The 57,671-nt window shown below is 68.3% G+C and carries 41 protein-coding genes, 2 tRNA genes and 2 pseudogenes (2 of these 45 only partly in view); 26 read left to right on the top strand and 19 right to left on the bottom strand.

What is annotated here, in order from left to right; all coding sequences use genetic code 11:
* Together E2F49_RS06820 and E2F49_RS06815 are read left to right on the top strand one after the other, a co-directional pair.
* Positions 1-1,208 carry the 3' end of a glycoside hydrolase family 94 protein gene (locus tag E2F49_RS06820; RefSeq protein WP_133393113.1) on the top strand. The gene continues 7,462 nt to the left of window position 1, outside the view, so the window shows 1,208 of its 8,670 coding nt (coding positions 7,463-8,670); its start codon lies off the left edge, out of view; it ends in the stop codon at positions 1,206-1,208.
* Between the two features lie 2 nt (positions 1,209-1,210).
* Positions 1,211-1,420 carry a hypothetical protein gene (locus E2F49_RS06815; RefSeq protein WP_133393112.1) on the top strand — a complete coding sequence of 70 codons (210 nt, stop codon included), beginning with the start codon at positions 1,211-1,213 and terminating at the stop codon, positions 1,418-1,420.
* Between the two features lie 55 nt (positions 1,421-1,475).
* Here the strand turns inward: E2F49_RS06815 and E2F49_RS06810 are convergent, their stop codons facing one another.
* A complete protein-coding gene (locus E2F49_RS06810) occupies positions 1,476-4,226 on the bottom strand; it encodes a TonB-dependent receptor (protein ID WP_133393111.1) in 2,751 nt (916 codons plus the stop codon).
* Between the two features lie 226 nt (positions 4,227-4,452).
* Here E2F49_RS06810 and E2F49_RS06805 point away from each other — a divergent pair, with 226 nt between their 5' ends.
* The gene (locus E2F49_RS06805; RefSeq protein ID WP_133393110.1) at positions 4,453-5,424 is read left to right on the top strand and encodes an oxygenase MpaB family protein; all 972 of its coding nucleotides are present in this window, start codon (positions 4,453-4,455) and stop codon (positions 5,422-5,424) included.
* On the opposite strand, the gene E2F49_RS06800 is transcribed toward E2F49_RS06805, so the two are convergent.
* On the bottom strand, positions 5,394-7,016 hold the full coding sequence (locus E2F49_RS06800) for an alpha-glucosidase family protein (protein WP_133393109.1): 1,623 nt from the start codon (positions 7,014-7,016) through the stop codon (positions 5,394-5,396). The two genes, E2F49_RS06805 and E2F49_RS06800, sit on opposite strands and share 31 nt — an antisense overlap.
* A gap of 197 nt (positions 7,017-7,213) precedes the next feature.
* Between E2F49_RS06800 and E2F49_RS06795 the strand changes: the two genes are divergently transcribed.
* Positions 7,214-8,698 carry an MFS transporter gene (locus tag E2F49_RS06795; RefSeq protein WP_133393108.1) on the top strand — a complete coding sequence of 495 codons (1,485 nt, stop codon included), beginning with the start codon at positions 7,214-7,216 and terminating at the stop codon, positions 8,696-8,698.
* 26 nt (positions 8,699-8,724) lie between these two features.
* Positions 8,725-10,464 carry an alpha-amylase family glycosyl hydrolase gene (locus E2F49_RS06790; RefSeq protein ID WP_133393107.1) on the top strand — a complete coding sequence of 580 codons (1,740 nt, stop codon included), beginning with the start codon at positions 8,725-8,727 and terminating at the stop codon, positions 10,462-10,464.
* 185 nt (positions 10,465-10,649) lie between these two features.
* Here the strand turns inward: E2F49_RS06790 and E2F49_RS06785 are convergent, their stop codons facing one another.
* Positions 10,650-11,681: a LacI family DNA-binding transcriptional regulator gene (locus tag E2F49_RS06785; RefSeq protein ID WP_208004825.1), complete on the bottom strand. Its 1,032-nt coding sequence runs from the start codon at positions 11,679-11,681 to the stop codon at positions 10,650-10,652.
* A 259-nt stretch (positions 11,682-11,940) separates the two neighbouring features.
* On the opposite strand from E2F49_RS06785, the gene E2F49_RS06780 reads away from it, so the two are divergent.
* From E2F49_RS06780 to E2F49_RS06765, 4 genes are all read left to right on the top strand, one after another.
* Positions 11,941-18,444: a BapA/Bap/LapF family large adhesin gene (locus E2F49_RS06780; RefSeq protein WP_165971136.1), complete on the top strand. Its 6,504-nt coding sequence runs from the start codon at positions 11,941-11,943 to the stop codon at positions 18,442-18,444.
* 238 nt (positions 18,445-18,682) lie between these two features.
* Positions 18,683-19,951 carry a TolC family protein gene (locus tag E2F49_RS06775; RefSeq protein ID WP_165971135.1) on the top strand — a complete coding sequence of 423 codons (1,269 nt, stop codon included), beginning with the start codon at positions 18,683-18,685 and terminating at the stop codon, positions 19,949-19,951.
* Positions 19,948-22,113 (top strand): type I secretion system permease/ATPase, encoded by a 2,166-nt coding sequence (locus tag E2F49_RS06770; protein ID WP_133393104.1) that lies wholly within the window; start codon positions 19,948-19,950, stop codon positions 22,111-22,113. The genes E2F49_RS06775 and E2F49_RS06770 overlap by 4 nt, the downstream gene beginning before the upstream one ends.
* Positions 22,110-23,285 carry a beta-barrel domain-containing protein gene (locus tag E2F49_RS06765; RefSeq protein WP_055249171.1) on the top strand — a complete coding sequence of 392 codons (1,176 nt, stop codon included), beginning with the start codon at positions 22,110-22,112 and terminating at the stop codon, positions 23,283-23,285. Before E2F49_RS06770 ends, E2F49_RS06765 begins: the two co-directional genes overlap by 4 nt.
* 30 nt (positions 23,286-23,315) lie before the next feature.
* On the opposite strand, the gene E2F49_RS06760 is transcribed toward E2F49_RS06765, so the two are convergent.
* Positions 23,316-24,623: an MFS transporter gene (locus E2F49_RS06760; protein ID WP_165971134.1), complete on the bottom strand. Its 1,308-nt coding sequence runs from the start codon at positions 24,621-24,623 to the stop codon at positions 23,316-23,318.
* A gap of 26 nt (positions 24,624-24,649) precedes the next feature.
* Positions 24,650-26,770 (bottom strand): TonB-dependent siderophore receptor, encoded by a 2,121-nt coding sequence (locus E2F49_RS06755; RefSeq protein WP_133393102.1) that lies wholly within the window; start codon positions 26,768-26,770, stop codon positions 24,650-24,652.
* Positions 26,771-27,141: 371 nt separating this feature from the next.
* Here E2F49_RS06755 and thrS point away from each other — a divergent pair, with 371 nt between their 5' ends.
* From thrS to E2F49_RS06710, 9 genes are all read left to right on the top strand, one after another.
* Positions 27,142-29,049 (top strand): threonine--tRNA ligase, encoded by a 1,908-nt coding sequence (gene thrS / locus E2F49_RS06750; RefSeq protein ID WP_133393101.1) that lies wholly within the window; start codon positions 27,142-27,144, stop codon positions 29,047-29,049.
* A gap of 82 nt (positions 29,050-29,131) precedes the next feature.
* Positions 29,132-29,665 (top strand): translation initiation factor IF-3, encoded by a 534-nt coding sequence (gene infC, locus E2F49_RS06745; protein ID WP_208004839.1) that lies wholly within the window; start codon positions 29,132-29,134, stop codon positions 29,663-29,665.
* 345 nt (positions 29,666-30,010) lie between these two features.
* Positions 30,011-30,208 carry a 50S ribosomal protein L35 gene (gene rpmI / locus E2F49_RS06740; RefSeq protein WP_055249161.1) on the top strand — a complete coding sequence of 66 codons (198 nt, stop codon included), beginning with the start codon at positions 30,011-30,013 and terminating at the stop codon, positions 30,206-30,208.
* A gap of 13 nt (positions 30,209-30,221) precedes the next feature.
* Positions 30,222-30,581 carry a 50S ribosomal protein L20 gene (gene rplT / locus E2F49_RS06735; protein WP_055249159.1) on the top strand — a complete coding sequence of 120 codons (360 nt, stop codon included), beginning with the start codon at positions 30,222-30,224 and terminating at the stop codon, positions 30,579-30,581.
* A gap of 147 nt (positions 30,582-30,728) precedes the next feature.
* Positions 30,729-31,724 carry a phenylalanine--tRNA ligase subunit alpha gene (gene pheS, locus E2F49_RS06730; RefSeq protein WP_133393099.1) on the top strand — a complete coding sequence of 332 codons (996 nt, stop codon included), beginning with the start codon at positions 30,729-30,731 and terminating at the stop codon, positions 31,722-31,724.
* Between the two features lie 124 nt (positions 31,725-31,848).
* On the top strand, positions 31,849-34,224 hold the full coding sequence (gene pheT / locus E2F49_RS06725) for a phenylalanine--tRNA ligase subunit beta (protein WP_133393098.1): 2,376 nt from the start codon (positions 31,849-31,851) through the stop codon (positions 34,222-34,224).
* Between the two features lie 21 nt (positions 34,225-34,245).
* Entirely contained in the window at positions 34,246-34,557 is a 312-nt protein-coding gene (locus E2F49_RS06720) for an integration host factor subunit alpha (protein WP_133393097.1), read from the top strand.
* The gene (locus E2F49_RS06715) at positions 34,550-34,906 is read left to right on the top strand and encodes a MerR family transcriptional regulator (RefSeq protein WP_096209477.1); all 357 of its coding nucleotides are present in this window, start codon (positions 34,550-34,552) and stop codon (positions 34,904-34,906) included. Before E2F49_RS06720 ends, E2F49_RS06715 begins: the two co-directional genes overlap by 8 nt.
* A 46-nt stretch (positions 34,907-34,952) precedes the next feature.
* A tRNA-Pro gene (locus tag E2F49_RS06710) sits at positions 34,953-35,029 on the top strand.
* Between the two features lie 60 nt (positions 35,030-35,089).
* On the opposite strand, the gene E2F49_RS16325 is transcribed toward E2F49_RS06710, so the two are convergent.
* A complete protein-coding gene (locus tag E2F49_RS16325) occupies positions 35,090-35,257 on the bottom strand; it encodes a hypothetical protein (RefSeq protein ID WP_165971133.1) in 168 nt (55 codons plus the stop codon).
* A 162-nt stretch (positions 35,258-35,419) separates the two neighbouring features.
* On the opposite strand from E2F49_RS16325, the gene E2F49_RS06705 reads away from it, so the two are divergent.
* Complete coding sequence (locus tag E2F49_RS06705) at positions 35,420-36,502, top strand: TraB/GumN family protein (RefSeq protein WP_243713484.1); 1,083 nt, start codon at positions 35,420-35,422, stop codon at positions 36,500-36,502.
* Between the two features lie 39 nt (positions 36,503-36,541).
* Here E2F49_RS06705 and dxs read toward each other — a convergent pair whose 3' ends face one another.
* From dxs to E2F49_RS06680, 5 genes are all read right to left on the bottom strand, one after another.
* Positions 36,542-38,455 carry a 1-deoxy-D-xylulose-5-phosphate synthase gene (gene dxs, locus E2F49_RS06700; protein ID WP_133393096.1) on the bottom strand — a complete coding sequence of 638 codons (1,914 nt, stop codon included), beginning with the start codon at positions 38,453-38,455 and terminating at the stop codon, positions 36,542-36,544.
* A 62-nt stretch (positions 38,456-38,517) separates the two neighbouring features.
* On the bottom strand, positions 38,518-39,642 hold the full coding sequence (locus E2F49_RS06695) for a hypothetical protein (protein WP_133393095.1): 1,125 nt from the start codon (positions 39,640-39,642) through the stop codon (positions 38,518-38,520).
* Positions 39,643-39,742: 100 nt separating this feature from the next.
* Positions 39,743-40,402, bottom strand: coding sequence for an HNH endonuclease (locus E2F49_RS06690; protein ID WP_133393094.1), 660 nt, complete (start codon positions 40,400-40,402; stop codon positions 39,743-39,745).
* 95 nt (positions 40,403-40,497) lie between these two features.
* Positions 40,498-42,288, bottom strand: a complete 1,791-nt coding sequence (locus E2F49_RS06685) for an acyl-CoA dehydrogenase C-terminal domain-containing protein (protein ID WP_133393093.1) — start codon at positions 42,286-42,288, stop codon at positions 40,498-40,500.
* A gap of 68 nt (positions 42,289-42,356) precedes the next feature.
* Positions 42,357-42,830 (bottom strand): LEA/WHy family protein, encoded by a 474-nt coding sequence (locus tag E2F49_RS06680; protein WP_133393092.1) that lies wholly within the window; start codon positions 42,828-42,830, stop codon positions 42,357-42,359.
* Positions 42,831-42,974: 144 nt separating this feature from the next.
* Between E2F49_RS06680 and E2F49_RS06675 the strand changes: the two genes are divergently transcribed.
* Together E2F49_RS06675 and E2F49_RS06670 are read left to right on the top strand one after the other, a co-directional pair.
* A tRNA-Phe gene (locus tag E2F49_RS06675) sits at positions 42,975-43,050 on the top strand.
* Positions 43,051-43,174: 124 nt separating this feature from the next.
* Positions 43,175-44,440 carry a cation:proton antiporter gene (locus tag E2F49_RS06670; RefSeq protein WP_133393091.1) on the top strand — a complete coding sequence of 422 codons (1,266 nt, stop codon included), beginning with the start codon at positions 43,175-43,177 and terminating at the stop codon, positions 44,438-44,440.
* A 3-nt stretch (positions 44,441-44,443) separates the two neighbouring features.
* On the opposite strand, the pseudogene E2F49_RS06665 reads toward E2F49_RS06670, so the two are convergent.
* Positions 44,444-45,318: pseudogene (locus tag E2F49_RS06665) on the bottom strand (sulfate ABC transporter substrate-binding protein).
* A gap of 285 nt (positions 45,319-45,603) precedes the next feature.
* Here E2F49_RS06665 and cysD point away from each other — a divergent pair.
* The 3 genes and pseudogenes from cysD (at position 45,604) to cysC (ending at position 48,340) form a co-directional block, all read left to right on the top strand.
* Positions 45,604-46,509, top strand: coding sequence for a sulfate adenylyltransferase subunit CysD (gene cysD, locus E2F49_RS06660; RefSeq protein ID WP_133393489.1), 906 nt, complete (start codon positions 45,604-45,606; stop codon positions 46,507-46,509).
* Positions 46,509-47,020 (top strand): annotated as a pseudogene (locus E2F49_RS16790) (GTP-binding protein); the annotation flags it as partial. The gene cysD and the pseudogene E2F49_RS16790, both read left to right, overlap by 1 nt.
* Positions 47,021-47,176: 156 nt before the next feature.
* Complete coding sequence (gene cysC / locus E2F49_RS16715) at positions 47,177-48,340, top strand: adenylyl-sulfate kinase (RefSeq protein WP_425481358.1); 1,164 nt, start codon at positions 47,177-47,179, stop codon at positions 48,338-48,340.
* A gap of 43 nt (positions 48,341-48,383) precedes the next feature.
* Here cysC and E2F49_RS06650 read toward each other — a convergent pair whose 3' ends face one another.
* Complete coding sequence (locus E2F49_RS06650; RefSeq protein ID WP_055249135.1) at positions 48,384-49,904, bottom strand: M20 family metallopeptidase; 1,521 nt, start codon at positions 49,902-49,904, stop codon at positions 48,384-48,386.
* A gap of 211 nt (positions 49,905-50,115) precedes the next feature.
* Between E2F49_RS06650 and E2F49_RS06645 the strand changes: the two genes are divergently transcribed.
* Positions 50,116-50,475, top strand: a complete 360-nt coding sequence (locus tag E2F49_RS06645) for a ComEA family DNA-binding protein (RefSeq protein ID WP_055249133.1) — start codon at positions 50,116-50,118, stop codon at positions 50,473-50,475.
* 453 nt (positions 50,476-50,928) lie between these two features.
* Positions 50,929-51,564: a HutD/Ves family protein gene (locus E2F49_RS06640; protein ID WP_133393089.1), complete on the top strand. Its 636-nt coding sequence runs from the start codon at positions 50,929-50,931 to the stop codon at positions 51,562-51,564.
* A 163-nt stretch (positions 51,565-51,727) separates the two neighbouring features.
* Here E2F49_RS06640 and E2F49_RS06635 read toward each other — a convergent pair whose 3' ends face one another.
* The 6 genes from E2F49_RS06635 to sufD form a co-directional block, all read right to left on the bottom strand.
* Positions 51,728-54,055 (bottom strand): TonB-dependent receptor domain-containing protein, encoded by a 2,328-nt coding sequence (locus E2F49_RS06635; RefSeq protein ID WP_133393088.1) that lies wholly within the window; start codon positions 54,053-54,055, stop codon positions 51,728-51,730.
* Positions 54,056-54,202: 147 nt separating this feature from the next.
* Positions 54,203-54,607 carry a hypothetical protein gene (locus tag E2F49_RS06630; RefSeq protein WP_133393087.1) on the bottom strand — a complete coding sequence of 135 codons (405 nt, stop codon included), beginning with the start codon at positions 54,605-54,607 and terminating at the stop codon, positions 54,203-54,205.
* A gap of 102 nt (positions 54,608-54,709) precedes the next feature.
* Positions 54,710-55,045 (bottom strand): non-heme iron oxygenase ferredoxin subunit, encoded by a 336-nt coding sequence (locus E2F49_RS06625; protein WP_133393086.1) that lies wholly within the window; start codon positions 55,043-55,045, stop codon positions 54,710-54,712.
* Positions 55,042-55,578: a GNAT family N-acetyltransferase gene (locus tag E2F49_RS06620; protein ID WP_133393085.1), complete on the bottom strand. Its 537-nt coding sequence runs from the start codon at positions 55,576-55,578 to the stop codon at positions 55,042-55,044. Before E2F49_RS06620 ends, E2F49_RS06625 begins: the two co-directional genes overlap by 4 nt.
* A gap of 118 nt (positions 55,579-55,696) precedes the next feature.
* The gene (locus tag E2F49_RS06615; RefSeq protein ID WP_133393084.1) at positions 55,697-56,980 is read right to left on the bottom strand and encodes a cysteine desulfurase; all 1,284 of its coding nucleotides are present in this window, start codon (positions 56,978-56,980) and stop codon (positions 55,697-55,699) included.
* Positions 56,977-57,671, bottom strand: the 3' portion of a protein-coding gene (gene sufD / locus E2F49_RS06610) for a Fe-S cluster assembly protein SufD (RefSeq protein WP_133393083.1). It continues 547 nt past the right edge of the window; the window shows 695 of its 1,242 coding nt (coding positions 548-1,242); the start codon falls outside the window, past its right edge — the gene reads right to left on this strand; it ends in the stop codon at positions 56,977-56,979. The genes E2F49_RS06615 and sufD overlap by 4 nt, the downstream gene beginning before the upstream one ends.

Genomic DNA, 57,671 nt, shown 5'->3' with positions numbered 1-57,671 from the left:
GGTTGCCACTCGCCGCATGTCGCTATGTCGAGGCGACCGGCGATGCCGCGGTGCTCGACGTGGCGGTCGGCTTCATCGAAGGCCGGCTGGTCAACGCCGACGAGGAGTCCTACTACGACCTGCCGGTGCCATCGGGTCGTGCGGACACGCTCTACGCGCACTGCGTGGTGGCGCTGGAACGGGGCATGTCGCTGCTGGGCGAGCGCGGCCTGCCGCTGATCGGCACGGGCGACTGGAACGACGGCATGAACCGGGTGGGCGAGGGCGGTCGCGGCGAGAGCGTGTGGCTGGGCTTTTTCCTCTACGACGTACTGCTGCGCTTCGTCACGCTGGCCGGGTCGCGCGGCGACGCGACGTTCGCCGCCACGTGCCGCGACGCCGCCGCGCGCCTGCAGGCCAATCTCGAAGCGCAGGCCTGGGATGGCGGCTGGTACCGGCGCGCATGGTTCGACGACGGCACGCCCATCGGCTCGCATACCAGCGACGAGTGCCGGATCGATTCGATCTCGCAGAGCTGGGCGGTGCTGTCGGGCGCCGCCGACCCGGACCGCGCGCGCACGGCCATGGCCGCGCTCGACACGCATCTGGTCAAGCGCGATGCGGGGCTGATCCAGCTGCTCGATCCGCCGTTCGACCACACCACGCACGACCCGGGCTACATCCGCGGCTACGTGCCCGGCGTGCGCGAGAACGGCGGCCAGTACACGCACGCGGCGGTGTGGTCGGCGATGGCCTTCGCCGCACTCGGCGACCGCGAGCGCGCCTGGGAACTCGCGCGCATGATCAGTCCAGTGCACCACGCGCGCGACGCGGCGGGCGTCGCCACATACAAGGTCGAACCCTACGTGATGGCGGCGGACGTGTATGGCGTCGCGCCCCACATCGGCCGCGGCGGCTGGACCTGGTACACCGGTTCGGCGGGCTGGATGTACCGGCTGCTCGGCGAATCGCTGCTGGGTCTGGTGCGGCAGGGCGACACGTTGCGGCTGTCGCCGTGCATTCCGCGCGACTGGCCGGGCTATCGCATCCAGCTGCGGCATGGCGCGGCGGTCTACCGCATCGAGGTGCGACAGACCGATGTGGCCGAGCCGGTCCTGTCGCTCGACGGCGAACGGCAGGTCACGCAGACGTTGCGCCTCGACGAGGCCGATGCGATCCACGACGTGCTGCTGGAATGGCCGCGCAATGTAGCGCCGACGCAGGCCTGAGGATGCGCGCAGGACTCGACGATGCGCTGGCCGATCTCGAGGCCATGCTGCCGGAGTGGGCGGCGCATCTGCGCACGCCGGCGTTCGCATGGACGCAGTTCGACGCGCTGGCCGCGCCGATTCTCGACGCCGCGCAGCCCGGCGCCGAACGTGCCGAGGTGACCGCACGCCTGGACGCGATGCTCGAACGCCACGGCCTGCGTCGCCCCTGAGACAGGACGGGGGCGGCATCGCTGCCGCCCCCGTCGAGTACCGCCACCGCGCGGATCAGAACCGGTAGTTCAGACCCACCAGGAACGTGCGACCCCATTCCACATGCTCGAGCGGGCGGTCGCGCACGCCCGCATAGGTGCGGTACGAGGCGTTGGTCACGTTGTTCGCCTGCAGCAGCAGCGTCAGCCCGTCCAGCGACGAGGTCTCGCCGAAGCTGTAGCTGATCTGCGCGTCGGTGATGTTCTCGCCGACCACATAGCGCAGCGAACGCGCGCCGTCGAAGTTGCCGATCTCGCCGATGAAGTCCGAACGCCGGCGCTGGCTCACGCGGGCTTCGAACCCGTCGCGCTCGTAGTAGGCGGTGAGGTTGTAGACGCGCTTGGACAGGCCGGGCAGGTCGATCGGGCCGCTGCCGACGCTGTTGGCGCTCTCGGGGTCGAGGATCTGGATGCTGCTGTCGTTGAAACTGGCGCTGGCGACGATGCCAAAGCCGCGCAGCGACTCGCTCCACAGGTCGAAGGGCAGCGACGCGGTGAGCTCCAGGCCGCGGAGCGTGCCGCCTTCGCCGTTCTGCGGCGCGGTGAAGTTGCCGTAGCGCTGCGCCGGCTGGGTGCCCGGCGGCGGCACGTAGTCGGCGATGAAGGCGGCGAAATCGTAGTCGTCGCGCGTCTGCGTGTAGATGTAGGTGCGCAGATCCTTGTAGAAGAACGCGGCGGCGATGTACGCGCGATTGCCGAAGTACTTCTCCCACGACACGTCGAAGGCGTAGGCGCGCCACGGGTCGAGGAGCGGATTGCCGCCGGCGCCGCCCGGGCGGCCGGTGCTGGTGTCGACGCCGAACTCCAGCGACGAGCGCAGCTGGTCGACGCGCGGACGCGCGACCTGCTCGGCCAGGCCGACGCGGATGGTGTGTTCGCCCGGCATCTGGAACGCGAGGTTCATGCTCGGCAGCACGTCGGTGTAGGTCTTGCCGTCCTCGAAGGGCTGCACGTTGCTGCCCGCCGGCTGGGTGGCGTCCCAGTAGTTCGAGCGCGAGGACTGGTCCACGCGCTGGATCTGCACGCCGACGTTGCCGCTGACCACCGTGTTGCCCCAGTCGGTCGACAGGTTGGCGCGCGCGAAGCCGGTCGCGATCTTCTCGTTGACCGTCCAGGCCTTGGGAATCAGGTAGTTCAGATCCTCGGTCGGCTCGAACACCATGTAGCGGGCCACCGCGGCCGGCACGTTCCAGGCCGGGATGTAGCCGACGCCCGCGAAGCCCAGATCGACGAGGCCGTACTGCAGGTCGCTCGCGATCGCGGTGTCGCCCTGCGGCCCGAGCAGGATGTTGCCTTCGGGCTGGCGCTTGCGCTTCTCGCGATCGGCGTAGTTGATGCCGACGTCGAAGCCCGACAGCCAGGTGATCGAATCGGGCGCCGACAGCGACAGCACCGCGCGTGCGGACTTCAGCTCGTCCTCGACCTGCGGCGTCTTGCCGTAGCCCGAGCCGTAGATCGTGTTGGTCAGGAACAGGCGCGACGCGTCGGAGTAGTCGAGCCCCGGACGCATCTGGGTGAAGCCGTTGCTGCGGATGTCCAGGTCGATCGTGTCGAGCGACGGATTGGGCAGCAGCTGCGTGTTGTTCTCCAAGCTGATCTCCGAGCGCTTGGCCTTCGACCAGCTGACGTCGGTGAACAGACGCGCGCGCTCGAAGTTGAACTCGTTGCTCCAGCCGGCGGCGGAAATGCGGTCGTCGCGGTGGTTGTACATGCCGCGCACCAGCGGATACACGCCGCTGATGGTTCCGCCGGCGAAGCTGTTGTTGCCGCTGGTGCGCACGTCGCTGTAGACGCAGGCGGGGTTGCAGGGCGAGGACCCGTTGTATTGCGTGTTGAGTTCCCACTGGTTCGCAGTGTCTTCCTGCTCGGCGCGCGAATGGAACACGTCCAGCGTGCTGGTCCAGGCGTTCGACGGGCGGAACTGCAGCGTCGCCATCGCGCCATCGCGCTTGGTGTAACCGGTCCGGCGCAGTGCCTTCATGCCGTCGGCCGCCCAGGTGCCCGGGGCGAGACCCGGGCGCGCGTCGGTCTTCCACGGCTCGTAGAGGCCGACCTGCTGTTCGTGGATCGGCGTGTCGCTGTGCGAATAGCCGATCGAGAAGCCGAATCGGCCGTCCTCCGAGCGCGTGATCCAGCTGGCGCTGATGCGGTTGCCGTAGGGATCGGTCTTCGCCGCTTCGCCGAGCGAGTTGCGCTGGTAGCGGGCGTTGAGGTTGATCACGTCCTCGCTGAAGTTCAGCGGGCGGACCGTCTGCATGTCGAGCGTGCCCGACAGACCCTGGCCGAACAGGCCGGCGTCGGGCGTCTTGTACACGGTGACGCCGCTGACGAGCTCGGAAGGGTACTGGTCGAACTCGACGCTGCGGTTGTCGCCGGTGCTGACCATCTCGCGGCCGTTGAGCAGCGTGGTGGCGAAGTCGGGCGACAGGCCGCGCACGCTGATCACCTGCGCGCGTCCGGCGACGCGCTGCGCGGACACGCCGGGCAGGCGCGCGATCGATTCGGCGATGCTGATGTCGGGCAACTTGCCGATGTCCTCGGCCGAGACGGCTTCGACGATCTGCGTGGCATCGCGCTTGATCGAGATCGCGCTCTCGATGCCACGGCGGATGCCGGTGACCTTGACCGCGTCGAGCTCGGTCGCGTCATCGGAGGTCGGCGTCGTGGTGGACGTGTTGGTGGCGGTCTGCGCATAGGCGCCGCCGGCGAGCATCAGCAGTGCCGACGACAGCGCGGCGCTGAGCAGGTTGCGATCGAGCTTCGACATCTCCCCTCCCAAGGGTGTCCAGCGGACAGCAGTAGTTTCGAGTTGTGCCGGCGACGGAGGTCACGCAATGGCGCGCTCGGTCGGGTCGCGGCCATGGTAGTCGCGAGTTCCGCGGCCGGCGCCGCGCTGCATACGTATTCATTGCGCATCGACGACGGATGGTCACGACGCGCGTGGCAGGGCTGCATCCGCAGGTTCGCGACACGCGCCCGGCTAGCATGTGCGCATGTCCGCACGCGCCTCCAATCCGCTGCTCGCGCCGCTGGCCGCAGCCCTGCGGCGCCGGGTGCTGGGCGTATTTCCGCGCGGGCAGAGCGGTATCGACTACGACACGCCGGCTGGCGATCCCGGGCTGTTCGGGCCGGGCACCATCACCTGGCGGATCCATGCGGATTTCCCCGGCATGCTCGCCGGCGGTCTGTGCGCCCTGATGCTGCAGGCACTGCATCCGCGCGTGCTGGCGGGCGTATGGGATCACTCGGATTTCCGCGACGATCTGGTCGGCAGACTGCGACGCACGACCGCGTTCGTCGCCGGCACGTCGTTCGCCGGCACCGCGGAGGCGCAGCGACTCGTCGCACGCGTGCGCGCCATCCACGGTCGCGTGCGCGGTGAAACCGCGGATGGCCAACCGTATGCGGCCGACGATCCGGACCTGCTCGCGTGGGTGCACGCCAGCGAGGCCTATGCGTTCGCGCAGGGTTTCCGTCGTTATGGCGGCCTGCCCGTGCCCGAGTGGGCCGAGGACCGTTACTACGCCGAAGGCGTCGGCGTGGCGCGGGCGCTGGGCGCGCGCGAGGTACCGGACAGTCGCGCGGCACTGGACGCGTATTTCACTGCGCATCGGCCCGTGTTGCGCCACGACGCGCGCTCGCGCGAGGTGCTCCACGTACTCGCGCGCATCCGGCTGCCGGTGCCGGGCGCGACGGTGACCCGTGGACTGTTTCTCGGGGCGGGCGCGGCCCTGCTGCCGCCCTGGGCGACGGAAATGCTCGGGTTCACGCCACTGCAGCGGGCGCGTCATGCGGCCTGCGCCCGCGCCCTGGAGACGCTCGCGCCGATGTTCCGCATCGCACTGCCCGACGGCGCCGGCCCGCATGCGTGTCGACGCGTCGGCGTCTCGCCCGGGAGCCTGCGCACGTGGCCTGCGGCCGATGCGCGCGACGATCAGTCCGCGTCGGTCAGTGCACCGAAATAGAGGCCATGCGCCGGCAGGCGCAGGAGTGTCCCGTCGATCATGCCCATCGGGACGCCGTGCGCATCGAGCGCTGTCGGCGTCATGCCGGGCGGCAACGTCCAGGTGACCGGTGATGGCGAGAGGTTGAACACGACCAGCACGCGCGCGTCGCCGGCCGTGCGCACGAAGGCCAGCACCGGTTCGGGTGTGTCCAGAAACGCGATGTCGCCGGTGCGCAGCGCCGGCTGCGTGCGGCGCCACTGCAGGAAGCGGCGCGTATGTGACAGCACCGAGTCCGCATCCGCGCGCTGCGCATCGATGCTCAGCGCACGGTGCGCATCGGGGATCGGCAGCCAAGGCGTGCCGGTCGAAAAGCCCGCATCCGCGTCGCCCGTCCACGGCATCGGTGTGCGACAGCCGTCGCGGCCCTTGAAGTTCGGCCAGAAGGTGATGCCGTAAGGGTCACGCAGCGCCTCGTAGGGCACGTCGGCTTCCGGCAGACCCAGCTCTTCGCCCTGGTACAGACACACCGACCCGCGCAGGGCGCAGACCAGCGCGACCATCTGCACCGCGAATGCGGTGCCGGACGTGCCGCCGCCCCAGCGCGTGACCGCGCGCACCACGTCGTGGTTGGAGATCGCCCAGCACGGCCAGCCGTCCATCGCGGCTTCGAGGCGCTGCACCGTCTCGCGGATGTAGCCGGCGCTGAAATCATCGACCAGCAGCTCGAAGCTGTAGCCCATGTGCAGGCGGCCGGGGCTGGTGTATTCGGCCGTCGTCGCCAGCGAGTCCTCCGACGAGATCTCGCCGAGCGCGGCGACGTCGGTGTAGCCGTCCATCAGCACGCGCAGGCGTTCGATGAAGCCGATGTTTTCCGGCTGCGTGTTGTTGTACCAGTGGTACTGGAACGCATACGGGTTGTCGGGCGAGAAGCCGCGGCCGATGCGCAGCGCCTCGGGCTTGGGCGGGTTGTCGCGCAGCTGCGCGTCGTGGAAGCAGAAGTTGATCGAATCCAGCCGGAAGCCGTCGACGCCGCGGTCCAGCCAGAAGCGCACGTAGTCGAGCGTCGCCTGCTGCACGTCCGGATTGTGGAAGTTGAGGTCCGGCTGGCTCGACAGGAAGTTGTGCAGGTAGTACTGCCGACGCCGCGGCTCCCATTTCCACGCCGGGCCGCCGAAGATCGACAGCCAGTTGTTGGGCGGCGTGCCGTCGGGCTTCGCATCGGCCCAGACGTACCAGTCGGCCTTGGGGTTGTCGCGCGATTCGCGGCTTTCGCGGAACCAGTCGTGCGCGTTCGAGGTGTGGCTGAAGACCTGGTCGATCATGATCTTCAAACCCAGCGCATGTGCTTTGGCCAGCAGCGCATCGAAGTCGGCCAGCGTGCCGAACATCGGGTCGACGTCGCACTGGTCGGCGATGTCGTAGCCGAAGTCGTCCATCGGCGAGCGGAAGAACGGCGACACCCAGATCGCATCGACGCCGAGCGAGGCGACGTGATCCAGGCGCGCGATGATGCCGGGCAGATCGCCCACGCCGTCGCCGTCGCTGTCCATGAAGCTGCGCGGGTAGATCTGGTAGATCACCGCGCCGCGCCACCACGGGCTGTCGCTCATCGTCGCCTCGCCATTGCCCCATCCGATGCGGGGCGACGTTAGAGCATCGCGCCCTGCGTGCGGAAGCGCGGCGTGTGCGCGCATGCCATGAATACGTATGCAGATCGCAGCGCTGCGCGACACGCTCGTTACCATGCAGCCATGCATGCACCGGCGTTGGTGCGATGCAGCGGTCCTTGGGAGGGGAGTCGCAACACATGCGCAACGCGAAACCGCAGCTGTCGTTCTGGCAGATCTGGAACATGTGTTTCGGCTTTCTGGGCATCCAGTTCGGATTCGCCCTGCAGAACGCCAATGTCAGCCGCATCTTCCAGACGCTCGGCGCAGACATGGAGCAGGTGCCGGGCCTGTGGATCGCAGCTCCGCTGACCGGCCTGCTGGTGCAGCCGGTGATCGGCTATTTTTCCGACCGCACCTGGACGCGCCTCGGCCGCCGGCGTCCGTATTTCCTGTGGGGTGCGATCTTTTCGACCGCCGCGCTGCTGGTGATGCCGAACTCGCCCGAGTTGTGGATCGCGGCGGGCACGCTGTGGGTACTCGATGCCTCGCTCAACGTGTCGATGGAACCGTTCCGCGCCTTCGTCGGCGACCAGCTCGCGCCGAAGCAGCGGCCGACCGGCTACGCGATGCAGAGCTTCTTCATCGGCGTCGGCTCCGTGGTTGCCAGTGCGCTGCCGTTCGTGCTGGCGAAATTCGGCGTGGCCAACACTGCGGGTCCCGGCGAAGTGCCCGACACCGTGCGCTACGCGTTCTATTTCGGCGGTATCGTGTTGCTGGGCGCGGTGGTGTGGACGGTGCTGCGCACGCGCGAGTATCCGCCCGAGGCACTGGCCGCATTCGACGACGCGCATCCGCCCGGCATCGTCGCGAACAGCGACGTCGCGGTACCCGCGGCGATCGGCGGACTGCCGTGGCTGCTGGCCGGTATCGCCGGTGTCGCGCTGGTCTGGTCGATGGGCTGGGACCGAATGCTCTACGTGCTGGCCGCGCTGCCGCTGGCCTATGGCCTGCTGCGGTTGCTGGCCGTGGCGCTGCGCGGCGGCATGATCGCCGCGATCGCCGGCGACCTGTATGCGATGCCGACGACGATGCGCCAGCTCGCGGTCGTGCAGTTCTTCTCCTGGTTCGGTCTGTTCGCGATGTGGATCTACACCACCGCCGCGGTCGCACAGACCCACTACGGCACCACCGATCCACAGTCGGCCGCCTACAACGAGGGCGCGAACTGGGTGGGCGTGCTGTTCGCCGCCTATAACGGCTTCGCCGCGATCGCGGCCGTCGCGATCCCGTGGATGGCGCGCCGGCTCGGTCTGCGCATGACCCATCTGGTGAACCTGTGGCTGGGCGGCGCGGGCCTGGTGTCGATCGCCTTCATCCGCGATCCGCAGTGGCTGCTGCTGTCGATGGCCGGTGTCGGCTTCGCCTGGGCCTCGATCCTGTCGCTGCCGTACGCGATGCTGTCCGACAGCCTGCCAGCGCACAAGATGGGCGTGTACATGGGCATCTTCAATTTCTTCATCGTCATTCCGCAGCTGGTCGCGGTGAGCACGCTGGGCTTCCTGCTCGGCCACGTGTTCGGTGGGGCGCCGATGCGCGTGTTGGTGCTCGGCGGCGCGAGTCTGGCGATCGCCGGTCTGTTCGCGTTGCGCGTGTCGCGCCCGCTCTCCGAACAGCCCGCCTGATGACATTCGATTCGAGGAGTGACCGCATGACCCGAGCGTTGACCGTCGCCATCGCCGCGCTGATCGGCGCCGGCTGCAGCCATGCGGGCGACGTCCGCGCCAGCGACGCCCCCACAGGCGATGCGCTGTACGGCACGCGCGAGCCCTTCGCCGCGCACGCGGTCTACTTCGTCGTCACCGACCGTTTCGTCAACGGCGACACGGCGAATGACCAGCGCGAGCAGGGCGGCGCGCATCGCACCTTCGACATTCCCGTGCGCTGCCCGGACGGCATCGACGGCAACATCGGCTATCTCGGTGGCGACTTTCGCGGCGTGCTCGACAACGCCGGCTACATCCGCGACATGGGCTTCGGCGCGGTGTGGATCACGCCGATCGTCGACAACCCGGACGAGGCCTTCACCGGCGGCGACCCGGTCGCCTGCGGCAGCTCGCTGACCGATCGCGGCAAGACCGGCTACCACGGCTACTGGGGCACGAACTTCTATCGTCTCGACGAACATCTGCCGAGCGCCGATCTCGATTTCCGCGGCTTCACCGACGGCATGCGCGCGGCTGGGCTCAAGACCGTGCTCGACATCGTCGGCAATCACGGCTCGCCCTCGTGGACGATGCCGGAGCAGCAGCCCGGCTTCGGCCAGATCTTCGACGCCGACGGAACGCTGATCGCCGACCACCAGAACCTGCCGCCGCAGCAGCTCGATCCAAAGGGCAACCCGCTGCACGCGTTCTACAACGCGACCGGCGTGGTCGATGGCAAGGATGGTTCGATCTTCGACGGCAACCTCGCGCAACTGTCGGATTTCGACGCCGCCAACCCGGCGGTGTTCGAGTATCTGGCCGGCGCCTACGAACAGTGGATCGGGCAGGGTGCCGACGCGTTCCGCATCGACACCATCGCCTGGATGCCGCACGCGTTCTGGAAGCGTTTCGCCGACCGCATCCGCGGCCAGCATCCGGGCTTCTTCATGTTCGGCGAAGCCTTCGACTACAACGCCGACAAGATCGCCGAGCACACCTGGACGTCCAATGGCGGCGTCAGCGTGCTCGACTTTCCGATGAAACAGGCAATGGACGAAGTCTTCGCCGGCGACGCCGGTTTCGAGCGTCTCCTGCCGGCCCTGCATCTAGAACGCGGGCCCTATGCCAATCCCTACGATCTGGCGACGTTCTACGACAACCACGACATGCCGCGCATGGCGGCGACCGACGCTGGCTTCATGGACGCGCACAACTGGCTGTTCACCGCACGCGGCATTCCGGTCGTCTACTACGGTTCGGAAACCGGCTTCATGCGCGGACGCGCTGAGCATGCCGGCAACCGCGCGTACTACGGACAGGACCGCATCGATGCAGGCATCGGGACGCCGATCCACACGGCGCTGAGCCGCATCGCCAACCTGCGGCGCGAGACGCCGGCCTTGCAGCGCGGTCTGCAGCTCGTGTTGGCGCTCGAAGGGGACCACGCCGCGTTCTACCGGGTGATCGGTGATGGCGACGCGCGCCAGACCGCACTGGTATTGCTCAACAAGGGCGGGGCGCCCTGGAAGGCGACGCTGGATGCGACACAGATCGCGGCCGGGCAGTGGCGCGATGCATTGCAGGGTGGTTCGGTCGACGTCGACGGCGACGTGTCGCTCGCCGTGCCCGCCCACGGCGTGCGCGTCCTGCTGCGCGACGAGGTCGCAGTGCCGGCGGCATTGCGCGCGCGACTGCAGGCGCTGATGGCCGGTCGCCTGGGTGGACCCGACGCAGCCAGCGAGTAGCCAGTCATGGCACGCGTCCGCGCGTCGTCCCGGCGAAGAGCCGGGATCCGGCTGCTGGCTGTGCGCACTTCGAGAACCGTTCTTCCGAGCCTGCAGAAGACGTCGCTGGATGCCGGCGTCCGCCGGAATGACGAGGCATCGAATCCCGTCGCGGACCAGGTCCAAGCACGAACTCTGGAAAGCGCTCAACGCCGCCCGGTCGACTCCCGCACCACCAGCGAGGTCGGCATCCGCAAACTCTTCGCTGGTTCGCCCAGGACCAGCTTCATCAGCGTATCGACCAGCAGCTCGCCGGCGGTCAGCGTGTCCTGCACGACGGTTGTCAATGCCGGCGTCGTCATGCGCGCGGCGGGAATGTCGTCGAAGCCGGCGATCGCGATGTCGCCGGGTATCCGCAGCCCGTGTTCGGCGAACGCGCGCATTGCGCCGATCGCAATCAGATCGCTGGCCGCGAACACCGCGTCGAAGGGCAGTCCGCGTCGCAGCAGTTCCGTCGCCGCCGCGTAACCCGTCGCTTCGGCGCTTTCCGCGTCCACCTGCAACGCACGCTCCATCGGCAGGCCGCGCCGCTGCAGCGCCGATTCGCAGCCCAGCCACCTGTCGAGGAACTCGGGATAGCGACTCGACGCGTCGCCCAGGAACGCGATGCGGCGGTGGCCCAGGTCCGCGAGGTGCGCGCCGACCAGCGCGCCGCCACCCGCGTTGTCGCAGCCGATCGAAATGCCCGGTTGCTCGGGCAGCACCGCGCCCCAGCGCACGAACTGCGTGCCCTGTTCGACCAGCGTGCGCAGCTTGCCCTGGTAGGCGAGGTAGTCGCCGTAGCCCAGCAGGATCAGCCCGTCGGCCTTGTGGCTGTCGCCGTAATCGGCATGCCAGTCGTTGGACAGCTGCTGGAAGGAGATCAGCAGATCCTGGCCGTGCCGCGCACAGGCGCGGGTGATCGAACCCAGCATCGGCAGGAAGAACGGGTTGATGTGCGACTGGTCGCTGGTCGGGTCTTCGAACAGCAGCAACGCCAGCGTGCCCGACTGCTGTCGGCGCAGGTTGGACGCGTTCTTGTCCACCTTGTAATTGAGGTCGCGCGCGATCGCGAGGATGCGTTCGCGGGTTTCCGCATTCACGGACGGGTGCCCGCGCAATGCGCGCGAGACGGTCGGCTGCGACACACCGGCGAGATGCGCGATGTCCAGCGAAGTCGGCTTGCCTTTGATGGTCATCGGATGGGTGGGCCTCGCGGTTTCGCATCATGCCATGCGCCCAGGTTCCACGCTGCGGTGGCAGACCGCGCGTCGTTTGTGCAGGGGCGCCGGGTTTGAGAATTATCTCAAAATGCGTGAATTCAGGGGATTTCTGCACAACTCGTACACCCTCGAGTGCGACGTCCGGATTAAATGTTCGCAAGCACGCGGTGATGGCGCTCATGACGTTTGCGCTCTCCGCAATCCGACGAACAGGCAAGTAGAGAGGGGCGAGAACATGGCAGAGATCGCAACCGTGGTGGCCAAGTCGACCGGCCAAGCAAGCGAAGTGTCGACAGCGACGCCGGTCGTGCTCGATGGCGCGTCCCGGGTGACGCTGAAGGTGGATCCCGACGCAGTCGCGACGATCACGCGCGGCGTGACGGGCGTGGACGACTTGGAAGTGGTGCTCGATGACGGCAGCCGGATCGTCATCAAGGACTATTTCGTCAACCACGCCGGTGAGCTCAGCGAACTCGTGCTCGAAGATGAGGACGGCGGGCTGTGGTGGTTGCGCCCCGATCCGCAGACCGGTGGATTCATGCTCGCCGGTGATGCCACGACGATCCCGGTCGCGTCCGCCGTGGCCGCCTCCGAAGAAGGCGCACTCGGCGTCGCCGCCGCGACGGGCGCGGGCCTGAGCGGGTCGACGCTCGCGCTTGCGATCGGTGCAGGCGCACTTGCGATCGGTGCCGCCGCCGCCGGTGGCGGCGGATCCAGTGGCGGCGCACCCACGCCACCGACACCGCCGCCTGCCGACACCACGCCGCCGCAGCCGCCGACCGGGCAGATCAACGGTACCGGCACCACGGTCACCGGCACCGCCGAAGCAGGCGCCACGGTCCGGGTCTTCAGCCCGGGCGGCGTGCTGCTCGGCTCCGGCGTCGCGGCCGCCGATGGCCGTTACACCATCACGCTGAATCCGGCGCAGACCGATGGCGAGTCGCTGCGTGTGACAGCCACCGATGCGGCCGGCAACGTGTCCAATCCGACGTCGGTGATCGCGCCCGACCTGACCGCCCCCGAGGCGCCGACCGCATCGATCAGCGCCGACGGCGTTACGATCAGCGGCAACGCTGAGCCGGGCGCGACCGTCACGGTCTACGACACCGACGGCAACCCGATCGCCGAGACCGTCGCGGGACCGGATGGCGCCTTCACGATCACGCTCGATCCGCCGCTGGTCGCGGGCGAGTCGCTGACGGTGACCGCGACCGATCCGGCGGGCAACGAGTCGCCGCCTGCTTCGCTGTTTGCGCCCGACACCGTCGCGCCCGCTGCACCGACGGCGGTGATCAACGCCGCTGGTGACACAGTCACCGGGACTGCAGAGGCGGGTTCGCGCGTCGACATCACCGATGCGGCCGGAAACGTCATCGGCACCGCGGTCGCCGGCACCGATGGGCGTTACACGATCACGTTGTCTCCGGCTCTGATTGCCGGCGAGACGCTGACCGTCACGGCGACCGATGTCGCCGGGAATACCTCCGATCCGGTCACACTGATCGCCCCTGATCTGACGGACGACATTCCGCCCGACGCTCCGACCGCCTTCATCAATGCCACCGGCACCGAGTTGAGCGGCGTCGCCGAACGTGGCGCGACGGTGACGGTCTACGACGCGAACAACGCGGTCGTCGGCACTACGGTCGCGGGCAGCGACGGTCGCTATGTCTTCGCACTCGACCCGCCCCGCATCGCCGGCGAGACCTTCACCGTCAGTGCGACCGATGCAGCCGGCAACGAGTCGCCCCGCACCCCGGTCGATGCGCCGGATCTGAGCGACAACATCCCGCCGGACGCGCCGACCGCCTTCATCAATGGCGCCGGCGACACCGTCAGCGGCACGGCCGAAGTGGGCGCCACGGTCAATGTCTACGACAGCACCGGTGCCCTGATCGGCAGCGGTGTCGCGAGGACCGACGGCCGCTACACGATTTCCCTCGAACCGCCGCGTACCGCAGGCGAAGCGCTGATCGTCAATGCGACCGATGCTGCCGGCAACACGTCGCCGGATGTCCCACTGACTGCGCCGGTCCTCGACACGACGCCGCCGGCACCGCCCCTGGCCGTCATCAATGCGGACGGCGACACCGTCAGCGGCACCGCGGAGCCCGGTTCGACAGTGCGGGTCTACGACGCGAACGGCACTGTCATCGGCGAGGGCCCGGCCGGCACCGACGGCCGGTTCTCGATCGTTCTGAACACGCCGCTCACCTCCGGCGAGCTGCTGACGGTCACGGCGACGGACGCTTCCAACAACGAGTCGGACCCGACGTCGCTCACTGCGCCGGATGCCACAGACAACACGCCTCCCGACTCGCCGACGGCCTTCATCAACGGTGCTGGCGACACGGTGACCGGCATCGCCGAAGTCGGCTCGACCGTGCAGGTGTTCGATCCGCAGAACGTGCTGCTCGGCACGGGCGTCGCTGGCACTGACGGGCGCTATACGATCACGCTCGTGCCGCCGCAGACCGGCGGCGAGACGCTCAGCGTCATCGCGACCGATGCCGCGGACAATCCCTCGGTGCCGACGCAACTGGTCGCGCCTGACCTATCCGTTGCCGACGTACCACCGGCGCCCGATGCGACGATCAATGACGCCGGCGACACCGTCTCGGGCACCGCAGACGCCGGTACGACCGTGCGGCTCTACGATGCGTCGGGCGCACTGCTCGACGAGGTCGTGGCGGTGGATGGCAGCTTCACTTTCACACTTTCGCCGCCTTTGACAGCAGGCGAACGGCTTTCGGTCACCGCGTCCAATGGGGTCGGCGAGTCGTTCCCGACCACCCTGTTCGCGCCGGATCTGACCGATGTCGAACCGCCCGCCCCGCCGGTGGCGGTGATCAACGCCGAGGGAGACACGGTCAACGGCAGTACTGAAGCCGGTGCGCGCGTCGAGGTACGCGCGGCTGACGGCACACTCCTGGGAAGCGGGTTTGCTGGAACCGACGGGCGCTTCGAGATCACGCTCACGCCGCCGCAGACGGCTGGCCAGGAGCTCTTCGTCCGGGCGTTCGATGCTGCGAACAACGAGTCCGGGCCCACATCGCTGGTCGCCCCCGATCTCTCCGACGTGACGCCCCCCGCGCCGCCCACCGCCGTCATCAACGATACGGGTGACGTCGTCAGCGGATTGACCGAACCTGGCGCAACCGTGCGCGTGCTCAGCCCTCTCGGCGCGCCGCTGGGCGAAGCCATCGCGGGCGCCGATGGCCGATACGCCATCAACCTGACGCCACCGCAGACCGCGGGTGAACAACTGACCGTCATCGCGACGGATGCCGCCGGCAACGATTCCGGAGCGACCTTGCTGACCGCACCGGATCTGACCGATACCACCGCCCCCGACGCGCCCACGGCGGTCATCAATGGCGCTGGCGATCTGGTCAGTGGCCAGGCTGAAATTGGCGCGAGGGTCGAAGTGCGCGCAGACAATGGCACGGTGCTCGGCAGCGGCGTTGCCGGTACCGAGGGCCGCTACGCGATCGTGCTCGACCCTGCGGTCACGGGAGGCGAAACGCTGTTCGTCGTCGCGATCGATGCGGCCAACAACGCGTCCCTGCCCACCACGGTGCTGGCGCCCGACCTGACGGATGACATCCCGCCCGAAGCTCCGACTGCGGTGATCAACGATGCCGGCGACACGGTGACCGGCATCGCCGAAGCGGGGAGCCGCGTGGACGTACGTACGCTCGACGGCGCGCTCCTCGGCAGCGCGGTGGCCGGCACGGATGGCCGGTACACCGTTGGCCTGACGCCGCCGCAGACCGCCGGCGAGGTGCTCTGGGTCACGGCGACCGATGCGGCGAACAACACTTCGCCGCCGACGCCGGCGACGGCGCCCGATCTGACCGATGATGTGGCGCCGCCAGCGCCGACCGCCGAGATCACCGATGCCGGCGACGGCGTCAGCGGCACCGCCGAGGTCGGCGCCACGGTGCGGATCACCGTCGGCGGGGTCGTCGTGGGCAGCGCGGTTGCCGGCACCGACGGGCTGTACACCATCGCACTCTCGCCGCCGCTGACGAATGGCGAGGCGCTGTCGGTCACCGCAACCGACGCCGCCGGCAACACGTCGTTGCCCACGGTCATCAACGCGCCCGTGATCGTCGACGACGAACCACCCGCACCTCCGACTGCAACGATCAGCGTGGATGGCGCCACGGTCACGGGCTCGGCCGAGGCCGGTGCCACGGTCCGTGTCCTGGATCCTGACGGACAGCAGATCGGGCAGGCGGTCGCCAATGCGGATGGCAGCTACTCGATCACGCTCGACCCGCCGCGCATTGCCGGCGAGACCCTGTCGGTCACGGCGACCGACGCCGCCGGGAACGTGTCCGATCCGACACCGCTCGTCGCGCCCGACGCCATTGCCCCGGATGCGCCCACGGCGACCTTCAGTCCCGACGGTGTCACGGTGACCGGCGTGGCCGAAGCCGGTTCCACGGTGCGGATCTACGACGCGGCGCGCAATGTCATCGGCACGGCAACCGCCGGCACCGACGGCAGCTATACGATCACATTCGATCCACCGCTGACGTCCGGCGAGCAGCTCGCGGTCACGGCGACCGATGCGTCGAACAACGAATCGCCCGCCACCGCCCTGACCGCCCCCAACTTGGGCGATGTCGATAATCCCGAGCCGCCGACGGCCAGCATCACGCCTTCGGGTGACGAGGTCAGCGGCCTGGCCGAAGCAGGCTCGACGGTCATCGTCCGCAATGCCAACACCGGCGCCGAGCTGGGGCGCACCACGGCGACGCCTGAAGGCACCTATGCGATCGGCTTCGATCCGCCGCTGACCAATGGCGAGAACCTGATCGTCACCGCGACCGACGCGGCGGGCAATGTCTCCGACGGCACGCCGCTCACGGCGCCCAACCTGGCCGACAGCGTGATCGCCTATGACGATGTGGCCCTGGCATCGCTAGACCTGATTCCCACGACGACCGATGTCAGCCTCGGATCGGCGAACTACGTCGCCCTCGTCGGGCTCGGCCTGCTCAACCTGCGTGCCACGGTGCTGGGCACGCCGAGCGTCGGGTTCACGGTCGGCGAAGGAAAGTCGCTCGACGCGGTGTTCGATTACGGTGCGGTGCTCTCGGCGGGTGTCCTCGGCGACTACCGTGTCGTGGTGCAGCGCTGGGACGGCAGCCAGTGGAGCGCGATCAACGGGCCGGGTGCGGCCACGCTGCTCGAACTCAACCTGCTGACCGGCACGGCGAGTGCCCAGCTCGATAATCTCGGCCCCGGCCAGTACCGCGCCTTCATGACCTTCAACGGCGTTGGCGTCGGATTGCTGGGCGCACTCTCGGTCGGCGGCGTCGAATCCGACTTTACGGTGCTGGCCGACATCGAAGGGCAGGCCGCGACCGGCAACGTCATGGACGCCGACGTGTCGACCGACAACACCGTGGTCTCCCTCGTCAACAACCAGGCGATCGCCGCAGGCGGCACCACGATCGTCGGGCAGTACGGCGTGCTGATAATCGACTCCGACGGCAACTACACCTACACGCCTACCGAGTCCGCGGCGAACATCGGCCAGGTCGACCAGTTCACGTACACCCTCGTCGATACCGTGACCGGTGCCACGTCGACCGCGACGCTGTATGTGCGGATCGGCAGCCCGGACGTGCCCCTGGTCTGGGACGACGCGGATCCGGGCGCGCCGGCGACCTTCGACTTCGCGGTCAACGGCGACACCGCATCGGCCGGCGTGGAGTTCGCCAACGTCACGCGCGATGTCTTCGACGCGACCCATGGCATCCAGCTCGTCGGGCTGCTGTCCACGCAGAACTGGTTCAGCAACACGTTCACCGTCGGTGCCAATGTCGACATCACGGGCACCGCGAGCCTCAATTCGCTCGTGTCGCTGCTGTCGAGCGGTTCGCTGTCGCTGCAGCAGCAGAACGCGCAGGGGGCCTGGGTCAACGTCGCGGGCGGTACGGTGAGCTACAGCCTGCTGCTCGGGCTGGTCGGCCCGGTCGCGACCCTCGACCTGTCGACGCTGGACCTTGCACCGGGCACCTATCGCTTCCGTGCGACCGTCAGCGGTGCGGGTGGCGTGGGGGTCGGGGTCAACATCGACGTCAATGGCACGTTCCTCGACGAGTACCGCGTCGTCGACACGGATGACGCAGTGGGCAACCTGCTTGCCAACGATGTGACCGGGTCCGGCTTCACCCAGTTGCGTATCCTCGATCTCGAGAGTGGCGCGTACCTGGACGTCGACGCCAACGTGCCGCGGACGATCCAGGGCCAGTACGGCGAACTGCGGATCGATGCCGGCGGCAACTACGTCTATACGCCGGACGACGCGAGTGCGTTCTTCGGCCAGCCGGTCACCGAGACCTTCACCTACCAGCTGGTGCATCCGACCGGCCAGGTGGGAACGGGTACGCTGGTGGTTACCGTGCAGCCTGATGGTGCCGGCATCCAGGCGACTGCCGAGGCGTTCGATCTCGACGCGATCACAGGCGAGGATGCGGGTGCCGAGGCGCATGGAGACGGTGGCCTCGACTTCGACGTCCAGCAGTTCTTCGATGCGTCGGGACACGTGACGCCGCTGATGGTGCGCGGCGAAGGCGATCAGGTCATCGCGCTGGACGCGCCGCGATTCGGTGACCATGCCGCCAACGCCGCCGCCTGGGAGGTGGATTACGGCGTGCCCTTGCGCCAGGAGGACGACACGGACGCCCTGTTGTCGCAGCAGTCGGTCAGTGCGCTCTGAGCCTGGCTTGCGGCACAGCGGGATGACGCGACGCCCGTCCGGCCCGGTGGCTTCCACCGGGCCGGCTGCCGGACACGGGGTTCGCTCCGCGGGTCGCTCCACGCGCGCGTGGCGTGCAGCGGGTGTGCTCGCCGCCGGCGCGATCGCGTGCGTTTGCGCGCAGGTGGCATTGGCGCAGTCGCGGCCGCCGGACACGCGCGTCGTCTTGGTCCCTTCAGCGTCGGCAGCGCCACCGGGCATGCCGGTGCAGCCGGATGACGCGCATGCGCTCGACTGGGCGGCGACGGTCCGAAATGCCGTTGCACGGTATCCGGCGATCGCCGGCGCCCGCGCGTCGATCGCGCAGCAGTCCAGCCTCGTCGACGCGGCGCGTGCCGGCTACCTGCCGCGCGTCCAGGCCGAGGTCACCAGCGGGCAGCAGGGCGAATTCGGGACGGGACAGGTCGCCAGTATCGGCCTGTCGCAGATGCTGTACGACTTCGGCAAGACGCGCAGCGCGGTCGCCCGCGAGCGCGCCGCCGAGCGGCGCGAGCAGGCCGAGTTGCTGGTCGCGATCGACGGCGTCATCGAGCAGACCTGCCAGGCGCTCATCGAGATCCATCGCTACGACTCCCTGCTCGATGCCCTGGGTGACCAGATGGCAGCACTTGCACGCGTCGAGGAGATCACCCGGCTGCGCGCGGAAGCGGGCGCCGCGACACGCAGCGATCCGCTGCAGGCACGGGCTCGCATGGAGGCGGTGGAGGCCAAGCGGGCGGCATCGCGCGCACAGATCGACCAGTGGCGCAGCCGGCTCGAGTCCTACGTGGGCGCCGAGGACGCCGCCCGACCGGTTTCGGCCGGTCCGGGCGACGTGCTGTCGCGAGCACCCGGATCGGTCGACGTCGACGACCTTCCTACACTGCAGGCCGCACGTGCGACCCGCGCGGAAGCGGAGGCGCTGTTGCGCAACGCACGCGCGCGCCGCTATCCCACGATCAGCCTCGAAGCCAACGCCAACCACCGGCTGGGGACCGCGGGCGATCGCTACGAGGATCTCTACGGACGCCGCACCTACAACAATGCGCTCGTCGCCGTGCGCAGCGATCTCTACCAGGGCGGCGCCGTGACCGCGCAGGCGCGTGCGAGCGCCAGCGCGCTCGAGGTCGCCGACGAACTGTTGCGCACCGAACGCCTGCTCGCGCTGGATACCCTGCGCAGCCAGCGCCGCGTGCGCGACGGACTGCTCGAGCGCATTAGCCTGTTCGAGCAGCGCGTGGGCAGCATCGTCGAGACGCGCGAGCTGTACTGGGACCAGTATCTGACGCTGGGTACACGCAACGTGCTCGATCTGCTCAATGCCGAGCAGGAAATCGGCCAGTCCACCGAGGATCTGGTCAATGCGCGACATGACCTGTGGCGCGCCCAGCTCGACCTGCTGCTCGCCAGCGGCAGCGCGCGTGCCGCGTTCGGGCTCGACAGTGCCGGCCCTGACGACCGCGCCGACGCCACCGGAGCCGGCCTGTGAGCACGGGCACGACCGCACCGCCCGCCCCGCATCTGCCCTGGCTGGAGGCGCTGATCACGGTGTCGCGCCACTACCGCCTCGACGGCTCGGAAGAGCGCGTCCGCGTGGAAGCCGAATGGCGTGCCCGGGCCGACACCGTCGACGACGTGATCGAGCACATGGCACGGCAGCTCGGGCTGGTGGTCGTGTTCGACCGGCTGGTGCCGGGCATGCTCGACCCGTGGCGACTGCCGATGATCGCCGACCTCGGCGATGGCCAGGTGGCCGTGCTCGAACAGATCGATGCCGATGGCACGGTCACCCTGCGCATGAGCGGCGAGCGCGGCCTGACGACCACGATCGAGCGCGACGCGCTGCTCGCGCGTGCCCGGCGCGTCCTGCTCGCCAAGCCCCAGACCTCGGTCCCCGACGCGCGCGTCGATGCCTACATCAAGCCGTGGCAGTCGGACTGGTTGTGGAAGGAGGCCCTGCGCGAGTGGCCGCGCTATCTGGACGTGATGCTCGCCTCCATGGTCGCCAACGTGCTGACCCTGGCTGCGATGCTGTTCACCATGCAGGTCTACGACCGCGTCGTGCCCGCGCAGTCGGTGCCGACGCTGTGGGTGCTCTTCGGCGGTCTGCTGATCGCGCTGACCTTCGCGTTCCTGATGCGGGTGCTGCGCACCCACATCACCGATCTTGTGGGTCGGCGCGCGGACCTGCGCATTTCCGACCGCGTGTTCGGACACGCGCTGCGCATCCGCAACGATGCGCGGCCCAGGTCCACCGGCAGTTTCGTCGCGCAGCTGCGCGAGCTCGAGCAGATCCGCGAGCTCACCACCTCGACCACGATCGGCGCGCTGGCCGACCTGCCGTTCTTCGTGCTGTTCCTCGGCGTGATCTGGCTCATCGGCGGGCATCTGGTGCTGGTGCCGCTTGCAGCCTTGCCGGTGCTGCTGATCCCGGGCCTGCTGGCGCAGCGCCCGCTGGCGCGGCTGTCGCGGGCGGGCATGCGCGAGTCCTCGATCCGCAGCGCGATGCTGGTCGAGAGCGTCCAGAACATGGACGACATCAAGCTGCTGCGCGCCGAGCCGCGATTCCAGAACCAGTGGAACCACCTCAACGAGACCACCGCGACGATCGGCATGAAGACGCGGCGCCTGACCGGCATCCTCAATGCCTGGACCCAGGAAGTGCAGCAACTGGTCTACGCCTGCGTGGTGCTGGTGGGTGCATATGCGGTGATGGCGGGCGAGCTGTCGGTCGGCGTGCTGGTCGCCAGCTCGATGCTGGCCTCGCGCATGGTGGCGCCGCTGGGCCAGATGACCGGCGTGATGGTGCGCTGGCAGCAGGCCAAGGTCGCGCGCGAAGGCCTCGACGAACTGATGAAGAAGCCGGTCGACCAGCCCGAGCGCAGCCTGCGCGTGCATCGTCCGGTGCTGCGTGGTGCCTACGTGGTCAACGAGATACGGTTCGGCTACGAGAGCGCCGCGCGCCCGGCGTTGGAAGTGAAGCGGCTGGAGATCGCGGCCGGCGAGAAGGTCGCCCTGCTCGGGCGCAACGGCGCCGGCAAGTCGACCCTGCTGCAGTTGCTGGCCGGCATGCAGTTTCCGCAGTCCGGCCAGGTGCTGCTCGACGACGTCAAGACCTCGGTCCTCGATCCGATGGACATGCGCCGCGACGTCGCGCTGCTCAACCAGCACGCGGCGCTGTTCTACGGCACGCTGCGCGAGAACCTCACGATGGGCATGCCGCATGCCTCCGATGACGACCTGCTGCGCGCCTTGGCGCTCAGCGGCGCGGACGCGGTGGTGCGCTCGCTGCCCGAAGGCCTCGACTACATGATCCAGGAAGGCGGTCACGGCCTGTCCGGCGGCCAGCGCCAGACACTGCTTCTGGCACGCACCCTGATGCGGTCGCCCAATGTGCTGCTGCTCGACGAACCGACGGCCTGGCTCGACGAGGCCAGCGAGCGCCGTTTCATCGAATCGATGACGCCTTGGCTGGCGCCGCGCACGCTCGTGGTCGCGACCCATCGCCCGGCGCTGCTGCAGTGGGTGGACCGTATCGTTGTCGTCGATGGGGGGCGCATCGTCCGGGACGGCCCGAAAGAGGAAGTCCTCGTGCGGCCGGCGCGGTCGGGCCCGGCGCGTGCGAAGGCCGGGGCGGGGCAGCCCGCATGAAGAGCGAACTGGGCGACAGCACCGGCCTTGCGCGCGCGCGCGCGCCGCTGGCTTCGCGCGTGGTCTGGGCCACCGTCGCTTGTCTGCTGGCGCTGCTGGCATGGGCGGCGGTGTTCGAACTCGACGAGGTGACGACGGGCACCGGTCGTGTCGTGCCGACCTCCCGCGAGCAGATCGTGCAATCGCTCGAGGGCGGCATCCTGTCGCGCCTGCACGTGCGCGAAGGCGACGTGGTCGAGGCTGGGCAGGTCCTCGCGCATCTGGACCCGACGCTGGCGGAGGCGACGGTCGAGGAGAGCGCGTCGCGCATGCGCGCGGCGCTCGCCAAATCGGTGCGCCTGCAGGCCGAGGTCGGGGGTGGGGCCCTGGAATTCCCGGACGAGGTCCAGCAGGACCCGGACCTGGTCCGCACGGAGACGGCGCTGTTCCAGTCCCGGCGCGACAGCCTGCAGGAAACCTCGGCGGGCCTGAGCCGCGCGCTGGCGCTGATCAACCAGGAAATCGCCTTGACTGCGCCGCTGGTGGCCCGCGGCGCGGCGAGCAATGTTGAACTCTTGCGGCTGCGTCGCCAGGCGAACGAACTGCAGAACCAGCTGACCGACCTGCGGACGCAATACATGGTCACTGCGCGCGAGGAACTCGCGCTCGCGAATGCGCAGATGCTCGAGGCCCAATCGGTCACGCGCGGGCGTAGCGATGCGCTGCGGCGCTCGACGATCGTCTCGCCGGTCAAGGGCATCGTGAAGAACGTCGAGGTCACGACGGTCGGCGGCGTCGTGCCGCCCAACGGCAAGCTGCTGGAAATCGTGCCGCTCGACGACAAACTCCTGATCGAGGCGCGCGTGTCGCCGCGCGACGTGGCCTTCCTGCATCCCGGTCAGCGCGCGGTGGTGAAGATCACCGCATACGACTACCACATCTACGGCGGGCTCGAAGGCCAGGTCGCGGTGATCTCGCCGGACACCATCCAGGACGAGGTCAAGCCCGAGGTCTACTACTACCGCGTCTTCATCCGCACCGAGCGCGATCACCTGCTCAACGCCGCGGGCCGCCAGTTCCACATCTTCCCGGGCATGGTGGCGACGGCCGACATCCATACCGGCAGCAAGACGATCATGAGCTATCTGATGAAACCCCTGAATCGCGCCGGCGAAGCCTTGCGCGAGCGCTGATCGCCGCGCGCAGCGGGACGAGCGCGCGGCTCAGCTGGCGTGCGTCGGCGCATCCGGGCGCAGACACCACAGCGCCGTGCACACCAGGGTCAGCGCCATCGGCGGCACGGCCGCCAGCGCGATCGCCGACAGCAGGTCGTCGGCCAGCAGGAACTGCGAAATGCCACCTGCCAGCAACGGTCCCACCGCGCAGAACGCGGCGATCAGGAAGCTGTAGGCGGCGAAAGCACGCGCGCGCAGGGCCACCGGGGCGAGATCCTGCAGCATGGTCGGGATCAGTGCGTTGGCGATGCAGGTCGTCAGCAGGAAGGCACCGGTCATGGCCAGGGCCGCGGACGTCGTCGGCGCGAATGCGAGCAGGGCCGCGCACGGCACCGCCAGCGCCGTAGCCGCGCCCATCAGCGCCGGACGCGCGCGCAGGCCCAGGCGCCCGCGCAGCGTGCGATCGACGATCCACGCCACCGGCAGACTGAGCATCGTGCCGGCGAACGTGAGAATGCCGAGCGTATGGCCGACGCCGCCCAGATCGGCCGCATAGCGGCGTTCGAGCGCCATCGCGATCATCGGCACCAGGGCCTGCACCGCGATCGCGATGCCGCCCGCGGCGCCGACGAATAGCAGCATCTGACGCAGGTGTGCGCGCACGAACCCGGGCAGCGACGCCGCCCCGGACGCCGCGCTGACGGAGGTCTGGCGCGGCGGATCCAGCGTCAGGGCGCCCAGCGCCAGCAGCGGCAGACCGCCCAGCGCCAGCAACGCCATCGTGCGTCGCCAGGGTTCGAGATGGCCGAGCCAGCCGACGCCTTCGAGACCGCCCATCAGGGCCAGCAGATCGCCGCCGAGATAGAAGCCCGCGCTGGCGCCGAGCGCCATCAGCGCCGCGAAGGACAGATTGGCGGCCACGCGCATGCGTTCGCCGACGAGGTCGGGGATCAGCGAATACACGATCGGAATCATCGCGAACTCGGTGATGCCGGCGGCGGCGCGGCCGGCGAAGAACCACGCGAAGTTCGGTGCCAGCGCCCCGAGCAGGGTCAACAGCGTCCACGCCGCGATCAGCGCCAGCAGGATGCGCTTGCGCGAGTGCCGGTCGGCCAGTCGTGCCAGCGGAATCGCCAGCGCGCTCGCGATGAGGATGCCGGCGATGCCGTGCAGGGCGCCCATCACCGCGTCGCCGACGTCGAAGGTCGCGCGGATCGCGGGCGAGAGGATCGACTGCAGCCCGCGGTCGCTCATCTGCACGCCGCAGGTCAGGCCGAGGAACAGCACCGTCGCGATACCGGCCCGCGACGTGTCGGTCACGGGCCGATCGGTGGTCATCGCGATCGCGTTCTGCATGCGGGCCGATCCCATCGTCGCAATGCTTACCAGGTGTAGCGCGCGCTGGCGGTTACGGTGCGCGGGTAGCCGTAGTAGCACCACGCGGCCGAATTGCAGGTACTCACGTACTGCTTGTCGCCCAGGTTCTGCACGTTGAGCTGGTAGCGCCAGTTGCTGACGTCGTAGTGCGCGGACGCGTCGAACAGGGTGTGCGACGGTGCTTCCCATGCATTGCCCACGTCGCCGTAGTGTTCGCCGACGTAGCGCACGCCCGCGCCGAACCCGAGCCCGCGCAGCGCGCCATCGGTGAAGGTGTAATCGCCGCCGACCGACGCGCTGTGGCGCGGTTGAAGCGGGATCCGGTTGCCCAGCGTCGCGGCATCGGTGGTCTTCGTCAGTTCGGTGTCGATCAACGCGTAGGCGCCGTAGAGGCTGACGTTGCGCGCGACATTCCAGCGGCCTTCCAGCTCGAGACCGCGCGAGGTGTACTGGCCCTGCTGGATCGAAAAGCCGGTGTTCTCCGGGTCGATCACCGAGACGTTGTTCTGGCGGATCTCGTAGGCCGCCGCGGTCAGCAACAGATCGCCGTCGACGGGCTGGTATTTCACGCCCACCTCGACCTGCTCGCCGGTCGTGGGTTCGAACGCACGACCGCCGCGCGCCGGGGCTTCGGTGCCGCCGACCACTTCGAACGACTGGCCCCAGCTGGCATACGGCGCCAGGCCGTTGTCGAACAGGTAGGTCAGGCCGACGCGACCGGAAAACCGGTCGTCGCTCTGGTGCGCGCCGTTGGTGTCGGTGCCCACGAAATCCTGGCGTCCGCCCAGCGTCAGCAGCCACCTGCCGGCCTTGATCTGGTCCTGCAGATACAGGCCGGTCTGCGCGGTCCGCTGCAGCGTCTCACCGGTGAACACCGGAACGACGTTCGGCAGCGAACCGTAGACCGGATTGAACGCGTCCAGTCCCGGTACCGCGTCGTCGGCGGTGAAGCCACCGAAGCCGTAACGGTAGTCGCTGGTCAGGCGGCGGTAGTCGAGGCCGGCGAGCACCGTGTGCTCGACGCGGTCGCCGAAGCGCCACTGAAGGTTGTTGTCGATGCCGAAGGTCTTCGCGTTCTCGCGGATCGACCAGGTATAGCGGTACAGCGTGCGGTCGCTGCCGGCCTGGAAGCCGTTCGGCAACACCATCACCGTCGGGTCGACCTTCGAATCCTCATAGCGCACGTTCTGCTGGAACCGCGTGCCGTCGCCGAAGTCATGGCTGAAGTCGTAGCCGATCGCGGCGACGGTCTTCACGTAGTCGTTGGTGTTCGGTTCGCCCGTGTAGAGGCTCGGGCTGATCTGGCCGTTCGGATTCGGCAGCAGCGTGCCGACCGCCGGCAGGAAGCCGGCGCCGTTCTTGGTGTCGGCCTTCTGCCAGCGCGCCAGCAGGGTCAGCGTGTTGGCCTCGTCCAGCGTCCAGGTCAACGACGGCGCGAAGTAGTAGCGGTCGTCGTGGATGGTGTCGACGAAGTTGTCGCTGTTGCGGGCCAGGCCGGTCAGGCGATAGCGCAGGGTGCCGCCGTCGCCGAGCGCGCCGCCGATGTCGAACGCGGCCTGGCGCATGCGGTCGGTGCCGACCTGCACCTCGACCTCGTTGGCCATGTCCTCGGTCGGGCGCTTGGTCACGTAATTGACCAGACCGCCCGGCGGCATCGCGCCGTAGTTGACCGAGGCCGGGCCCTTGAGCACTTCGATGCGCGCCATGCCATAGGGCTCGATGCGCGTCTGGCCGGTCCAGGTGCCAGTCGGCAGGGCCAGACCGTCGAGATAGCGCGCCGGCTGGAAGCCGCGCACCAGCAACCATTCGCTGCGCGTGTCCATGCCGTAGACGCCGCCCTGGGCGCCGGCCACGTACCACATGGCTTCGTCGACGGCGTGCAGCCCGCGATCCTGCAGGTCGCGCGCGGTGACGATCGAGATCGACTGCGGCACTTCGATCAGCGGCGTGTCCGTTTTGGTCGCGGTGCCGGTGTTCTTCGGAATCGGCGCGGTGACCTGCACCGTATCGAGCGTCGTGGCGTCCTGCGCGGCGGCGACGCCCGCGGCAGACAGCACGGACAGGGCGAGGGCGGCGCGGATCGCGACGCTGACTGGACAGAGGGCTGCGCGGAACTGGACGGACATCGGGTCTGGAGTCTCGAAGGGGCGGGTTGCGGAGCTGCGCTGATCGATCACCGGTCCGCGGCACAGGCGCGAACCGTTCGCGGTAGTGCAATGCGAATCATTGTCATTCTGTGCCTGTTACAGGCGCTTCGCAATCCCGCGTCCGTCCCGCCGCGCCCGTGTTCTGCGTTACCATCGCCGTCCGTCATCCTGCAGACAGGTGGCCCGCGGCAACGCCGGCCGAGCGTGCGACATGAGCACTACCACCGCCCAGCGCTGAACGCCTCGAGGCCTCCTGCACCAGGCGCCTTCGCGGCGCCTTTTTCTTGGCCGCCACGCGGCCTGTGGACCGGATTCCGGTCCAACTCCCGACATCCCAGATACCGGTCCCCATGATCACGATCACGCTTCCCGACGGCAGCCGCCGCGAGTTCGACCATCCCGTCTCGGTGATGGACGTTGCCCAGTCCATCGGCCCCGGCCTGGCCAAGGCTACCGTTGCCGGCAAGGTCGACGGCCGCCAGGTCGACGCCTCCGACCTCATCGACCAGGACGCACGCCTGCAGATCCTGACCCCGAAGGACGCCGAGGGCGTGGAGATCATCCGCCACTCCTGCGCGCACCTCGTCGGCCACGCGGTCAAGCAGCTGTACCCGGATGCCAAGATGGTCATCGGGCCGGTGATCGACGACGGCTTCTACTACGACATCTACTCCGAGCGCCCGTTCACGCCCGACGACATGGCCGCGATCGAAAAGCGCATGGCCGAGCTGATCGACACCGAGTACGACGTCATCAAGAAGATGACGCCGCGCGCGGAGGTCATCGAGACGTTCAAGGCCCGCGGCGAGGACTACAAGCTGCGCCTGATCGAGGACATGCCTGACGACATCACGCAGATGGGTCTGTACCACCACCAGGAATACGTCGACATGTGCCGCGGCCCGCACGTGCCGAACACACGGTTCCTGAAGGCGTTCAAGCTCACGCGCATCTCCGGCGCGTACTGGCGTGGCGATTCGAAGAACGAGCAGCTGCAGCGCATCTACGGCACCGCCTGGGCGGACGCCAAGCAGCTCAAGGCCTACATCCAGCGCATCGAGGAAGCCGAGAAGCGCGACCACCGCCGCATCGGCAAGGCCCAGGAGCTCTTCCACCTGCAGGAAGAGGGGCCGGGCCTGGTGTTCTGGCATCCCAAGGGCTGGGCGATCTGGCAGGTGGTCGAGCAGTACATGCGCCGCGTCTACGTCAACAGCGGCTACGGCGAGGTGCGCTGTCCGCAGATCCTCGACGTCGCGCTGTGGAAGCAGTCCGGCCACTGGGACAACTACAAGGAGAACATGTTCTTCACCGAGTCCGAGAAGCGGACCTATGCGGTGAAGCCCATGAACTGCCCGGGCCACGTGCAGGTGTTCAACCAGGGCCTGCACAGCTATCGCGATCTGCCGATCCGCTACGGCGAGTTCGGCAGCTGCCACCGCAACGAGCCCTCCGGCGCGTTGCACGGCATCCTGCGCGTGCGCGGCTTCACCCAGGACGACGGCCACATCTTCTGCACGCCCGACCAGGTGGAAGGCGAAGTGCGCGATTTCCACGCGCAGGCGCTGAAGGTCTATGCCGACTTCGGTTTCGACGACATCCAGATCAAGATCGCGCTGCGCCCCGAATCGCGCCTCGGCGACGACGCCACCTGGGACCGCGCCGAGGATGCGCTGCGCAGCGCGCTGCGTTCGGCTGGCGTGGAGTGGCAGGAGCTGCCGGGCGAGGGCGCATTCTACGGCCCGAAGATCGAGTACCACCTCAAGGACGCGATCGGTCGCACCTGGCAGCTGGGCACGATGCAGGTCGACTTCATGATGCCCGGTCGCCTGGGCGCCGAGTACGTCGACGAGCACAGCCAGAAGCAGCATCCGGTGATGCTGCACCGGGCGATCGTCGGCTCGATGGAGCGCTTCATCGGCATCCTGATCGAGCATCACGCCGGCCAGTTCCCCAGCTGGCTGGCCCCGGTGCAGGCCGTGGTGATGAACATCACCGACGCCCAGGCCGACTTCGTCGATGAAGTCCGGAAATCCCTTGCAAATCAAGGTGTCCGGGTCGAGGCCGATTTGCGGAACGAAAAGATCGGCTATAAGATCCGCGAGCACACGCTGCAGCGCGTGCCGTATCTGCTCGTGGCGGGAGACCGCGAGAAGGAGAACGGCATGGTCGCCGTACGCACGCGGACCGGGGAAGACCTGGGCACGATGTCGGTCGAGGACTTCGCCGCCCGCCTGCGCAGCGAGCACGTTCCAGCATGATTCCTTCACCGGCGCGGCGCCATGATGGCCCGCACCGGACGGCCCGCCGGCCCTGACGCCGGCGGCATGTTCCATTTCGGAGATTTCGAGTATTAGCACCCAGGACAAGCAGAACCGGCGTAACAGTGAGATCCGCGTGCCGCGGGTCCGTGTCATCGGATCGGACGGCGAGATGATCGGCGTCCTGTCGCGGGACGACGCCCTGCGCGCCGCCGAAGACGAGGGTCTGGACCTCGTCGAGATCCAGCCGAACGCCGATCCGCCGGTCTGCAAGATCATGGACTTCGGCAAGTTCAAGTTCGAAGCCCAGAAGAAGGCCAACGAGGCCAAGAAGAAGACCAAGCAGCAGGAAATCAAGGAACTCAAGTTCCGGCCGGTCACCGACGAGGGCGACTACCAGATCAAGCTGCGCAACATGCGACGGTTCCTCGAGGAAGGCGACAAGGTCAAGGTCAACATCCGCTTCCGTGGCCGCGAGATGAGCCATCAGGAGCTGGGCCGCGAGATGGCGTCGCGCATCGAGGCCGACCTGGGCGAAGACATCGTCATCGAGTCGCGCCCGCGCCTGGAAGGCCGGCAGATGGTGATGATGATCGCGCCGAAGAAGAAGACCTGACGGGCGTCCTTCGGGGCCGCTGTCGGTCGAAAGAGGCGTGGCGAAAGCCGCGCCTTTTTCATGTCCGGGCCGCGGTGTCCATGTCGGACCGCCTGATCGGGGCGCGGCCTGCGGGCAGCCTTGGCATACGCGCACTGCCGCGGCAGGGCAAACCGATGATTTGCAAGCGCAATCGCCGCGCGGCATAATGCGCGGCTCCCGGTTCGCCGGGTGGCACCACCAATCCAGGACCGGCCTGGATCCCGTTCGGGGTCACAGGCTCAAACATTGGCATGGGCAGGAATGGAAAGCGTGGCGAAAGCCACCGCCCGGCCAGTAAAAACGCATCCTACAAGGACTCTCGCAATGCCCAAGATCAAGACGCACCGGGGCGCCGCCAAGCGGTTCCGGAAGACCGCGTCCGGCAAGTACAAGGCCGGCCACGCAAACCGCAGCCACATCCTCACGAAGAAGGCCACCAAGCGGAAGCGCAACCTTCGTCAGACGAACCACATCCCGGCGTGCGACTCCGGTCGTCTCGACCGCATGCTGCCGTATCTCTGAGGAGGACTGACCCATGGCACGAGTCAAGCGTGGCGTCCAAGCACGTCGCCGTCACAAGAAGGTTCTCGGCCGCGCGAAGGGCTATTACAACGCCCGTCGCAAGGTCTTCCGCGTTGCCAAGCAGGCCGTCATCAAGGCCCAGCAGTACGCGTACATCGGTCGCAAGCAGAAGAAGCGCGATTACCGTTCGCTGTGGATCACGCGTATCAACGCGGCCGCACGCATGAACGGCATCAGCTACAGCCGTTTCATGAACGGTCTGCTCAAGGCCGGCATCACGCTGGACCGCAAGGTCCTGGCCGATATCGCGGTCAACGATGCCACCGGCTTTACCGCGCTCGCCGAGAAGGCGAAGGGCGCGCTGGCGGCCTGAGGCCGTCGTCTCCACCGTAAAGCGGTACTGCCGCCGGATCCGTCCGGCGGTCACGTGGGGAAGGGCGCAAGTCCTTCCCCATCGTTGTTTCTGGCGCCGGGAATTTCCCGCGCCGCATTCCCCCATCACCGACGGGCCAGCAGTGCGATGAGCGAAATCGACTCCCTTTCGAACCAGGCGCTTGCCGATATCGATGCGGCCACCACGCCCGAGGCGCTGGAGACGCTGCGCGTCGCACTGCTCGGCAAGAGCGGCAGCATCACCGCGCAGCTCAAGGCGCTCGGTGCGCTGCCGGGCGACCAGCGCAAGGCCGCGGGCGAGGCGATCAACCGTGCACGCGATGCGATCGGCAGCGCGCTGTCGACGCGCAAGGTCGCGCTCGAAGATGCCGCGCTCGACGCGAAGCTGGCCTCGCAGACCATCGACGTGACCCTGCCGGGCCGCGACGGCGCGCGCGGTGGCGTGCATCCGATCAGCCGCACGCTAGAGCGTATCGCCGACATCTTCGGACGCCTGGGTTACGAGCTCGCCGACGGTCCCGAGATCGAGGACGACTGGCACAACTTCGAGGCGCTGAACTTTCCGCCGCACCATCCCGCGCGCGCGATGCACGACACGTTCTACTTCGGCGACGGCCGCCTGCTGCGCACGCACACCTCCGGCGTGCAGGTGCGCTACATGGGCGAACACGCACCACCGCTGCGCATGATCGCGGCCGGCAAGGTCTACCGCTCCGACAGCGACCAGACGCATTCGCCGATGTTCCACCAGGTCGAAGGTCTGCTGGTCGACGAACACGCGACCTTCGCCGATCTCAAGGGCACGCTGAGCGAATTCGTCCGCGCGTTCTTCGAGCGCGATTTCGAAATGCGCTTCCGTCCGAGCTACTTCCCGTTCGTCGAGCCGGGCGCCGAGGTCGACATCGCCTGGCAGCAGGCCGACGGCAGCACGCGCTGGCTGGAAGTGCTGGGCTGCGGCATGGTCCACCCGAACGTGCTCAAGGCGGTCGGCATCGACCCCGAGCGCTACACCGGTTTCGCGTTCGGCCTCGGTGTCGAGCGCTTCGCGATGCTGCGCTACGGCGTGGACGATCTGCGCGCGTTCTTCGACAACGATGTGCGCTTCCTAAGGCAGTTCGCCTGAGGCACCGTGATTGGTGATTCGTGATTGGTGATTCGGAAAAGCGGGTCACGCGCATGGTCACCGGTTGCGGAAACGCTGCTTTGTCGAATCACGAATCACCCATCACGAATTACGGAATTTCACAATGAAATTCAGCGAAAACTGGCTGCGCCAGCACGTCAAGACCGATGCGAGCCGCGAAGAACTGGCCGCGACGCTGACCGCGATCGGCCTCGAGGTCGAGGAGATCACGCCGCTGGGCACTTCGCTGGAAGGCGTCGTCGTCGCGCGCATCGTCTCGGCCGAGAAGCATCCCGAAGCCGATCGCCTGCAGGTCTGTCAGGTCGACGCTGGCGGCACGACGCTGCAGATCGTGTGCGGCGCGCCGAATGTGCGGCCGGGCCTGGTCGCGCCACTGGCGACGATCGGCACGCAGGTCGGTGACCTGACGATCAAGGCCGCGAAGCTGCGTAGCGTCGAGTCGAACGGCATGCTCTGCTCGGCAAGGGAACTCGGCATCGATGCCGATGCGTCCGGTCTGCTGGAACTGCCGGACGACGCGCCGGTCGGCACGCCGTTGGCCGACTATCTCGGCCTGCCGGACGCGACCATCGAACTGAAGCTCACGCCCAACCGCGCCGATTGCTTCGGCATCCGCGGCATCGCCTTCGACGTGGCCGCGGCCTGCGGCAGCGAAGTCGCACCGCTCGATGCGCCGGCCGTGTCGCCCACCTCGGACGCATCCCTGCAGGTCGTGCTCGACGCAGGTGCGGACGCGCCGCGTTATCTCGGTCGCGTGATCGAAGGTGTCGACGCGACGCGTCCGACGCCCGTCTGGATGGCCGAGCGTCTGCGCCGCAGCGGCATCCGTCCGGTCAGCTTCCTCGTCGACGTCACCCAGTACGTGATGCTCGAACTCGGCCAGCCGATGCATGCCTTCGATCGCGACCTGTTGACGGGCCCGGTCGGCGTGCGCCGCGCGCGCAAGGGCGAGGCGCTCAAGCTGCTCGACGGTCGCGACGCGACGCTGGACGAACAGTTCCTCGCGATCACAGACGCGGACCGCGTCGTCGCGCTGGCCGGCGTCATGGGCGGCTTCGACACGCGCGTGACCGACGGCACCCGCAACGTGTTTCTCGAATCGGCGCACTTCGCGCCGGATGCGATCATCGGCCGCAGCCGCAAGCTGGGCCTGCATACCGATGCCGCGCACCGGTTCGAGCGCGGTGTGGATCCCGAACTGCCGCGCACCGCGATCGAGTACGCGACGCGCCTCATCCTCGATGTCGCCGGCGGCACTGCTGGTCCGGTGACCGCGGCCGAACTCGACGCGCACATCGCCACCCCGCGCACCATCGCCCTGCGCCGCGCGCGCCTGGCACGCGTGCTGGGCCTGACCGTCGAAGATGCCGAAGTCGAACGCATCCTGCGTGCGCTGGGTCTGGACGTCGTGGCCGACGACGCCGGCTGGCAGGTCACCGCGCCGACGCGCCGCTTCGATCTGGCGATCGAGGAGGACCTGATCGAAGAGGTCGTGCGCATCCACGGTTACGACCGCGTGCCGACCACGCTGCCGGGCGGCGCCACGCGCATCGCCGCGCCCAGCGAGACCCGCGTCGCCGAGGCCGAGCTGCGCCGCCAGATGGTCGCGCGCGATTGCTTGGAAACCGTCAACTTCGCCTTCGTGGATGCGTCGCTGCTCGCCGCGTGGCAGATGGCGGCCGGCAGCGTGCCGCTGGCCAATCCCCTGAGCGCCGAACTCGGCGTGATGCGCACCGCGCTGCTGCCGGGTCTGGTCTCTTCGCTCGCGCGCAACCTCGCGCGTCAGCAGGATCGCGTGCGCCTGTTCGAACTGGGTAAGGTGTTCGCGCAGGCCGAGGCCGCAGGCGCGGCGCCGGTCGAGACGCTGCAGGTCGCGGCCGCGGTTGCCGGCGATGCCGGTGCCGAGCAGTGGGGCGATGCGTCGCGCCCGGTGGACTACTTCGATCTGAAGGGCGATCTCGAGGCGCTTGCCGCCGTCGCGGGTGCGCAGCTCTCGTTTGCGCGCTCGACTGCGCCGCATGGCCATCCGGGCCGCTCGGCCGACGTGCTGCGCGACGGGCGTCGTGTCGGCTGGATCGGCGAACTGCATCCGCGCCTGCTACGCGCCTTGGACATCGACGTGCCCGTCGTCGCCTTCGAACTCGAAGCCGCGGCATTGCAGGCACGTCCGCTGCCGCGCGTGACCGGCCTGTCGAAGTTCCCGTCGGTGCGTCGCGATCTCGCCATCGTTGCGCCCGAATCGGTCGACTGGGCCGCGCTCGAGGCGACGGTTCGTGCATCCGCGGGACCGCTGCTGGCCGACGTCCGCCTGTTCGACCGTTACGCCGGGCAGGGGGTCGAAACGGGGTTCAGGAGTCTCGCCATGGGCTTGATTCTGCAGGAAAGTTCACGCACTCTGACCGACCGCGATGTCGATGCCGTCGTCGCGGATGTGGTGGCCGCGCTGGCGCGCCAGCACGACGCGAAGATCCGGGGCTGAGCCTCACAGGGGGGTGGTGGCGTGGCACTGACGAAGGCGGACATGGCCGAGAAGCTCTACGAGGAAGTGGGCTTGAACAAGCGCGAGGCGAAGGAATTCGTCGACGCCTTCTTCGACGTGCTGCGCGATGCGCTGCAGCAGGGCCGCCAGGTCAAGCTGTCGGGCTTCGGCAATTTCGACCTGCGCCGCAAGAACGAGCGCCCGGGCCGCAATCCCAAGACCGGCGAGGAGATTCCGATCTCCGCGCGCACGGTCGTGACCTTCCGTCCGGGGCAGAAGCTCAAGGAACGCGTCGAGGCGTACACCGGCTCGGTGGGCGCGCTCCATGCTTGACCCGGGCAGCAACCGCGAACTGCCGCCGATTCCGGCGAAGCGCTACTTCACGATCGGTGAAGTCAGCGAGCTGTGCGACGTCAAGCCGCACGTCCTGCGTTACTGGGAGACCGAGTTTCCGAGTCTCGAGCCGGTCAAGCGCCGCGGCAACCGTCGCTACTACCAGCGCCACGACGTGCTGATGGTCCGCCAGATCCGCGGCCTGCTGTACGAGCAGGGTTACACGATCGGCGGCGCGCGCCTGCGGCTCGAAGGCGAGGGCGCCAAGCAGGAGTCCGCACTGAGCAACCAGATCGTGCGCCAGGTGCGCATGGAACTCGAGGACGTGCTGCAACTGCTCAAGCGTTGATCGGGCATGGGCGAAACGCCCGCTTCCCGGTATAATTTCCGGATTCCGGGGTATAGCGCAGCCTGGTAGCGCACTTGTCTGGGGGACAAGTGGTCGTCGGTTCAAATCCGGCTACCCCGACCATCTTCAACGAACGGCCCGCGTGCGAACGCGGGCCGTTTCGTGTGTGCGTTGCAGAACGTGTCAGCGCGTGTCGAGCGCCTCGCGGCCCGCGTCGCTGAGGTCGATGTCGCCGTCTTCGGCAAGCACGGCCAGGCCGGCATCGACCGCCCACTTGGTCTCGGCCTCGCTGATCGGCGTCGTGCTGTCGATGTCCTGCAGGATCCGGCGCTGGTCGTCGGTGAGCGTCATGGTGGTTCCGGTATCGGGGAGGGGCCGTCACCGTATCGACCGGTGCGTGGGCGGACTGTCGCGCGTGGCTGAACACGACGCTGCTGCCGTGCCGACCGGCATGCGCACGTGCCTGCCACGCTTTGTATGCTCGGCCTTCATCTCCTTGAACGGATGTCGCTGATGGACAAGCGGTTCGGCGTGTGCGGCGTGGTGCTGGCCTTCGCACTGGTGGTCCCGTTGGCATACGCGCAGACGGCGGACTTAGTGCCGTCCGCTACCTCGGAGGTGCGTGATCTCGACACGGTGGTCGTGACCGGCGTACAGCCCGGGCCCGGGCTGTGGCGCGCGCGGCGCACGGACGGCCACACGCTCTACATCCTCGGCACGCAGTCGCCGCTGCCGGCCGGCATGACCTGGAAGGCGGATGAGGTGCGCGAAGTGCTGGCGCGTGCCGGCGCCGTGCTCGGACCGCCGGGCGTGCAGATGGGGGCGGACATCGGGTTGTTCGGCAGGCTCACGCTGGCGCCTTCCGCATTCCGTGCGATGCGCAATCCGGATGGCGCGACGCTCGACGAACTGCTGCCGCCGGATCTCTACCAGCGCTGGGCCTCGCTCAAGCAGCGCTACGTCGGTCGCGATCGCGGCATGGAGCGCAAGCGTCCCTTCATCGCGGTCTACCAGCTCTATCGCGCGGCCCTGGAGAAGAACGGGCTGGCCGAAGGCGGCATCGTCGGCCCGGTGATTCAAGACGCGCTCAAGGCGCGCGGGATGGAGGTCACGCCGACGGTAGTGTCGATCAAGGTCGATGACCCGCGCGGCGCGCTGCGCACGTTCCGGCAGGAAACCCTGAAGCCCGAAGACCTGGACTGCGTGCGCGGCACGCTCGACATCATCGAACGCGATCTGCCGCGCGTGGCGGCGCGCGCTAACGCCTGGGCCGTGGGCGACATCGCCGCGCTACGCGCGATGGACGACGCGCAGGCACAGGTGATGGCCTGCCTGTCTGCGTGGACGGCGAGTACGACCGCGCGCGAACTGGGTCTGCGCGATATCCAGGTGAGAGTGGGCGAGACCTGGCTCGCGGCCGTGGACAAGGCCATGGCCGAGCACGACACCGTGTTCGCCTCGGTGTCCGTCGATGCACTGCTCAAGCCGGACGGACATCTGGACAGTCTGCGCCGGCGCGGCTACACCGTGCTCGCGCCCGACGAAGCGGACATGGTCGAAGACGGCACCGACCCGCAGGACGACGGCACGCCGTGACCCGGGAGTGCCGCGGGCCATGGGCCCGCGGCGTCGCAATCAGCCCGCGGCGGCGGCCTGCAGATTCGCGCTGCCGCCACGCACATGCGGCCAGCGGCGGAGCACCGCCTCGCGGATGCCGGCCGCGTCGAGTCCGGCCTCGGTCAGCAGGTCCTCGCGGCTGGCGTGATGCTGGAACGCATCGGGCAGGCCGAGATGCAGCATGGGCAGGGTCACGCCTTCGGCATTGAGCAACTCGGCGACACCCGAACCGGCGCCGCCGGCGACGACGTTGTCTTCCAGCGTCACGAAGCCCTCGTGGGTCTGCGACAGCTCCAGCAGCAGCGCGCGGTCGAGCGGACGCACGAAGCGCATGTTGACCAGGGTCAGGCCGAGTTCGGCGGCGACCTGTTCGGCGGCCGGCACGATCGCGCCGAATGCCAGCAGCGCGACACGCGCGCCACGCTTGCGCAGTTCGGCCTTGCCGATCGGCAGGACGTCGAGCGTGGTGTCGACGGCGACGCCCGGGCCGGACCCGCGCGGATAGCGCACCGCGGCCGGACCTTCGAACCGGAAGCCGGTCGTCAGCATCTGCCGGCACTCGTTCTCGTCGGCCGGCGCCATCAGCACCAAGTTCGGCACGCAGCGCAGGAAGCTCAGGTCGAGATTGCCGGCGTGCGTGGCGCCGTCCGGTCCGACCACGCCGCCGCGGTCGATCGCGAACAGCACATCGAGCTTCTGCACGGCCACGTCATGGACCAGCTGGTCGTAGGCACGCTGCAGGAAGGTCGAATAGATCGCGACGACCGGCTTGGCGCCCTCGCAGGCCATGCCCGCGGCGAGCGTCACCGCGTGCTGTTCGGCGATGGCGGTGTCGAAGTAGCGCGCGGGATATTCCTTGCTGAAACGCACCAGGCCCGAGCCCTCGCGCATCGCCGGGGTGATGCCCAGCAGCAGCGGATCGGCGGCGGCCATGTCGCACAGCCAGTCACCGAAGACATCGGTATAGGTCGGCTTCTTGGCGCCGCCCTTGGCGACCAGGCCCTTGTCGGGATCGAACGGCGACACGGCGTGGTAGCCGATCTGGTCGCCCTCGGCGAGCTCGTAGCCCTTGCCCTTGGTCGTGATGACGTGCAGCAGCTGCGGGCCCTTCAGGCCCTTGAGCGTCTTCAGGGTCTCGACCAGCGCCTTGACGTCGTGACCGTCGATCGGACCGGTGTAATGGAAGCCCATTTCCTCGAACAGCGTGGACGGCACGAACATGCCCTTCCAGTGTTCTTCCCAGCGACGCACGAACTTCGCGGTCGGGTTGTTCTTGTCGCCGAGCAGCTTCTTGCCACCTTCGCGCAGTGCGTTGAGCGTGCGGCTGCCGGTCGCGCGACCGAGCATCTTGGTCAGGCCACCGACCGCCTCGCTGATCGACATGCGGTTGTCGTTGAGGATCACCAGCACGTCCGGCTCGGGCTCCATGCCGCCGGCGTGGTTGAGTGCCTCGTAGGCCATACCGGCGGTCATCGCGCCGTCGCCGATCACCGCGACCACGCGGCGGTCGTTGCCGGCCTGCGCATTCGCCACCGCCATGCCCAGCGCGGCCGAGATCGAGGTCGACGAATGGCCGACGCCGAAGGTGTCGTACTCGGATTCCTCGCGCTTGGGGAACGGCGCCACGCCGTCCTTCTGCTTGACCGTGTGGATGCGGTCGCGGCGGCCGGTCAGGATCTTGTGCGGATAGGTCTGGTGACCGACGTCCCACACCACGCGGTCGTGCGGCGTGTCGTAGAGGTAGTGCAGGACCGTGGTCAGCTCGATCACGCCGAGGCCGGCGCCGAAGTGGCCACCGCTCTTGCCGACGGATTCGATGAGATAGGCACGCAGTTCGTCGGCGATCGCAGGCAGTTCGGACTCGTCGAACTGGCGCAGGTCGGACGGCGCGTCGATGCGCGAAAGGCGCGGGTAGCGCGTTGAATCGATCATCCGCCAATTGTACGCCGCGACCCTGCCGCTGGCGTCACCGGCCTGTCATCGATGGCGCGGCTTCAGCGGCGGCGCAGGCGGGAGAAAAAGCCGCTCGCGCGCTCCGGCGGTTCGGCTACGACCGGCGTTTCGACCAGCGGTTCGGCATACCCGGTGGCGAGGTTCGCGTTCACGAAGCGCACCACTTCCTCTGCCGGCAGGCCGCTGGCCTGGATGATCTCGTCCAGCGTCGCCGGGCCCTTCATCATCGCGGTCGCGATGCGGAAATGGCGCGGGTATTCGCGCTCGGTCTGCGGCCACTTGTTCAGCTGGTAGCGCGCATCCGGGTCGTGTTCGGGCGCCAACGCGCCGTCGCCGGCGAGCAGACCACCCAGCCAGACCAGACGCAGCAGGGGCTGCGGAGTACCGGCGGCGCCGGCCTCGCGTGCCCATGTCGCATCGTCGATCGACTCGAAGGCGTCGCGTTCGATCGGCCCGGCGAAGTACTGCGTCAGCGGCTTCAGCGTCGAGGGGCCGTGGTACTGCTGCGCGCCGAAATCCAGCCAAAGCGTCGGACCGGTTTCACGGCGATAGCGGCGACGACCGCGCAGCACGCCGGTCTGCAGCCAGGTAGCGAAGGGCAGGGCGCGTTCGGGCTCCGGCTCGGGTTCGAACTCCGGCACCGGTGCGGGGTCTGCGGCTTCCGCACGGTCCGTGACGTCCGGCGCCGGGGCGTCCGACGCCTCGACCGCAGCAGGTGCAGGCGCCGGCGGGACCGTATCCACGACGGGGAATGCGGCCTCGGCCGCTGCAGCTGGGACCGGTGCGTCCAGTGTCTCCACGCGTGTCGACTCGACGGAAGCCGGCTGCGTCACCGGTAGTGCTGGCGCCAGCTCGACATCCTGCGTCGCCGCGATCTCCCGCAGCAGGGCAGCCATCGCGTTGTCGTCGAACGGACGTCCCAGGCGGAAATGCGTCTGCACTCGCGGCGCAGACGTCAGGCCGATGATCTGCTTGCCCGCCGCGTGCAGGCGCAGCCAGCTCATCGGGCCGTACATGCTGTCCATGTCAACGATGACGTGTTCGGCCTCGGCTTCGGCGATCAGCGCAAAGGCATCGCCGAGCTGCGCATTGGCGCCGGAGAACGCCGCGCGCAACGCGGTTTCGGTGGCGTTGTCCATTCCGCTCAGGGCGATGGTCAGGGGCATGCAGGCGTTACCGGGCGACGCGGCGCGAGTGGCGCCATCGGACGAGTGTAGCCAGTGCGCCGCTTGCTGTGCAGCGCGAAACCGACAGTCCGTGCGGAATTCACCCCCGATCGCGACGCGGGAGATGAGTGCTGAGAAAGGCCATCTGGTCAGCCAAGATGTTGCGGTTGCTCAGGATCAGATGCTCGATCCAGCTCGGCCGGAACGGCACTGCGAGGAGCGGCATCGACGCTTCCTGCGGCGTGCGCGCGCCCTTGCGCGAATTGCACTGGAAACACGCGCTGACGACGTTTTCCCAGATGTCGAGGCCGCCACGCGACAGCGGTTCGACGTGATCGCGCGTGAGCACCTGGCGCCCCGCGCGGCGTCCGCAGTACAGGCACAGCTGGTGGTCGCGGGCGAACAGCGCGGTGTTGGTCAGTGCGGGCGTGGGATCGGTCGCGCTCGCGCGCACGTGGCTGCGGCCGGCGATGATCGGATGCAGGTCCATGCGGCTCTGCGTGCCGGTCGCGCGGCATAGACCGCCATGCACGGTCATGCACGGATCGCCCAGCGTCCACGCGACCGCGCCACGCGCGTACAGGCAGGCGGCGTCCTGCCAGCTGATCCAGTTGAGCGCGCGCCCTTGCGCATCGAGCGCGAGCAGGCGCACCGCGTCGCGTCGCGGTGCGAGTGGAGGAAATTCGGGGGAGACTCCGGAGTCCGGCGCTGCTGCAGAGCCGGTGGGGATCAGGCGTGTGATCGCGCTGTATGCCTCCATTGGAGACCGAGCATATACCCGATCGATGACACTTTGTGCAATCGATGACGCCGATGTTGCGGCACCCGAGGGGCGCGCGACATCGGCGCGGAACCTCAGCTGTCCAGCGCCTCGTCGGCAATGCCCAGCAGCGACGCCGGGCCGCTTGCGATCGCGGCGGCGTGGGTCTTCGTGCGCGGCAGGATGCGGCTGAAGTAGAAGCGCGCGGTCTCGCGCTTGCCCGCCTTGAACGTCTCCGGGCGCGCGGACGCATCGGCGACCGCGACGCTGCGCGCCCACCAGTAGGCCAGCGCGACGTAGCCCGAGAAGAACAGATAGTCGTAGGCGGCCGCGCCGATCTCTTCCGGATCGGCTGCAGCGCGTTCGGCGATCGACCGCGTCAGCGCCTGCCACTCGCCGGCCTTCGCCTGCAGCGGTTCGACGAACTCGGCCAGCGCCGCATTGCCCGCGTGCTCCACGCAGAACGCCTCGACCATGCCGAGGAACACGCGCAGGCCTGCGCCCTGCAGCTGCAGGGTCTTGCGGCCCATCAGGTCCAGCGCCTGGATGCCGGTCGTGCCCTCGTAGAGCGTGGTGATGCGCGCATCGCGCGCCAGTTGTTCCATGCCGTGTTCGGCGATGTAGCCATGGCCACCGAAGCACTGCAGCGCGTGATAGGTGCACTCGTTGCCCCATTCGGTCAGGCAGCCCTTGACGATCGGGGTGAGGAATCCGAGCAGGTCGTCGGCCTGCTTGCGTGCGTCGGCATCGGCGGCGAGTTCGGCGCTGTCGACCAGCGAACCGGCGTGATAGGCCAGCAGACGACCGCCTTCGGTCAGCGCCTTGCAGGTCAGCAGCATGCGACGCACGTCGGGCTGCACGAGGATCGGATCGGCCGCCTTGGACGGCAGCTTCGGACCCGACAACGCACGCGACTGCAGACGTTCGCGTGCGTAGCGCAGCGCGTTCTCGTACGCGCGCGTGGCCAGGCCCAGCCCCTGCACACCGACGCCGAGGCGCGCGGTGTTCATCATCGTAAACATCGCCATCAGGCCCTTGTGCGGCTGGCCGATGAGATAGCCCTGCGCGCCGTCGAAGTTGATGACGCAGGTGGCCGAGCCGTGGATGCCCATCTTGTGTTCGACCGCGCCGCAGCGGACCGCATTGCGCTCGCCGATGCTGCCGTCGCGCGCCACCTGCACCTTGGGCACGATGAACAGCGAGATGCCGCGACTGCCTTCGGGCGCGTCGGGCAGGCGTGCGAGCACCAGATGGATGATGTTGTCGGTGAGGTCGTGCTCGCCGGCGGTGATGAAGATCTTGGTGCCGGTGATCGAATAGCTGTCGTCGCCGGCCGGTTCGGCGCGGGTCTTCAGCAGGCCCAGATCGGTGCCGCACTGCGGCTCGGTCAGGCACATGGTGCCGGTCCAGGTGCCGGCGATCAGCGGCTTGAGGAAGACCTCCTTCTGCCAGTCGGCGCCGTGATGACGCAGCGCGTTGACCGCGCCGTGCGACAGCAGCGGGAAGTTGCTCCACGCGAGGTTGGCTGCATCGATCATCTCCTCCAGGCAGATGCCCACGCCGTGCGGCATGTTCATGCCGCCGTACTCGGCCGGCGCGCTCATGCCGGTCCAGCCCCCTTCGACGAACTGGTCGTAGGCGTCCTTGAAGCCGTCGGGCGTGGTGACCGCGCCGGTGGCCTTGTCGAAACGCACGCCCTGTTCGTCACCGACGCGGTTGAGCGGCGCGAGCACGGTTTCGCACAGGCGTGCGCATTCGTCGAGCACGGCGTCCAGGGTCTCGCGGTTGGCGTCCTCGAAGCCGAGCGAGGCGAACAGGGTCTCGACCTGCAGCACGTCGTGCAGCGCGAAGCGGATGTCGGTCAGCGGGGCGTGGTAGGTGCTCATGTGTTGGCTCGTATTGCGCCGACGTGTGTGCGTCGGGCGTGGAAGGTCGATTGGCGGATCGGCTCGGGTCAGCGCATCACGCCCGGCAGGCCCGGCACCGGACCCACGGCGCCATCGCGGCGCACGCTGTAGTCACGGGCGCTGCCGCGGTCCTCGGGCGCGGCGCGGATGCTGCCGTCGATCCGATAGGCCAGCGAGCGGCCGGACGCCAGCGCATCGGCGGCATGCAGGCGGCCCTCGGCGGACGGTGCCAGCGTCAGAGTCAGGATGTCGGCCGATTCCGGTCCGATGGTCAGCGGCGTCGTGGTCTCCAGCGTGCCGGCCGATTCGCCGCCGACCGAGACCGCGAAGCGCACCGATTCGAAGCGCATTGGGATGCTGCTGTAGTTCTGCAGGCGCAGGTCCACCGACCAGGTGCCATCGGCGCCGACACTCAACTGCTGGATGCTCGCGGTGGGTTCGGACACGCGACGCGGCCCACTCACGCAGGCGACGAGTGCGCCGGCCATCAGAAGGATCGTCAGCAGTTTCCACGGCTTCATGCGCTGCACTCCGGATTGCAGGTGGAGGCCGATGTTAACGCGTCGGCGGTCGACGACCGCCCTGCGGAACTTCCCGGTGCCGGACCGATTTCGAAAAACGGTTGCCGTTCTTCGACGCGCCCCGTATCATGCGCCTCCCGCAGTGGCCGGGTAGCTCAGTTGGTAGAGCAGGGGATTGAAAATCCCCGTGTCGGGGGTTCGATTCCCTCCCCGGCCACCATTGCGGAAACGTCGAAGGCCCGCCATGTGCGGGCCTTTCGCGTTTTGAGGGTTCGCCCCGGTTTACCCCGGGGCCGCTGGCGGCGCATGATCCCGACGCGCCATGGGGGCGCCGGAGATCCGTCATGCCGACTGCCCAGTTGTCCGTCTACTTCTTCCTGCAGGCCGCTGTGATCCTGCTGGTCTGCCGCCTGGTCGGAAAGCTCGCCCAGCGCATGGGCCAGCCGCAGGTGGTCGGCGAGATGATCGCCGGCGTGACGCTGGGGCCGTCGCTGCTGGGCTGGATGTTTCCGGGCCTGCAGGCCGCGCTGTTCCCGGCGCAGACGCTCGACACGCTGTACGTGTTCGCGCAGGTCGGCGTGGGTCTTTACATGTTCCTGGTCGGCACCGAGTTCCGTGGCGATCACTTCCGCTCACGCATCCGGGGTGCGTTCTCGGTGTCCATCGCCGGCATCGTGGTGCCATTCGCCCTGGCGTTCCTGATCACACCCTGGCTCGTCGGCGTGCCGAACCTGTTCTCGGACAACGTCAGGATTTCCGATGCGTCGCTGTTCCTCGGCGCGGCGATCGCGATTACCGCGTTTCCGATGCTCGCGCGGATCATCCACGAGCGCGGTCTCACCGGCAGCCCGCTCGGCACGCTGGCGCTGACGGCAGGTGCCGTCGACGACGCCGCAGCCTGGTGCATCCTGGCCGTTGTGCTGGCGAGTTTCGGCGGCAGCTGGGACAGCGCGTGGCTTGCGATCGGCGGCGGCATCGCCTATGCGGTCTTCATGCTGACGATCGGCCGTCGTCTGCTGCGGCGCTTGGCGGACGCGGTGCGCCCGGATGCCCCGCTGAGCGCGACCATGCTCGCCGTCGTGCTGATTCTGTTCTGCCTGAGCGCATGGCTGATGGATGCGATCGGCGTCCACGCGGTGTTCGGCGGCTTCCTGCTGGGCGCCTGCATGCCCAAAGGTGCGCTGGTCGAGAAGTTCCGCGAGATGCTGCAGCCCTTCGTCGTGGTGTTCTTCCTGCCGATGTTCTTCACCTTCTCCGGTCTGAAGACGCATCTGGGCATGGTGTTCGAGCCGCAGCTGATGCTGGCGGCGATCGCGATCCTCGTGGCCTCGTTCGCCGGCAAGGGCCTCGCGTGCTGGGCGGCGGCGCGCATGGCCGGCGAGAGTCCGCGCGATGCACAGGCCATCGGTGCGCTGATGAACGCCCGCGGCCTGATGGAACTGATCCTGATCAACATCGGCCTGCAGGCCGGCGTGATCAAGGAAGGCCTGTTCTCGATCCTGGTGCTGATGGCCATCGTCACCACGCTGATGGCGACGCCGCTGTTCAACTGGATCATGCGGCGTCGCGGCGTGGATGCCGCAGTCGCGACGAGTCCCGGGACGGGCTGAGGCTCAGGGCGTCGCCGCGCGGCGTACCTGGTCGTACAGGCCGCCCTCGGCGAAATGCGTGGCCTGGGCCTTGTCCCAGCCACCGAAGGCGGCCTCCACGGTGACCAGCGGCAGGGTGCGGAAACGCGCCAGCTGCGAGGCCGGCACGCCGTCGCGCAGCATCGGCCGGAAATGGTGCTGCGCGACCAGACGCTGCGCGTCCGGCGTGTACAGCGTCGCGACGTAGGCCTCGGCCAGCGGCCGCACGCCATGCGCATCGGCGTTGCGTTCGACCACGGCGACGGCTGGTTCGGCACGGATGCTGATCGAGGGATACACGATCTTGAAGGCGGGGCTGGTCGCCGGATCGGCGAGCACGCGCAGCGCGTCGTTCTCCCAGGCGAGGAGCACGTCGCCCGTGCCCTGTCCGACGAAGCGGTCGCGCGCGCCACGCGCACCGTCCTCCATCACCGGCGCATTCGCATAGAGGCTGCGCATGTAGCCGAGCACGCGTGCGCCATCGCGGTACGCACGCGAAGCCCAGGTCCACGCCGCGAGATAACTCCAGCGCGCCACGCCCGAGGTCTTCGGGTCGGCGGTGACGACGGCAACATCACCGGCCAGATCGTCCCAGTCGGTGATGTGCTTCGGTTGCCCTTGCGCACGAGGAACACGACCGTCGACGTATACGGCACGCCCGCGTGCGGCATGCGGTGACGCCAGTCGGCATTCAGCAGGCCGGCCGCGGCGATCCGGTCCACGTCGGCGGCGAGCGCGAGCGTGACCACATCGGCCGGCTCGCCCGCGATGACCGCGTCTGCCTGCGCCGCGGAGCCGCCATGTGTCTGCGCCACCTCCACCGCATCGCCCCCACGCTGCCGCCACTGCGTAGCGAACATGCGGTTGTAGTCGGCGTAGAACTCCCGCGTCGGGTCGTAGGACGCATTGCGGAGCACGAGGTCTTCGGCATTCGCCGCGGACACGACGGCGAAGAGCATCAGCAGGCAGGTCAGCGCACGGCACATGGATGCGCTCCGGGGCGGGGGGGTGTCACGACACTACCGGCGATGCGACGCCCGCGCATCCGGCGCGACCGGTCCGGGTGTGCCACCGCTGCAACACGGCGTTGCCGCGTGCGTGACGGCTCGCCACAATCGCAAGGTCTTCGTGCGTCAGGGCGGCACATGCAAACAGCGGACAGCGATCTCGCCGGCCTGGAGGCGGAGAGCATCCACATTCTCCGGGAGGTGGCGGCCGAATGCCGACGGCCGGTGATGCTGTATTCGATTGGCAAGGACAGCTCGGTGCTGCTGCATCTGCTGCTGAAGGCGTTCGCGCCTGCACGGCCGTCGATTCCACTGTTGCACGTGGACACACGCTGGAAGTTCCGGGAGATGATCGCCTTCCGCGATCGGCGCGCGGCCGAAACCGGGCTGGATCTGCACGTCCATGTGAATCCCGACGGCATTCGCGATGGGATCGGTCCGCTGAGTCACGGGGCCGCGGTGCACACCGATGTCATGAAAACGCTGGCCTTGAAGCAGGCGCTCGCAGCGGGTGCCTACGATGCCGCCATCGGCGGCGCCCGGCGTGACGAGGAGAAATCCCGTGCCAAGGAACGCGTGTTCTCGTTCCGCGACGTCGCGCACCGCTGGGAGCCGCGTCGGCAGCGTCCCGAGCTGTGGAACCTGTACAACCCGAAAGTCCGCGAAGGCGAAAGCGTCCGCGTGTTCCCGCTGTCGAACTGGACCGAGCGCGACGTGTGGCGCTACATCCGCCAGGAGGACATTCCGGTGGTGCCGTTGTACTTCGCTGCCGAGCGGCCCGTCGTCGAGCGCGACGGTCTGCTGATCGTGGTCGACGACGACCGGTTCACGCTGCGCACCGGCGAACGGATCGAGCACCGCCGCGTGCGGTTCCGCACGCTGGGCTGTTACCCGCTGACCGGTGCCGTGGAATCTGCAGCCGCAGACGTGGACGCGATCCTGGCCGAGATGGCGGATGGCCGGCAGTCCGAGCGTGCCGGCCGCGCGATCGATTATGCGCAAGGCGCGGGCATGGAAGCCAAGAAGCGCGAGGGCTACTTCTGATGGACGACCGGATCCTGCGGCTGGTCGCCTGCGGCAGCGTCGACGACGGCAAGAGCACGCTGATCGGCCGCCTGCTGCATGCGACGGGCAATGTCCCCGACGACGAACTCGCAGCACTGGCCAGCGCCAGCTCGCTGCACGGAACGCGCGGTGCCCAGCCCGACTATGCGTTGCTGCTGGACGGCCTGGCCGCCGAGCGCGAACAGGGCATCACGATCGATGTCGCCTGGCGCCATTTGCTTACACCGCGCCGACGGTTCTGATCGCCGACTGTCCGGGCCATGTCGAGTACACCCGCAACATGGCGACCGGCGCGTCGACTGCCGATGCGATGCTGTTGCTCGTCGATGCCTCGAAAGGCCTGAGCCCGCAGACGCTGCGGCATACGGCGATCGCCGCCTTGCTGGGCGTGCGCGACGTGGTGCTGGCGGTGAACAAGATGGATCGCGTCGGTTTCCAGCAGGCGCCGTTCGAGGCGATCCGCGCCGCATACCGGTCCCACTGCGAAGCGCTCGGCATCCTGCGCGTGACCGCCGTGCCCGTGGCTGCCGCCGATGGCGACAACGTGTCCCACCCGTCCCCGCGGCTCGGATGGTTGGAAGGCCCGAGCGTGCTGGCGGCGATCGAGGCGCTGCCTGCGACCGGACACCTGCAGCAGGTCGACTGCATGCCGGTGCAGGGCCTCCTGCGCACGGCCGACGGCGCACGCTGGTATGCAGGGACCTGGCAGGGCAGGCCGCTGACATGCAGCGCGCTGTTGCGCGTCGCGCCGTCGGGCCGTGCCGTCGCGGTCGACGCACTGTACGTCGCGGGTACGTCTGCCGTGGAGGCGCAGGATGGCGACGCCATCACCTTGCGTCTGGCCGACGAGGTCGACGCGGGCCGTGGCGACGTGCTGTTGCGTGACATGGACGATTGCGAGCACAGCGACCAGTGCCTCGCCGACCTGCTCTGGTTCGACGACACGCCGATGCTGCCCGGCAGGCGCTACATGTGCCGGACACCGGGCCGGACCACCGGCATGCGCATCGGGGAGCTCAAGCACCGGCTCGACCCGGTCTCGCTGCAGCCGCTCGCGGAGCGGCAACTGGTCGCGAACGACATCGGCCGCGCCACCATCGCGCTGGATGCGCCGATCACCTTCGCGCCTTACTCGACCTCGCGCGCGCTGGGCGCGTTCGTGATCGTCGATCCGGTCAGCCATGCCACGCTGGGCGCCGGCATGATCCGGCACGGCTTGCGCCGCGCCGACAATCTGCACTGGCAGGCGCTCGATATCGATCGTGACGCGCGCGCGGCGATGAAGGGGCAGCGTGCGCGCTGCATCTGGTTCACCGGGCTGTCGGGCGCCGGCAAGTCGACGATCGCCAATCGCGTCGAGCGCACGCTGCATGCCAGAGGCATCCACACGTATCTGCTCGATGGCGACAACGTGCGCCACGGGCTCAATCGCGATCTGGGTTTTACTGAAGCCGATCGCGTCGAGAATCTGCGTCGCGTATCCGAGGTGGCCCGGTTGATGGCGGACGCGGGGCTCGTGGTGCTCGTCAGTTTCATCTCGCCGTATCGCGCGGAGCGCGCCGCCGCGCGCGCGATGTTCGACGCGGGCGATTTCGTCGAGGTCTTCGTCGATGCGCCGCTCGCCGAAGTGGAGCGGCGCGATCCCAAGGGGCTTTATGCGAAGGCACGCCGTGGCGAGCTGCCGAACTTCACCGGCATCGACGCACCGTACGAAGCACCCGAGTCACCCGAGATCGTGCTGGATGCGCTGCGCCAGGACCCCTCGACGCTCGCCGGCCAGGTCGTCGCCTATCTGGCCGCAACGGACTGAGCCCATGCGGGACCGGCGCTGAGGCCGGTCCCGGGTGGAGGCTTCAGCAGCAGCCGTGATCGCCGTGGCGCGTGCCGCTGTCGGCGACGACTGCCGCGCCGGTGGTTTCGCCACGCTGGCTGGCGTGATGGTGCTCGGCGATCACGCGCGCGACACAGGCGGTGACGCGCTTGCCCATCTCGATGTGCAGGAACTCGTTGGGACCATGCGCGTTCGAATGCGGGCCGAGCACGCCGGTGATCATGAACTGCGCGCCAGGGAACTTCTCGCCGAGCATGCCCATGAACGGGATCGAGCCGCCTTCGCCCATGTACATCGCCGGCTTGTCGAAGAAGGCCTGGCTGGCATCGTCGATCGCCTGCGTGAGCCAAGGCGACATCGCCGGCGCGTTCCAGCCGGTGGCAGCCTTCTCGAGATCCAACGTCACCGTCGCGCCGTTCGGCGCGTCGGCCAGCAGCACGTCCTGCAGCAGCTGGCCCGCGCGCTTGCCGTCGACGGTCGGCGGCAGGCGCAGCGACAGCTTGACCGCGGTATGCGGGCGCAGCACGTTGCCGGCCGACTGCAGTGACGGAATGCCATCGATACCGGTGACCGAAAGCGCCGGGCGCCAAGTGCGGTTGAGCACCAGTTCCGACAGGTCCTCCGACGCCTGGCCCTGCGCATCCTTCGGGAACATCGGGCGCAGCGCGCCGGTCAGCGGGAACTTGTCGTAGATCGCGGTATCGAGCACTTCCGCGGCGCGACGCGCCTGCTCCAGACGCTCGGCCGGAATCTCGGCATGCAGGCCATCGACGAGGATGCGACCGGTGTTCTCGTCCTCGATGCGCGACAGCAGCTGGCGCAGCAGGCGGAAGCTCGACGGCACCACGCCCGAGGCGTCACCCGAGTGCACGCCTTCGTCGAGCACCTTGACGGTCAGGTTGCCGCCGGCGAGACCGCGCAGCGAGGTCGTGCACCACAGCTGGTCGTAGTTGCCGCAGCCCGAGTCGAGGCACACGACCAGCGACGGCTTGCCGATGCGATCGGCGAGATGGTCGACATAGGCAGGCAGGTCATAGCTGCCCGATTCTTCGCACGCTTCGATCAGCACCACGCAACGCGCATGCGGCAGGCCCTGGTCGTGCAGCGCGAGGATGGCGGTCAGCGAACCATAGATCGCATAGCCGTCGTCGGCGCCACCGCGGCCGTAGAGCTTGCCGTCGCGCAGGACCGGCTTCCACGGCCCGAGATCTTCGTCCCAGCCCGTCATCTCGGGCTGCTTGTCCAGATGGCCGTACAGCAGCACGCAGTCGTCGTTGCTGCCGCCATTCGCCGCCGGAATCTCGATGAAGATCAGCGGGGTGCGGCCTTCCAGGCGCACGACGTCGAGCGTCATGCCGGGGATCGACTGCGCCTTCGCCCAGTCGGACATCAGGGTCACCGCCTGCTCCATGTAGCCGTTGGCGACCCAGTCGGCATCGAACATCGGCGACTTGTTGGGGATCCGGATGTACTCGACGAGCTGGGGGACGATCTCGTCGTCCCACTTGGCGGCGACGAAGGTATCGGTCTGGCGGGTATCCATGCGGCGATTCCAGTGTTCGGAAACCACCCATTCTACGCGGCCACCAGTTGTAGGAATTTTCCTACACGAGGTCGAGCGTTCGGCCGGCTTCGGGCACGCAGGCCGGCGGATATTCTGTTCACGTGGCGTTGGGAAGACTGGCACGACCGGCAAGGACGAGTGCATCGCCAGTCGGGAATGGAATCCACCCAACACCAAGGAGCAACACGACATGAAGTCGATCCGAGCCGTACTTGCGTCGCTCTGCCTCTCGCTTCTGCTTGCAGGCACTGCATTCGCCAACGAGGGCGGGGAAAAGGTCAACATCAATACCGCGGACGCAGCCACGCTGGCACGTGTGCTGCACAACGTGGGGCAGGCCAAGGCCGAAGCGATCGTTGCCTACAGGGATGAGAACGGACCGTTCCGCAGCGCCGAGCAGCTGGCGCAGGTGGGCGGAATCGGCTTGAAGACGGTCGAGCGGAATGCCGACCGGATCGAGCTGGGCACTGCCGGGTCGCAGGCGGCAGCATCGCGGGCACCGAGCCCGCCTGCTGCAGCCGGGAGCAAGGGGGCGGCGCAACTGCGCTGACTTTGACCCATCGCTGCCGACGACACAGGGAGTGTCGTCGGGAGACGAGGAGCAGGACGCTCCGGGGGACCGGCAGGATGCCGCTACATGGACGTAATCGTCGCCCGCCGCGCATCGGATGCACGGCGGGCGACCCTTTCTGGGGCATCGTATTTTTTCCACGGGCCACACGTGGGCCTAGGGCTGACATGCGTGGTCCACCCCAGGGCCAGTTATCAGGACGGCGTCACAGCTGGCATGCGGTCGGCATCAGGACGAGCAGGCTGGAACGCGCTCGAGCATGTCTGGACGATTGGTCTCGAGAAGAAGTCGGGGCGTGCGTCCGCCGGACTGCCCGGCGGATTGGCGGATTGGCGGATGGCCCGACGCACGGAAACCCCGGTCAGATGGCCGCCTCGAGACGGTTGCAGTGCCCGACGCGTTCGCGGGTGCACGACGCTCTAGACTGGCGGCATGAAGGTATCACCGGCAGTTCGTCATCTCCGTGCGCAGGACGCGCAACGTGTGCGCTGGCGCAACGGACTGGGCTGGACGCGCGAAATCTATGCCGAGCATGCGGTGGGCGACGATAACTGGTCCTGGCGGTTGTCGATCGCCGATATCGAGCAACCCGCCGCCTTTTCCCGGTTCGAGGGCGTCGAGCGCGAGTTGATGCTGCTGTCCGGCGACGGGCTGGTCCTGCGGTTCGAGGATGGACAGCACGCCGATCTGCAGCCACCGCATGCGCGACTCCGCTTCGATGGCGGACGCGCGGTGTCGGGTGAACCCGCGGGGCCGGGCGTGAGCGCGCTCAATCTGATGTGGCGCGCGCCGCAGATCGTGGCCGAGACTTGGCACAGGCCGCTGGTGGGCACGATGGTCGTCTTCGTCGATCCGGGCGACTGCTGGGTCGTGCACGTGCTGGGCGGACACGCGCGCCTGATCGGCGACTCGGTGCCGGCGCATGCGGAGCAGGGCGACACGCTGCTCCTGTACGCGCATCAGGCGCGCACGCGATACGTGCTCGATGGCGGCGGCGCGCTGGTGCTGGCCCGATTCTCACCGCGGCAAGACAGGGCTCCCGCAGGCGATCTGCCCGGCGGCATCTGACGGGCAGAACGATCAGCGGTTGCTGCCGAGCGATCGGGCCGTCGCGACGCACGGCACGTCGGGAGCCGGGCATCTCCAGCGCGCGGCGAGTTGCGGCGGACTGACCTGCCCCGTGCCGGGAGCGGTCGCCACACGGCGACCACCCTTGCCCGGGGGGCCGTGCTCAGAACGACACGTTGAGGCTCAGCCAGAGGTTCCGCGACTTGTCCTTGTTGTTGTAGTCGTCGAGGTACGTCGGCGTGTAGGCACCCGTCGTTGGGTCCTGCGTGAAGACCGTCTGGAACGAGGTGAAATCTTCGTCGAGCAGGTTGTTGATGCGGGCGTTGAGCCGGACGTTGTCGTTGAACGCGTACTGCGCGCCCAGATGCAGGACGGTGTAGGACGCGTACTCCCGGCGCATGCCGTCGACGAAATCGCGGTATCGCTTGGAGCGCGCTTCGGCGATCAGCTGCAGGCTGAAGGCATCGGTCGCCTGCCAGTTGAAGCTGGTGTTGGCCATGTGCCGCGCGGTGTTGGTCAGCGGCAGGCCGATCTGTGCGCCGCTCAGCTGTTCGCTGTCGGTGTAGGTGTAGTTCGCACGCAGGGACATGGCATCGTTGATGCCCCAGCGGCCGGCGACTTCCGCGCCCTGCACGCGCACCTCGTCGATGTTGATGTTCTGCGCGTAGGTCGTGTAGCCGAGCAGCGCGTAGTCGCCGAGGTTCGCGCAGGGGCGCACGCCACCGGTCTGCTCGCAACTGAGGTTGGTTTCGCCGCGCGCGATCTTGTCCTCGAAATCATTGCGGAAGATCGTGACGTTGAAGTTGTGCAGGCTGTCGGACGAGGTCCAGTACAGCGCGAGCTCGCTGTTGACGCTGGTCTCGGGCTGCAGGTCCGGATTGCCGACGAAGGGCAGCGTGCCCTGTGAACCGAAACCGATGATGCCGTCGTAGAGATCGGTGGTCTTGGGCGTCTTGTAGCCGGTGCTGACGCCACCCTTGAGGGTCCAGCCCTGTGCCAGATCGTAGACCGCGTACGCACGCGGACTCACGTGGCTGCCGAAGACGTTGTGGTCGTCTTGGCGCACGCCCAGCGTCAGGGTCAGGGCCTCGACCGGGCTCCAGTTGTCCTCGACGAACACGGACCACATCTTGTGGTCCTGCACGGTGCCGGCGCCTTCGCCGCCGCCTTCCATGCCGAAGACGCCGTCTTCCAGTTCGCCGTCGATCACCTGGCCGCCGACGATGACGTGGTGCTGTTCGCCCACGGCGAAGTCCAGCTTGGCGTCCAGCGTGTACTGGCTGCTTTCCATCGTGCGCTTGGGGCGGGGCAGGAAGGTGTCCACCGCGATCGCCTGGCGCTGGCCCACGCTCAGGCCGGCGTAGGGGCCGGTGCCCCGGAAGATCTGCTGGTGCAGCAGGCGCTCCTCGACGGTGAAGGGCAAGGTGCGGCCGTGATTGCCGGTGTCGATATGGGCGAGCGACACGAAGCTGTTGCCGAACGCCCACTGGCCCTGATGCGTCACCGACCACTGGTCGCGGGTGAACTTCTGTTCGGCCACGTAGCCGACCTGCGGCGCGGCGCGCCAGATGCTCGTCAGTCCGTCCACCGTGCCGAGCGGATAGGACTCGGTGCCGAGATTGTTGATGAAGGGCGTGTTGTCGTAGACCTGCCGGGAGGTGTCGTAGTCGAAGACCACGCTCTGGTGCTCGGTGGCGTTCCAGCTCAGCGTGACGCCGGCGCTCTTGTTGCTGTTGTCGACGGTCTTGCCGCCACCCCCGAAGCCGAGACTGCGCTCGAACTGGGTGCCGTCGGGCGCGGTGATGACCTCGTACTCCGGCGTCGAGGCGTCGCGCTCGTACCACGAGCCGCGCACGCCCAGGCCGAGCACGCCCGGCACCAGCGGGCCGCTGAGCGCGAAGTCGAAGGTGCTGTCGCTGCCGAAGTCGCTGTTTTCCTGGAGGCTGTGGCCGATCGTCGCCGAGCCGGTCCAGCGGTCGGAGACCTTGCGCGTGATGATGTTGATGACACCACCGAGCGCGTCCGCGCCGTACAGCGTCGAGGCCGGTCCGCGGATGACTTCAATGCGCTCGATCATGTCCAGCGGCGGAATGTGGTTGAACTGGTTGCCGCCGAAGCTGTTGGGATAGATGTCGCCGTGGTTGTTCTGGCGCTTGCCGTCGATGAGGATCAGCGTGTAGTCCGAGCCCATGCCGCGCAGGCTGATGGTGCGCTGGCCGGTCTTGTCGGACGTCTCGCCGACATCGACGCCCTCGAGGTCACGCACGGCGTCGATCAGCGTTATGTACGGGCGCTTCTCGAGTTCCTCGCGCGTCACGATCGAGATGCTCGCCGGCGCATCGGTGAGTTTCTGTTCGAAGCCTGCCGCGGTGACGACGACGGGGTCGAAATCGGTGGGAGAGGTGGTCGGCGCGGTGTCCGCGAAGACGGGCGCGGACAGCAGGGCGCACAGCGCGGCGGCGAGCGGACGACGGATCGGAGAACGGGTCATGGAGGTCTCGTTGAACGGAAGGTGCGCGCGGCGTGGCGGCTGCTGGCCGGAATGGAATGCGCATGCGGGCATGCGACAGGCCGCACGTCGCTGCGTCCGGACCGGACGTGCGGCGTGCGGTGCGCCGGCGGACCGGCGGATCGGGCGTCAGCGGGGTGGTGCGCGGCCGCGGTGCTGGCGGCGGAGTGGCCCTTGTCGGCGCGGTCGGGCCGAAGGGTGCCGGCGTCTGCTGCGACGGCTGGGGCGCAGGACCGGCGGTGCCGCCGCCAGGGCGGCGACGGCGATGATCGTGCATTGCGGCAGATGCCCGCGCGGTGCGCGGGGTGCCTCGGCGAGCGAAGCCGGTTCGGTGGGCGTGGGCAATTCGCCGCCATGATCGAACTGCGCCGCGTCCGGCAACAGGCCGCTCGAGGCCGTGGCGGCCAGCGCAGTGGGTCCCAGGGTCGCCGCCCACAGCATCAGGAACAGCAATGCAGCGGCGACCACGCGCAGAACCGCAAGCGCGCGATCGCGCAGCTGCGGCTCTATCGGTGTGTGGTCGCCATGCGTCACGCGGATTCCCCGGGGCGCGATGCCCCGGTGGAATCTTAACCGAGAATGATTCTCGACATCAAAGGAAAACGATTGCCTTTCGCTGCCGGCGTGCGGCGCGGATCAGTCGCGATCGTCCCGCGTCCAGACACCGCCATGCTCCACCTTGGTCGGAAACTTGGCGACCGGCTCGTAAGCCGGCGCGCACAGCGCACGTCCATCGCGTACATCGAACTTTGCGCCGTGCAGCACACATTCGATCGTGCCCGCGCCGGTGTCGAACTCGCCGCCACCGGACAGGCCGAAATCCTCGTGGCTGCACTGGTCCTCGAGGGCGTAGAGGTCGCCGTCGAGGTTGAGGACGATGATCGGCGTGCCGGTCACTTCGTCGAAGGTCGTGCGCATCTCGCCGGGCAGCAACTCGCCGGTCGGGCAGACGAAGGTCCAGGTCTCGCTCATGGCGTGTCTCCGAAGGTCTTCTCCAGCACTTCGAAGCGCAGGTCGTCGCGTCGCGGAATGCCGAAGCGGGTATCGCCGTAGGGGAAAGGCTTGAGGACGCCGGTGCGGCGATAGCCGCGGCGCACGTACCAGGCGATCAGGGCGTCGCGCACGTCGATCACGGTCATGCGCAGGCCCGGCAGCTGCCAGTCCTCGCGGGCGATGCGTTCGCATTCGGCCAGCAGGGCGTCGCCGGTGCCGCGACCCTGCAGGGTCGGGTCGACCGCGAACATGCCGAAGTAGCCGTACCCGTCGTCGATCGCGACGTGTGCGCAGGCCGAGGGTCCGGATGCGCCATCGATGACGACCACGCGACTGTCGGCGCGCTCGATGTCGGCGCGCAGCACGTCGGGATCGATACGGGCGCCGTCGAGCAGATCGGCCTCGGTGGTCCAGCCGCTGCGGCTGGACTCGCCGCGGTAGGCGGACGTCACCAGCGCCACGAGCGCGGGGATGTCGGCGATGGTGGCGACGCGGAAGGGATGGGCGGGCATGGCGGCGTGCGGAAACGGAATCACCGCATTATCCCGCCACGCGGTCGGCCTGTGGACCCGTGCTGGCGCGGGCGACGTCTGCAGGCCTGCGGATCGATGCCGCCATCTCGCGCATCGCTCAACCGAGCAGCGTGCGCACCCTGCGCAGCGCGGCGACGAAGGCGTCGATCTCGGCGTGCGTGTTGTAGAACGCAGGCGAGGCGCGGCATGTCGCGGCGACACCGTAGAACTGCAGCAGCGGATGCGCGCAGTGCTGGCCGGAACGGATCGCGACGCCCTCCAGATCGAGCAGCGTGGCCAGATCGTGCGCATGCGCGCCTTCGATCAGGAACGAGACCACCGCGGCCTTGTCCGGCGCAGTGCCGAAGATGCGCAGGCCGTCGATCTGCTGCAGCGCCTCGGTCAGGTGGGCCAGCAGTTCGGCTTCGCGGCGCTCGACGTGGTCCAGGCCCAGCCGGTCGAGATAGTCGACCGCCGCGCCAAGCCCGACGAAGCCGGCGATGTTCGGCGTGCCGGCCTCGAAGCGGTGCGGCGGATCGTTGTAGACCGTCTTCTCGAAACTGACTTCCTTGATCATCTCGCCGCCGCCCAGGAACGGCGGCATCGCCTGCAGATGCTCGCGGCGCGCCCACAGCGCACCGGTGCCGGTCGGCCCGCACATCTTGTGGCCGGTGAAGGCATAGAAGTCGCAGCCGATCGCGGCGATGTCGACGCGGCGGTGCGGCACGGCCTGCGAGCCGTCGATGACGGTGACGATGCCGCGCTTGCGCGCCTCGCGGCAGATCTCCCGCACCGGATTCACCGTGCCGAGCACGTTGGAGACGTGGGTCAGCGCCAGCAGTTTCACGTCGGACGTCATCGCGCGGCGCAGCGCGTCGAGATCGAGCGTGCCGTCCTCCAGGATCTCGGCCACGCGCACGGTCGCGCCGGTGCGCTCGGCGATCAGCTGCCACGGCACGATGTTGGCGTGGTGCTCCATGCGCGAGACGAGGATCGTGTCGCCGGCCTTCAGCCGCGGCAGCGCCCACGAATACGCGACCAGATTGAGCGCGAACGTCGTGCCACTGCACAGCACCAGTTCGTCGCTGCGGACGTTGAGGAAGCGGGCCAGCTTGCCGCGGGTGCCCTCGTAGGCGTCGGTCGCCTCGGTGCCGAGCTGGTGCACGGCACGGCTGACGTTGGCGTTCTGGCGGCGGTAGAACCCGTCGACCGCTTCGATCACCGGCGCGGGCTTCTGCCCGGTGTTGGCATTGTCGAAATAGATCAGCGGCTTGCCGTGGACTTCGCGCAGCAGCAGCGGGAAATCCGCGCGGACCGCGTCCCAGTCGACACTGCCGTCGCGTCCGGCCGGCGCGCTGGGCGCGTCGAAGGGCGGTGTCACGGGCGGCAGCGCGGTACTCATGCCGTGACCAGTCCGGCAACGGCGCCGTCGAGCGCGGCTTCGGCCTGCGCGCGCAGCGCGGTGTCGGCGATGGTCGACAGCGGCTCGCGCACGAAGGCCGCGGTCAGCACACGCTGGGCGTCCGCCTGCGGCAGGCCACGCGAACGCAGGTAGAAGAGGGCATTCGGGTCAAGCTGTCCGACGGTCGCGCCGTGCGCGGCCTGCACTTCGTCGGCATGGATCACCAGTACCGGCTGGGTGTCGATCTCGGCGGTGCTCGACAGCAGCAGATTCTTGTTCGACAGGCGCGCGTCGGTGCCGTCGGCGCCGGCATCGATGGTGATGCCGCCGTGGAACACGACGCGGCCGCGCGCATCGCCGATGCCGCGCCACTTGAGTTCGCAGGCGGTGTTCTTCGCGACGTGGCGGATGCCCAGGCGCGTGTCGACGTGGGCGCGACCGCCGGCCAGCAGCACGCCGTTGGCGGTCAGGCGCGCATCGTCGCCGAGCAGACGCACGTCGAGTTCGTGACGCGACAGCGCGCCACCGGCCTCGACGTCGACGCGGGTGTAGACCGACGCGGCCTGCAGTTCGGCATCGGTGCGCAGGAAGCTCGTTGCGCCCGCGCCACGGTGCTGTAGCCGCACGTGGTGCAGTTCGGCACGTTCCGCGACACGCAGCGACACGATCGAGTTGTCGAGGTGGCGGTGCA

Origin of the sequence: Luteimonas terrae, assembly GCF_004358165.1 — a bacterium.
GTDB classification, from domain to species: domain Bacteria; phylum Pseudomonadota; class Gammaproteobacteria; order Xanthomonadales; family Xanthomonadaceae; genus Luteimonas; species Luteimonas terrae.
Note: the sequence above shows the minus strand (reverse complement) of the source record. Positions and strands in the feature narration are given on the sequence as shown.

Coding starts and splice junctions, on each gene's coding strand:
- E2F49_RS06705 (WP_243713484.1), top strand. CDS start 35,420: ATGGACAAGCGGTTCGGCGTGTGCGGCGTGGTGCTGGCCTTCGCACTG.
- E2F49_RS06615 (WP_133393084.1), bottom strand. CDS start 56,980: ATGAGTACCGCGCTGCCGCCCGTGACACCGCCCTTCGACGCGCCCAGC.
- cysD (WP_133393489.1), top strand. CDS start 45,604: ATGCAAACAGCGGACAGCGATCTCGCCGGCCTGGAGGCGGAGAGCATC.
- rpmI (WP_055249161.1), top strand. CDS start 30,011: ATGCCCAAGATCAAGACGCACCGGGGCGCCGCCAAGCGGTTCCGGAAG.
- E2F49_RS06775 (WP_165971135.1), top strand. CDS start 18,683: ATGCCGGTGCAGCCGGATGACGCGCATGCGCTCGACTGGGCGGCGACG.
- E2F49_RS06685 (WP_133393093.1), bottom strand. CDS start 42,288: ATGAGCACCTACCACGCCCCGCTGACCGACATCCGCTTCGCGCTGCAC.
- E2F49_RS06805 (WP_133393110.1), top strand. CDS start 4,453: ATGTCCGCACGCGCCTCCAATCCGCTGCTCGCGCCGCTGGCCGCAGCC.
- E2F49_RS06760 (WP_165971134.1), bottom strand. CDS start 24,623: ATGCAGAACGCGATCGCGATGACCACCGATCGGCCCGTGACCGACACG.
- E2F49_RS06810 (WP_133393111.1), bottom strand. CDS start 4,226: ATGTCGAAGCTCGATCGCAACCTGCTCAGCGCCGCGCTGTCGTCGGCA.
- thrS (WP_133393101.1), top strand. CDS start 27,142: ATGATCACGATCACGCTTCCCGACGGCAGCCGCCGCGAGTTCGACCAT.
- E2F49_RS06635 (WP_133393088.1), bottom strand. CDS start 54,055: ATGACCCGTTCTCCGATCCGTCGTCCGCTCGCCGCCGCGCTGTGCGCC.
- E2F49_RS06690 (WP_133393094.1), bottom strand. CDS start 40,402: ATGGAGGCATACAGCGCGATCACACGCCTGATCCCCACCGGCTCTGCA.
- E2F49_RS06790 (WP_133393107.1), top strand. CDS start 8,725: ATGACCCGAGCGTTGACCGTCGCCATCGCCGCGCTGATCGGCGCCGGC.
- pheT (WP_133393098.1), top strand. CDS start 31,849: ATGAAATTCAGCGAAAACTGGCTGCGCCAGCACGTCAAGACCGATGCG.
- E2F49_RS06625 (WP_133393086.1), bottom strand. CDS start 55,045: ATGAGCGAGACCTGGACCTTCGTCTGCCCGACCGGCGAGTTGCTGCCC.
- E2F49_RS06815 (WP_133393112.1), top strand. CDS start 1,211: ATGCGCGCAGGACTCGACGATGCGCTGGCCGATCTCGAGGCCATGCTG.
- E2F49_RS06765 (WP_055249171.1), top strand. CDS start 22,110: ATGAAGAGCGAACTGGGCGACAGCACCGGCCTTGCGCGCGCGCGCGCG.
- E2F49_RS06620 (WP_133393085.1), bottom strand. CDS start 55,578: ATGCCCGCCCATCCCTTCCGCGTCGCCACCATCGCCGACATCCCCGCG.
- E2F49_RS06780 (WP_165971136.1), top strand. CDS start 11,941: ATGGCAGAGATCGCAACCGTGGTGGCCAAGTCGACCGGCCAAGCAAGC.
- E2F49_RS06695 (WP_133393095.1), bottom strand. CDS start 39,642: ATGCCCCTGACCATCGCCCTGAGCGGAATGGACAACGCCACCGAAACC.
- E2F49_RS06640 (WP_133393089.1), top strand. CDS start 50,929: ATGAAGGTATCACCGGCAGTTCGTCATCTCCGTGCGCAGGACGCGCAA.
- dxs (WP_133393096.1), bottom strand. CDS start 38,455: ATGATCGATTCAACGCGCTACCCGCGCCTTTCGCGCATCGACGCGCCG.
- E2F49_RS06755 (WP_133393102.1), bottom strand. CDS start 26,770: ATGTCCGTCCAGTTCCGCGCAGCCCTCTGTCCAGTCAGCGTCGCGATC.
- E2F49_RS06795 (WP_133393108.1), top strand. CDS start 7,214: ATGCGCAACGCGAAACCGCAGCTGTCGTTCTGGCAGATCTGGAACATG.
- pheS (WP_133393099.1), top strand. CDS start 30,729: ATGAGCGAAATCGACTCCCTTTCGAACCAGGCGCTTGCCGATATCGAT.
- E2F49_RS06800 (WP_133393109.1), bottom strand. CDS start 7,016: ATGAGCGACAGCCCGTGGTGGCGCGGCGCGGTGATCTACCAGATCTAC.
- E2F49_RS16325 (WP_165971133.1), bottom strand. CDS start 35,257: ATGACGCTCACCGACGACCAGCGCCGGATCCTGCAGGACATCGACAGC.
- rplT (WP_055249159.1), top strand. CDS start 30,222: ATGGCACGAGTCAAGCGTGGCGTCCAAGCACGTCGCCGTCACAAGAAG.
- E2F49_RS06650 (WP_055249135.1), bottom strand. CDS start 49,904: ATGGATACCCGCCAGACCGATACCTTCGTCGCCGCCAAGTGGGACGAC.
- cysC (WP_425481358.1), top strand. CDS start 47,177: ATGCCGGTGCAGGGCCTCCTGCGCACGGCCGACGGCGCACGCTGGTAT.
- E2F49_RS06670 (WP_133393091.1), top strand. CDS start 43,175: ATGCCGACTGCCCAGTTGTCCGTCTACTTCTTCCTGCAGGCCGCTGTG.
- E2F49_RS06645 (WP_055249133.1), top strand. CDS start 50,116: ATGAAGTCGATCCGAGCCGTACTTGCGTCGCTCTGCCTCTCGCTTCTG.
- E2F49_RS06785 (WP_208004825.1), bottom strand. CDS start 11,681: ATGACCATCAAAGGCAAGCCGACTTCGCTGGACATCGCGCATCTCGCC.
- E2F49_RS06680 (WP_133393092.1), bottom strand. CDS start 42,830: ATGAAGCCGTGGAAACTGCTGACGATCCTTCTGATGGCCGGCGCACTC.
- E2F49_RS06715 (WP_096209477.1), top strand. CDS start 34,550: ATGCTTGACCCGGGCAGCAACCGCGAACTGCCGCCGATTCCGGCGAAG.